The sequence below is a fragment of the Psychrobacter sp. M4 genome, assembly GCF_055699795.1.
In genome coordinates this window covers 2,998,920-3,056,590 of record NZ_CM146740.1, presented here as the reverse complement: position 1 = coordinate 3,056,590, position 57,671 = coordinate 2,998,920, and the positions used below count along the sequence as shown (strand labels likewise).

Below are 57,671 nucleotides of genomic sequence, written 5' to 3'. Positions count from 1 at the left end.
ACCCTATCAATGTGCAATTTACTAGCGGTACCACAGGTACACCAAAAGGCGCAACCTTAAGCCACCGCAATATTTTAAACAACGGCTATTTTATTGGCGAGGCGATGAATCTTACCGAGGAAGATAAGCTATGCATTCCGGTACCGCTTTATCATTGTTTTGGTATGGTACTAGGCAACTTAGCGATTTTGACGCATGGCGGCTGTATCGTTTATCCCAATGATGGCTTTGAGCCACTTAGTGTATTACAGGCGGTAGAAGAAGAAAAATGTACGGCTTTGCATGGGGTTCCAACCATGTTTATCGCTATGCTCGATCACCCAGATTTTGAAAAATTCGATTTATCGAGTCTGCGTACCGGCATTATGGCAGGCTCTAGCTGCCCAATTGAGGTCATGCGCCGTGTCATTGATAAGATGCACATGCAGGAGGTGACCATTGCTTATGGTATGACTGAGACTAGTCCGGTGTCTTGTCAGACCAATGAGCATACGCCGCTTGAGAAGCAAGTCTCAACTGTGGGACTCGTGCAGCCTGCGCTTGAGGTCAAAGTTATCGATACGGAAACAGGGGAAGTCGTACCGATTGGAGAGACTGGCGAGCTACTTACCCGCGGTTATTCAGTGATGAAAGGTTACTGGGGTGACCGCTTTAAAACCCGCGAGGCTATTCAAGATAATTGGATGCATACTGGTGATCTAGCAACGATGGACGAGGAAGGCTATGTCAAAATCGTTGGTCGCAGCAAAGATATGGTCATTCGCGGCGGCGAGAATATCTATCCGGTTGAGATTGAAAACTATCTGTATCGGCATCCCAAAATTCGCGATGTACAAATCGTTGGTATACCCGATGAGCGCTATGGTGAAGTGTTGGCCGCTTGGATTGTTCCTAAAGAGCCAGGATGTTTGACAGAAGAGGATGTTAAAGAGTTCTGTCGTAACAACATCGCTCATTACAAGATACCGACCTATTATCGTTTCGTTGAAGAGTATCCAATGACCATCACCGGTAAAATCCAAAAGTATAAGATCGTTGAGATGATGAAAGCAGAGCTGGGATTAACGTAGATCTGTTCATACCCTATCTTAGACATGTATAAATACCAATCGTAGATATAGAAAGGAATTTCATGAGCGCCAATATAACCAGTAAACTCAGTCCAAATGCCAGCGACTTCCAGCAGAACCGCGCTGCTATGCAAGAGCTGGTCGATGATCTATACAGCCATCTACATAAAGTAGCTCAAGGTGGTTCGGAGCGCGCGCGAGCTAAACATTTAGCCCGTGGTAAATTGTTGCCGCGCGAGCGAGTCGAGCGTTTGCTTGATGTTGGCACCCCGTTTTTGGAAGTGGCACCGATGGCGGCGCACGACATGTACGGCGCAGACAATGTTCCAGCGGCAGGTATGATCGCTGGTATTGGCCGCATCAATGGGGTCGAGTGTATGATTGTCTGTAATGATGCCACGGTTAAAGGCGGCACGTACTACCCTATAACGGTCAAAAAACATCTACGTGCGCAAGAGATCGCCCAGCAAAATCATCTGCCTTGCGTCTATCTTGTTGATTCAGGCGGCGCAAACTTGCCTAACCAAGACGAGGTATTCCCCGATAAAGACGATTTTGGCCGCATATTTTTTAATCAAGCCAATCTAAGCGCGGCGGGTATTCCGCAGATCGCAGTGGTCATGGGTAGCTGTACGGCGGGCGGCGCTTATGTGCCTGCGATGAGCGATGAGTCTATAATCGTCAAAGAGCAGGGTACGATATTTCTTGGTGGGCCACCACTGGTAAAAGCAGCAACTGGCGAGGAGGTCACAGCTGAGGATTTAGGCGGCGGTGATGTACATACGCGCCTGTCAGGCGTGGTTGATTACTTAGCAGAAAACGATACCCATGCTCTATCGATTGCCCGTGATATCGTCGGTCATCTAAACCGCAGTCCTAAATTTATTCCTAATCAAGTGACGCCGCGTCCGCCGCGTTATGATGCCAAAGAGTTATATGGTGTTATCCCAACAGATAAGCGTAAACCTTTTGACATCAAAGAGATCATCGCGCGTATCGTTGATGACAGCGCTTTTGATGAGTTTAAAGCCCGCTTTGGCAATACCTTGGTATGCGGGTTTGCCCATATCGAAGGCATGCCTGTCGGTATTATTGCCAATAATGGCATTCTATTTAGTGAGTCAGCACAAAAAGCTACGCATTTTATCGAGCTATGCTGTAAGCGCAAAATTCCATTAGTGTTTTTGCAAAATATCACCGGTTTTATGGTAGGGCGTAAATACGAGAACGAAGGTATCGCGCGCCACGGCGCAAAGATGGTGATGGCGGTTGCCAATGCCAAAGTACCTAAATTTACCGTCATTGTTGGTGGCTCATTTGGTGCTGGTAACTACGGCATGTGTGGCCGCGCTTATGATCCGCGCTTTTTATGGATGTGGCCAAACGCTCGTATTTCGGTCATGGGCGGCGAGCAAGCGGCCTCGGTATTGGCAACCGTCAAGCGTGATAATTTTGATCGCAAAGGTGAGACGTGGAGTGAGACCGATGAAGAAGCCTTTAAAGCGCCCATTCGTGAGATGTATGAAGAACAAGGTCATCCTTATTATTCAACGGCAAGGCTGTGGGACGATGGGGTTATCGATCCTGCTGATACGCGCAATGTACTAGCGCTAGGGCTGAGCGCTGCTTATAACGCGCCGATTGAAGAGACCACGTTTGGGGTGTTTAGGATGTAATCCTACAAGGTTTTATGTAAATTCTATTTAAAGAATTTCCCTTGCAAAGCTAAAATTGCAATGCAATTTTTTGACGCTTCTCAGGCTGGTGCTTTTAGCTCAGCAATTCTATATTTGCTAAAGAGAAGTAGGGTGGGTTAGCGCAAGCGTAACCCACCAATGCTAAATACTTATAATGCAAACGGTGGGTTACGTTTTATCAATACTTTCTGTGAGAGTTTGAAAAACTAACCCACCCTACGATTCTCGAAAATAGAATGACTGTATCAAAAGTAAAAAAACATCATGCAAAACGATAAGAAAAAAGCCATCGCACAATATAAAAATAGCATAGAGATAACCGGATATGAATAATTATAAAAGCTTACTGGTCGATATTAATGAGCACACAGCGACAGTGACCCTAAACCGTCCCGAGATTCGTAACGCCTTTAATGATGAAACCATCAGCGAGTTGAATACGGTATTTAGCGAGTTGGGCGGTGATGATAATGTCCGCGTTATCGTTTTGGCAGCAGCGGGCAAAGCCTTTTGTGCCGGCGCGGATCTCAACTGGATGCGAGCGATGGCCGATTTCAGCTACGAGGAAAATCTAGCCGACGCCGATAAGCTGGCGCAAATGCTCAAGACCATTTATGAGTGCCCCAAACCCACTATTGCTGCTATTCAAGGTGACGTTTATGCTGGCGGTATGGGGCTGGTAGCAGTATGCGATATTGCTATTGCGGTAAAAACGGCGAACTTTTGCTTAAGCGAAGTACGATTAGGGTTAGCGCCAGCTACCATTAGCCCTTATGTGATCAAAGCCTTGGGCGCGCGCGCGTCACAGCGCTATTTTTTGACGGCAGAAGTTTTTGATGCCAAAAAAGCACGCCAGCTAGGCTTCATTCATGAGCGCGTGGGTGAGGATGAACTTGCTGATACCGTCGCTGCTTTATGCAAAAAAATAATTAACAATAGCCCCGATGCAGTCAAGACCTGTAAACGTTTAGTGCATGATATAGCAGGCGCAGCCATCGATGATGTGCTGATTGCCGATACCGTTAAAGGCATTGCTGATATTAGATCATCAGAGCAAGGTAAGGAGGGCGTGCAAGCCTTTTTACAAAAGCGCAAGCCGGATTGGTTGGTTTAGAATGACAAGACTTAGGACAAGCCACAGTCAATTATTGCCAGTAGGTTTTTTATCAAGAATAAGCGCTTCTAAGAAGAGTGAGATGTTTGAAAAATAAATATGTGCAGAAAAGCTCTTCTGTTTAAGCTCAAAGTCTAGTTGGCATAATGCTAGTTTAAATAGTGTAGATACAGAGTCTAATAACTTCGACGAGTTGCCTGATTTTAAAACTATACTGAAGCTTTTATCATAACGACTAATATCTTAACGACATAAAAATTTTTAGCTGAGCTAAAAACTTCAACACGCCAAAGCTTGCTACAATTTTGCAAATCATTGATTAAACGATATAGATTAAACGATAAGGACCGTCATGTTTTCTAAAATTCTAATTGCCAACCGTGGTGAGATTGCTTGCCGAGTTGCTGCCACTGCTAAGCGCATGGGCGTTCGCACTGTTGCTGTTTATTCCGATGCCGATCGCGGGGCGAAGCATGTTGCCGTCTGTGATGAGGCCGTTTATTTAGGCGGTTCAGCTCCTAAAGACAGCTACCTTAAAGGTGATGCTATTATTGCCATTGCCAAACAAACAGGCGCTGAGGCCATTCATCCGGGCTATGGTTTCTTAAGTGAAAATGCGGATTTTGCACAGGCGTGTCAAGATGCCGGTATCGTCTTTATTGGGCCATCCGCTGATGCGATCCGCGCTATGGGCGGCAAATCTGAATCCAAGCGCTTAATGGAAGCCGCTGGTGTGCCCTTAATCCCGGGCTATCATGGTGATAATCAAGAAGCGCAGTTTTTAAAAGCGCAAGCGGATGACATCGGTTATCCTGTGCTGATTAAAGCCAGTGCGGGCGGCGGTGGTAAAGGTATGCGTATCGTAGAAGATAGCAGCAATTTTACCGATCTTTTAGAGTCCTGCCGCCGTGAAGCGATTACTAGCTTTGGTAACGATCAAGTACTGATCGAAAAATACGCACTCAAGCCGCGTCATATCGAGATTCAAGTCTTCGGTGATAGTCACGGTAATTATGTGCATCTGTTTGAGCGCGATTGTTCAGTACAGCGTCGCCACCAAAAGGTGTTGGAAGAAGCGCCAGCGCCCGGCGTTGATGAGGTCATGCGCAAGGCAATGGGCGATGCGGCGATTAATGCTGCGCGCGCGGTTAGTTATGTGGGCGCAGGAACCGTTGAGTTTATCGTTGAGCAGCGCGGTGGCGAGATGAGCTTTTATTTTATGGAGATGAACACGCGGCTGCAAGTGGAGCATCCGGTGAGTGAAGCCATCACTGGTGTAGATTTGGTGGAGTGGCAATTACTTGTGGCTGCAGGTAAAGCCCTGCCCAAAACCCAAGATGAATTATCTATCAATGGTCATGCGCTTGAGGCGCGTATTTGCGCAGAAAACCCTGACAATGACTTTTTGCCTGCGACGGGGACGTTATTTACTTATCAAAAACCTGCGCATAGTACCTTTGTAGTTGATGAGGTGCGTATCGACGACGGCGTGCGCGAAGGTGATGTGATCAGCCCGTTTTATGATTCGATGATCGCTAAACTCATTGTCCATGCGCCGACCCGCGAGCAAGCACTTGCGAAGATGGATAGGGCACTGGCAGCAACCCGTATCGTTGGATTACCAAATAACGTAGCGTTCCTGCGTTATGTCATTAATACTGACTCCTTTAGGCAGCCTAATCTTGATACTGCTTTGATTGAGCGCGAGGCAGACGAGCTATTTAATCAGCATCCCCTTGAGCTATCGACGCTAGTGACCACCGCGATTGTGCAGCAGCTAGCGACTGAATCTACGGCTGCTAATGTTGATAGCCACTATAAAAATGACCCTTTTAATCGGCCTTCAGGATTCCGTGCCTATACTGAGTATAAGCGTTCGTTTAGCTTAATCTATAATGAGCAGGACTACATTGCTTACATTAGCGATTGGCAAAACCGTGCAGTTTTAAACCGCGAAAAAGAGGTTGATAATTTAAGTCGCTTTGAGCTGACTATTAAACAAAATACAGTAGAAGATGATGCTGTTGAAGACAGCACTTTAGACGAGGTAAAACCTGCTTATACTGGTCAGATTAGCTATAATAGTAGTGACGTGCACAATCATACGTTATGGCTTGATGGCACGCGTATCAAAGCACAAAGCTGGGAGCATAAGGAAACGGTTTATGTGTTTACTGATAGTGGTCGCGACCGAATTCAACTCATTGATGTCATGGCGCATGTGGGTGAAGACAGCGCTGCAGTAGGTAGCTTAAAATCGCCCATGCCCGGACAAGTCGTTGCTTTTAAAGTCGCTGTCGGTGATAACGTTAAGCAAGGCGAGGCGCTAGCTGTTATTGAAGCCATGAAAATTGAACATACCATTAGCGCGCCAACCGATGGCGTAGTGGCCGAATTGCTATTCGCTCCTGGTGATTTGGTGGCCGATGGTGATGAGTTACTGCGCATTGATGCGGTAGCCAATGAAGCATAAGGATAATAGCTATGAGTAACGCATATCCAGACCATGTCTCTATCGTTGAAGTCAGTCCACGTGATGGCCTACAAAACGAATCAGCGACGGTTCCAACAGCAGTCAAACAAGCTTTGATTGAAGATCTCGTAGCGGCAGGCGTCAAAAAGCTTGAGGCTACTAGCTTTGTCTCACCAAAATGGGTGCCGCAAATGGGCGACAATAGCGATTTGATGAGCGCAATTGCGCCGGCGCGCCGTGAAGATGTTATCTACTCAGTGCTCGTGCCCAATATGCGCGGCTTTGATAATGCGATTGTGCATCATCCTGATGAAGTCGTTATCTTTGGTTCAGCAAGCGAAACCTTTAGTCAAAAAAATATCAACTGTAGCATCGATGAAAGCATTGAGCGCTTTGCACCAGTTGCTGCTGCTGCCAAGGAAAAAGGCATTAGAGTACGTGGCGTTATCTCTTGCGCCGTTGGTTGTCCCTATGAGGGCGAGATTGATCCCAGTCAAGTCGCTTATGTGACCAAACGTATGGTTGAGATCGGTGCGGAAAAAATTGGTATTGCTGATACCATTGGCGTTGGTACACCGATTAAGGTAAAAAATGCCTTGCTCGCTGCGCTTGATTATATCGACGTCTCCAAGGTATCGGGGCATTTCCATGACACTTATGGACAAGCGCTAAGCAATACCTTAGCGGCGTTAGAATTGGGCGTGAGCGAATTTGATACCTCGGTCGCAGGTCTTGGCGGTTGTCCTTATGCAAAAGGGGCAACAGGCAATGTCGCCACCGAAGACGTGGTTTATATGCTGCACGGTATGGGCATTAGCACGGGTATTGATTTAGAAAAATTAGTCGTTGCCGGCGAGCGTATTAGTGAATTCTTAGGACGCCGTAATGATTCTAATGTTGCGCGCGCTATTATTAACAAACGTCAGTCTTAGAACTAAAGTCAGTCTTAGAACTAAAAGAGTTAAGCACTCATTTAACAACTATAAAATATTGTGACCCTTAAACGTATCAACAAGGATTAGTTATGAATTTACCCGGATTAGATTTTCAGCTTGGCGAAGATATTGATGCATTGCGTGATGTTGTCGCCCAATTCGCAGCCAAGGAAATTGCCCCGCGCGCAAGCGAGATTGATAGCAGTGATGAGTTTCCTATGGACTTATGGCAAAAGATGGGTGATCTAGGCTTGCATGGTATTACTGTGCCCGAAGAGTATGGCGGCTCAGATATGGGCTATGTGGCACATATGGTGGCGATGGAAGAGATTAGCCGCGCCTCAGCATCGGTAGCGCTCAGCTATGGCGCGCACTCCAACCTCTGTATCAATCAGCTCAAACGCAATGGCTCTGAAGAGCAAAAGCAAAAATTCCTACCGAAGCTAATCTCCGGTGAGTTTATCGGTGCGCTCGCTATGAGCGAGACGGGAGCGGGTTCTGATGTGGTGAGTATGAAGCTCAAAGCCGAAGAAAAAGACGGTCATTACGTGCTAAACGGCAGTAAAATGTGGATCACTAATGGCCCCGATGCGGACGTGATGGTGGTCTATGCCAAGACTAATCCCGAGCTTGGCGCCAAAGGTATGACCGCGTTTATCGTTGAAAAAGGTATGCAAGGTTTTGGGACGGCGCAAAAGCTTGATAAATTAGGCATGCGTGGTAGTCATACCGGTGAGATGACCTTTAATAATGTTGAAGTTCCCAAAGGAAATATCTTGGGCGGTTTAAACCAAGGTGTTAAAGTGCTAATGAGCGGACTGGATTATGAGCGCGCAGTTCTAGCTGCTGGCCCTACCGGTATCATGCAAGCAGTGATGGATAACGTCGTGCCTTATATTCATGATCGTAAACAGTTCGGGCAGGCGATTGGCGAGTTTCAGCTCATTCAAGGCAAAGTCGCTGATATGTATACCATCTTGCAGGCGGGACGCAGCTTTTTATATACCGTAGGCAAAAATCTCGATATGCTTGACGAGCGCGGCGCAGGTCATAGCCGGCAAGTACGTAAAGACTGTGCCAGTGTCATTCTATGGTGCGCCGAAAAAGCCACGTGGATGGCAGGCGAGGGCATTCAAATCTTTGGCGGTAATGGTTATACCAATGAGTATCCATTAGGTCGTTTATGGCGAGATGCTAAGCTGTATGAGATTGGGGCGGGTACCAGCGAGATTCGCCGTATGCTAATTGGGCGTGAGTTATTTAACGAGACCAAATAAGTCTTTATTTTAAATCTAAAAAAGAGGTGTAGGGTGTGGTTAGCGCAGCGTAACCCGCCATTTAAAGTAAGTGAATATTAAAAATGGTGGGTTACGTTTTATTGGCATTCTCTATGAGAATTTAATAAAACTAACCGCACCCTACCATACTAATTTTGTTTAATCTTCAAACTACCAATTTTTTCTGACTATTATCAAAATAACGCGCCAAGCCATTTAGCATGAGATCATCACGCAGGCGTACCGGACGATTGACGTGTTGCGCGATAATTTCAGCATCACCGCCAGTCATAATCAGCTCAAAGTTGGGATGACGACGAGTAATCTCATTTACCGCGCCAACAATGGATAATAATATCCCGCGATGTACCGCATCCTGCGTAGTTGTCCCTTGAGCAATACTATCAAAAGTACCATTAGAGATAGTGATCTGCTTGGTGCCTGAAAACAGTGATTCGCGCTGCAAATATATATTGGGAAAGATATAACCGCCTAAATGCTCAGCATGGTCAATTAGATCAATCGTTACAGCAGTGCCGCAGCCAACCACACATTGGCGTTTTTTCTTATCGACGGCACCGAGCATCTGCAGCCAGCGATCGCAGCCCAACTGCTTGGAGTCATAGGCGCTACGCATTAAGGGATGGACGGCATCGACATGGACAAATTCAAACGGAATATCCAATCGACTCAGTGTCTCTGAAACCTTGGTGTTTAATTCAGCGCCCAGTACCGAAGAGATACCAATAAAGTCAGGATCATAGCGCTCAAAACGATCCGTAAGGCCCATCAGTAATTCTGCTGGCGCTTGCAAGTGCTGCTTGGCATCGTGAGCCACTATTTGCCCAACATCATCAGTGAGCCAGTATTTCAGTCGAGTGTTTCCAAGGTCAAGCCAGAGCATAAAAGTCCCTTTAGATAGTGCTCGTTATATAAAAAGTGCTTGTTTATAGATAAGCCGCTTAGCGGTCGTTAATGACATCGATGCGACCAGTAAAAAGTGTGGAAATCTTACCGTTATCTTGCTGTAATTGCAAACAGCCGTTTGTATCAATACCGCAGCTTTTGCCCTCTTGAACCTCAAAGCTATCATTGTGAGTTTGGGTGATGCGCAGATCCCATCCTGCTAAAGCGTCTAGCGTAGCAAACTGACGCAAAAACTCATCAGTAGCTTGAGTAGATAAATATATGTGTTGGGTGACCACTTTTTCTACTGCTATCTCTTTAAAACAAGTTATCGCTGCCAGCAAAGCGGTACTGATTTGTTGGTAGAGTGTCTGTAGGCTTGGCAGTTTGATCTCTTGATTGTCTAAATTCAGCTGATTATGAATATCTTGCAAACTCAGCGCTTGATAGCTCATACCCTCCAAAGTCTCTGCCGTTAATTTTGGCGTAGTTTGTACATTTAAACCTACACCCATTACCACGCCGATCAATTTTCCCGCTTGCCATACGGGCTCAATCAAAATCCCTGCCAGTTTATTAAAAAGAATAATCTCATTGGTTTGGGAGGTATTGTCTGTCAAACCCTTAGGCTGATAAAAACCTAAATCATTGGCCCATTTTACTCCGATTGGCATTAAACCTTGTGCGCTTAGTTGCTTATTTAGGGTTTTGATGACTGGCATTTTTGCCAGCTCTACCCCAACGATCAAAGACAATAAACCGCTAATAGCCTCTTGCATAGGATGGTATAGCGACAGATAGACATTGCCGCGTGGCGATTGCCACGAGCGCGCGCGCTGCCCGCGTCCTGCGGTTTGCGTATCTGCGGTCAAAAGATGGACTTGATCTTTATTAAGTTTAGCGGTTTTTATATCCTCTATCAGCTCACTATTAGTTGAGACACTGATGTCTACATGACGATAATTAAGCTGAGATAAAGGTGATACTGAATGGGTAGGCGAAGACATAGATTTGGTCGCTGTGTGTCTGTTTTATATTCTAGGTTAGGTTTCATGCGATCTTGACGATAGTCTTTGTTATACTGCACTCTTTGCTATAGTGCTAAATGCTCGTCGCAAAACCGCCATTATGATATAAAAACCAGCGTAATAAAAGATAAGCCAAATAAAAGGTAGAGGACAATTTAATAATGATAATACTTTGGTTCCTGATTGCAGGCGCATTTGCAGGGATGTGCGCTGGATTATTCGGTATTGGTGGCGGCATGATTATTGTACCGGCGCTGGTGTGGATTTTTAGCGCGTATGGGTTCTCGCCGGATATCGTTGCTCACTTGGCAGTCGGCACCTCGCTTGCCACTATCATTGTCACCTCAATCAGTTCATTGACTGCACACAATAAGCTTGGCGGGGTACGCTGGGAGATCTGGAAAAAGATGGCGCTAGGCTTGGTGGTGGGTAGCCTCCTTGGCGCGGCTATCGCCGATCAAATCAATGGTTTGTTATTACAAGCGCTGATTGGGGTCGCAGCTTTACTAGTCGCCTTTAAAATGCTGTTTTTATCCAATAAAGAGCAGCTGGGCAAACCGCTACCGTCTATGCCTGTGCAAGTGGGCGCAGGATCTGGTATCGGTATGGCATCAGCGATTTTCGGTATTGGTGGTGGCAGCTTAACCGTACCGTTTTTGACATGGGCGGGGCTGCCGATGCGTCAGGCGGTGGGAACGTCTGCCGCTTGCGGTTTACCTATTGCGCTGGCGGGAGCCGCTGGATTTGCTTGGTTTGGGCAAGACGTGGCGAACTTGCCGGAGGGCGCTATTGGCTTTGTCCATATTGTCGGCTTTGTCTGTATCTCGATCGCCAGCTTTGTCACTGCCAAATTTGGCGCTAGGCTTGCGCACAAATTGCCAGGGGCGACGCTTAAAAAGGCATTTGGTGTGCTCTTGATATTTGCAGGCGGACAATTGCTGTTAAGCGGTATTGGGGTGATTTAGGATGAATTTAGTGTTATATCACAAAATATAAAGGGCAAAGAAAGGTAGAATGGAGAATTTTGATTATCATTAACAATGACCGGATAAGTAAAAATATTGTACTTATGTTTATAAGCTTGTGGTAAAGTTTTATTTATCTTTATTTAACTAAGTCAGTAAGATTAATAAATATAAGGTGTATATGGAAGATAACAATAAGGTCTATTTGCAACGATAGACCTCTATCACACAAGGAAGTGTTAGCCATGAGCCAAGATAATCAAACTACAAAGACCAGTAGCAAAGAAAAAACAGCTACTACCAAAGACACAGAAAAAGAAGCAAAGGTTATTCATAATGTTTTCATTGATACCTTAGAAAAACCCATCAGCCCATCTCTTTCCAGACCCATTATAGATACTAGCTCATCCGAAAAACATCCCGATAGCACTGTAAAAAATTTAGCAGGCCTTAATAGACGCCGCTTTATGCAAGGTTTTGGATCTATAAGTATGACAGCACTAAGTGCTGCCAGTTTGGGATTAGCAGGATGCGGCTCTGATAGTGACGAGCGTAGCTACATAGTGGACGAAACCGTCAGCTTCGATCATGGGGTAGCCAGTGGTGATCCTTTATCTGATCGAATAATATTATGGACGCGAGTCACACCGCGGACATCAGGCTCTCGTCAATTCACAGTTCAGTGGCTCATTGCTCGTGATGACCAGATGAGCGAGATAGTTAAGCAAGGAGAGATCGCCACAAGCGCGGTAAAGGACTATACCGTCAAGGTCGATGTGGATGGCTTAAAGCCTAATACCGTTTATTATTATCAGTTCAAGGTGGGTAATCAGACCAGCCGTGTTGGTAGAACTAAGACACTGCCTGTTGGTCAGGTAGACAAGGTTAAGCTGGCCGTATTTAGCTGCGCTAATTATCCTGCTGGGTTTTTTCATGTTTATGCCGACGCTGCCAAACGTGATGATTTAGATGTTTTTGTACACCTAGGCGATTATATTTATGAGTATGGTCGCACCACGACTGATTTACAAGGCAATGTTATACCCGCATACGCCTCGGCAAACGCTGCTGCTATTCACCGTGAAGTTGAGCCTGAACAGGAAGTCGTAAGTATCAATGAATACCGTACACGTTATGCGCAATATAAGACAGACCTTGATCTGCAAGATCTACATGCCGCTGTGCCGATGATTGCAGTATGGGATGATCATGAGCTGGCAAATGATACCTATGAAAATGGCGCCGAAAACCATCAACCTGCGCTTGAGGGCAGCTGGGATGACCGTAAACTGGCCGCCATCACTGCCTATCACGAGTGGATGCCAATACGCAATAAAGTACAAAGTGAGGTCTATCGTCGCTTTGATTTTGGTGATTTATTAAGCTTGCATATGTTAGATACCCGCGTTATCGGACGCGATGAGCAGCTGAACTATGCAAACTTTATCAAAGCTGATGCCACTGGCAATGCTTATATTGATGCAGCAGCGTTCACAGTAGCTACTAACAACCCTGAAAGACAGCTATTAGGACTGCGCCAAAGCAACTGGCTTGTCAATCAGATGCAGCAATCAAAGGCAACATGGCAAATGCTCGGCCAACAGATCCTTATGGGACGTATGAATATACCAGCGCCCGTCATTTTAAACCTTGCTGATCCCAGATTAGGACTAAGTATCGATGCCTACCTAGCTTTAGTCAATAAAGCGCAAACCAACCCGCAAGCTTTGACCGCTGAGGAACAAGCAATTTTAGCGCAGCCAGCCATTCCTTATAATACTGATGCTTGGGATGGTTATGGTGCCGCGCGTGAGCTGGTGTTAACTGCAGCTAAGAGCTTAAATAAAAATCTCGTTGTACTGGCCGGAGACACCCATAACGCTTGGGCAAATAATTTGACTACCGCTGATGGCGAGCCAGTCGGTGTTGAATTTGCGACCAGCTCTGTCAGCTCGCCAGGCTTTGAAGAGTACCTCCCTGAGGTTCCGCCAGCAACGCTACAAGCAGTATTGATCCAACTGATTGATGGCCTTGAGTATATGAATCCTAATCAGCGCGGTTATATGGCAATTACTGTCACGCCTGAGTCTTGCCAGTCAGAATGGATATTTGTAAGCGACATACTCATGCCAACTTACAGCAGTGCCGTTGAGCAAACGCTAACAGTGGTCGCTGGTGAGAACAGAATTAGTGCCTAGCCGGTTGTTTGCCTATATAAGTCAAAGGTTAGAGGTTATTCCTCATCAATAGCATCTAGCCCTAAGCGTATCCATTTGCGTGCCAGCTCATTACGATCAGTGAGCGAGTTCCATAGTCCATCTTCGCTAAAGATAGAGTAGGTCTCGCCTGAGTGTTCAATGGGCAGGTCTGCCTCACGATCCGCCATCCACACAGGGCTAAAGTAATAGTCTTTTAGCTCGCGCAGTAGCTTTTCTGCTTGCACAAACTGCTCTTGCGCCTCTAGTTGCTGGCGGTACAATTGGCACCACTCTTCATATTTTCGCTGCATTTCTTGCGGGTTATATTGGCTCATAGGGTTGCTCTTTGTCTTTAATCGCTGATAGGTTAAGCCATACTATATCATTATCGACAAAACCCATGATCAACAAAATCCAAAACCCAGCAAAATTTCAGGTAAAATAGCCGTCTGTTCTTGCCAAGTTTAATAATTATTCATGCGCCTAAAATCTCTAAAACTGGCAGGATTTAAATCCTTTGCCAATGTGACAACATTTACTTTTCCGCGCGGTATCACTGCTATTGTTGGGCCAAATGGCTGCGGCAAATCAAACGTCATTGACGCCATTCGCTGGGTGCTCGGTGAGACTTCCGCCAAGCAGTTACGCGGCGGCGCGATGAGTGATGTTATCTTTGCTGGCACACAAGATAAAGCGGCCAAAAGTGTTGCTAGCGTCGAGCTGACCTTTGAGCACACCCAAGATGAGCAGACTGGCATTCGTCATGAGCTTAACTTATATCATGAGCTGTCTATACGCCGCCAAGTCAATAAGGAGGGGCGCTCTGATTATTTCATTAATGGCACCCGTGCCCGCCGCCGAGATGTCGTCGATGTGTTCTTAGGGACGGGACTTGGCGCGCGTAGCTACGCGGTGATTGAACAAGGTATGATTGGGCGTATTGTGGATTCAAGTCCGATGCAGCTGCGCGAATTTATCGAAGAGGCGGCGGGCGTATCGCGCTATCAGGCGCGGCGGGAGGAAACCCAAAAAAAGCTAGAGGCAACCGAAGATAACTTGGCACGTCTACGCGATATGCAAAGCGAGCTGCTACGACAACAAAAATCCCTATCAAAACAGGCAGCTAATGCCAAGCGCTATCAAGCACTCACTGAATCTTTGGCTGATATCCAGCAGCAACTGGCTATCCAAGAGCTGTATCAGGCTAAAGCGGCGCAGCTAGAGCAAAAACAGCAACATGAGAGTACGAGTGTCGCAGTCGCTGGGTTACAAAGCGACTATGACGCCCTTAAAAATAAACAAGATAAATTAAGCGCGCAGATCAATCAAGAGCAGTGGCTAAAAGACGATGCTCAAAGCGGGTATTATCAGCAGCAGCTTGACTACCAAAAAGCGGAACATCAACTCAACGATATGCAAGCCAAGATAGAGCAGATTCAAGAGCAGATTACAAGTTTAGCCCAGCAAAAAGTACAGACGGTTGCCCAGATTGAGCAATTAGATAGTGAGCAAAACGAGCAGCAGATGGAGCTTGCAAGCTTGCGTCCTGAGCTTGTTGAACTGACTGCAAAACGCGCGGCATACCAGCAAGAAGAGCAGCCTTCGCAGCGCGCTTGGCATGAGTCAAAGGATAAGCTGGCAAAATTACAAGACGACTTGCGAGCACTTGAGCAAAAACAAGTATTGAATACGCAAGCTAAGCGGCGCTATAAACAAAGCTACGATAATTGGCAAACCCGTCAACAAAACTGGCAAACGTTATGGTCGCAGTTGCAACAGCCAGATATTGACGGACCTGATTTAACGATTGAAAACCATAAGTTTAGCTTAAGTCCGACAAGCGTAAAAGGCACAGAATTAAACGATGAGCTCAAGCATATATTGCGTAGGCAAGATGGCGTAACGGAGCATCTAGAAACCTTACAACCGCAGGTCGATCGCTTACAGCAGCGTTTGCTTGATGAGCAGCGCGCATTGACTGAGATAGAGAAACGCCACGCGCTACTGGCTGGCGAGTATGATACCTTGCATCAAATACTACATCCAAAGCCAAGTAGCAATATAAGTAACAAGCCCCAGCAGCCTGTGGCTGATGACGAAAATAAAGCAAAAAATGAATCGTTTAGCGATTTTAATAAGCTTGCTATCAGCACTTTACGTGAGCAGATTGAGCTGAGCGCTAAAGGTCAAGAGCATGCGCAGTTACTTGATAACGTATTGCACCTATGGCTTGATAGTCATGTATTGGTAGCGAATAACCCAACAAGTAACATAATAGGTAAAACTGATAGCGGCGTACATAAAGAAAACCTCCCCGCGAATACCTTATGGCAAGCGCTTGAGGGTGATTTGCCAGTGTTATTAACCTATCAAAACAGGCAAAACGGGCAAAGTAACACAGAAGCTCATTATAGCTTATGGCTACCAGCCTGCCATGATGACCAGCCCCGTCAAAATTTGGATGGCTTACCAGATGAGCTTGCTGATAAAGTTTATGCGTTAACCCAGCTGATTACCAAACCTGCTTTAGCGCTTTGGCAGCAGTGCTATTTGTATGTCGAAGATGCTGAGAACAGTGCAGATAAAACTAAGCATCTAACACAGATCCTAAAGGTACTACCAGCATCCGCATTGCTATTAACTGCTGATGGCTGGCTACTAAGTCGTAGCGGCGCGTTAAATATAAGCAAATTAGTAAATACTCAAAATAGACAGAACGAAGGTCAACCAGACAGTCAAAGTAGTAGCCAGTTTTTAACCCAGCGCTTGCAGCAGCGTAACAGGCTTGTCCAATTAGAAGACTTGCTCAACGACAGTGATAATGAGATAGCCGCGCAGCAAAAAACGATCAAAAACAGCCAGTATGAATTTGATGCGCTAACCATTAGTTTGGCGGAAGCGCGTGCTCAAGCTGAGCAGCTTAACCGCGATCGATACCAGTATGAGCAGCAATTGTATACTCAGCAAGCACAGCACGCGCGCCTGCAAGCGGATATCAAACGCTTAAATAACGATAAAACGCTACTTGAACAAGAGCAGCAGGAGTTGATCAGCGAAGAGCATGCCTTAGATAGTGAAGCGCAGCGCGCGCGCATGGCTATAGCCGAGCTGACCCCAAAGCTTGCAGAAGCCAAAGATACGCAGCAGCAGCTGCAAGCAAAACGTAGCGAGCTAAGCCGCGTTCGCCAAGCCGATGAGGCGCAGTGGCAAACCTTGCAGCTTAAAGTACAAAAGCTTGAATTACGCCTTGAGCATACCAGCAGTCGTTTAGCAAACTTGACGCAAGCATATGATCAATCAGTACAAAATGAGCAGATATCAATAACGCAGCTTCAGCGCTTGGATGTGCAATTACCTAACCTACAAGCAGCGCTGCAAAAAGCACAGTTGGCCAAGGATGAGCAACAAGCTCTATTAAATGAGCGCGAAGCAGTGTTAGCTCAGATGAAGCAAGGTTATAGTCAACAGCAAAACGAGCTTGATACTCTACATACCGAGCTACAAACCGCCCAAAGTAAGGCGGCTGAGAAAACCACTAAGCTGGCACTTAGCGAAGCCCGGCTTGAAGATGCTATTAAGCAGACTCAAGCAGCTTTAGATCATTATCAGCAAACACTCACTGAACATAGTGCGACCCATGCGCAAACCGAACCACAAAACAGTAGCGTCTCAAATCTGCTAGCAGACTTTATTGCGCATAATCGCCGCGTACGTCCTGATAAAATCGCTGAGCTTAAAAGTGAGCAGACCAAGATAGAGCAGCAAATCAGTAAAATTGGTGCGGTCAATCTAGCGGCGGCGCGTGAGCTTGATGAAGTTAACGAGCGCCTAGAACCTCTAACGCAGCAGATTAATGATATCACTGGCAGCATGAACACACTTATTAGGGCAATTGCTGATATCGATGCGACCACCAAAACACTGTTTATGCAAACGCTGGATGCGGTGAATGAGGAGCTTGCCACATTATTTGCCAAAGTATTTGGCGGCGGACAAGCCAGTTTGACGCTAAGCGATGATGATCTGCCAGCTGGTATATATGCCAATCAACATAAATCAGAACAGTGGCGCGCGGGACTCACCTTAATGGCGCAGCCCAAGGGCAAACGCAATAGCCGTCTTGCCGTGTTATCAGGCGGGGAGAAAACGCTGACTGCGCTGAGTCTTATTTTTGCGATATTTAAACAGCACCCTGCGCCATTTTGTGTGCTCGATGAAGTCGATGCGCCGCTCGATGATGCCAATGTGGCACGTTTTACCAGTCTTATTTCGGATTTGGCAGGGGATTTGCAGTTTATTTTTATCAGTCATAATAAACTATCGATGCAAATTGCTGATGAGCTCAAAGGGATTACTATGCCAAATGCGGGTATCTCAACTTTGGTCAGTGTCTCGCTTGATGAGGCCGCAGATTATATTGACGCTTAGCATGAATAATTATTACGGACTGTGTAATACAGACTATAATATACTCATTGGTGTTAAGATATAGGATAAAATCGATCAACAACGTAACACAAATGTGTAGGGCTGGCGGTAAACAATTACTATATGATGACGAGGTTAGTCAGCCATGCTAGACTATTGCCATTAAATTTAAATTTTTTTAGCCATTTTTTCTTTTATCTCGTTATTTATAGCTATTAGGATATCTCTCTCATGACCGTTATTCAGTTTGTATTGGTTGCTATCGCTGCATTTATTGTGCTTGCAGGACTGTTTATGGTTATTCGTAGCTTTCAGCGCCGCAAGGACACAGAGACTACGGCGGTCAATTATGACAAAAACGGTATTCCTATTATCCCGCGTCACGAGCGCGATATTGTTGATCAGCCGGACTTTGATGATACCGTTGCTGGTGAGACGACCATTGCTCCTGATCGCGATTATCTTAACGCCATTATTGAAGACGAGCCGTTAGCTAATCCCTCTGCTACACAAGATATCCAAGTAACGCAAAGTCACAATTATTCTAACAATCAAGAAAACAACGATGACTATGCACGCTGGCAAGCCGAGCAACAACGGACAGACAACGAAGAATTTGCAGATATAGCTCAGCAGATGCACACTAATAATGAGCAAGAGTTTGATGCTTTCTCAAGCCTTATGTCAGCGACAGACAGCCTAATGCCAGTCATTGACACCGCAGAAGAACCCAGCTTTGATGACAGCAGCCCGATACTTGATCAGCATCTGTCAGAGCCCGTCGATCAGGCACAAAACAGTCCGCTGATCAATGCCCAAGACAATATCAATATTACTATTTTACCGCATCAATATAGCGATCGTCCGCAAATGGTGATCCGCGGTCGCGACTTGTTAGAATTGGTCGACAAATACGGTCTGCGCTTTGGGGCGATGAATATGTTTCATCGCTACGAGCAAAAAGACGGCACCGGTATGCTGTGGTTTAGCATGATGGGCATTACCGAAAATGGCATTGCGCCTTTTGATCCGCATCGGGTGGCGACCAACGTTTATAGCGGTGTGGTGGTGTTTTTATCATTGCCGCACCCGCAGGCCTTGCGTAGTTTTGATAGTATGATGAGTATCGCTTATATGATGGCTGATGACTTAAATGCGATGATACTTGATGAGAACAACGAACCGATTACCCCTGAGTATAAGCAGCAGCTGCGCAATCAAGTGCGTGATTATGGGGTTTAGCGTCTTGCTATAATGACCTACACATTTTAAGCATAAAGATAGCGTCACTAGTTGACGCTATTTTTATATTTACAGTGCATGACTTGCCCAAATTTCTTTATAAACTTGTTATCATATCGGCATCTTGAACTATAAAGACGCCGATCATGACTGATTCTACATCGCCAGCCCCTTCGCACAAAAACAATTCTGTTGGCACTCAAAACTCCCAAAGTGATGATACTGTTATCGCGCAAATGCGTACCCTTATCGACGCTATCAAAACCCACAATTACGCTTACTATGTGCTGGACAATCCAAAGCTAGAAGACAGCGAATATGATCAACTTCGTCTGTCATTGATCGAACTTGAAGAAGCGTACCCCGATCTTATCCAGCCCGATAGTCCAACCAATCAAGTCGGCGATATACCGCTATCTGCCTTTACTCAAGTCGTCCATGATATTCCAATGCTATCCTTGGGTAACGTTTTTGAATACGATGATCTGCGCGAATTTATGCGCCGCGTCAATGATCGTTTAAGCGATGCCCAGCAAAATCCAGAGTATGAGATGGAGCTTAAACTTGATGGACTAGCTGTCTCTCTTAAATATGAACGGGGTCAATTGGTGCAAGCGGTCACTCGCGGCGATGGCAGAGTGGGTGAGGATATCACTCAAAATACCAAAACCATTCGTAATTTGCCGTTATATCTTACGGATGCCAAAGACCTTTCTCTATTAGAAGTTCGCGGTGAGGTGCTCATGCCCAAAGCAGGTTTTGAGCGCCTAAATCGTCTAGCAGAGGAGAACGGCGAAAAAGTTTTTGCCAATCCCCGCAACGCTGCCGCTGGGAGCCTGCGCCAGTTAGATCCTGCCGTTGCAGCCAGTCGCCCGCTGGCTTTTTATGCTTACTCTGTCAATCAAGGTTTGCCCGAGACCATTGACACCCAGTCAGTAGCGCTGGCATGGCTCAAAGACATCGGCTTTAGCGTCAGTGCCGTTGAGGTAGTAGACAGTCCACGCGCCGCGCAAGCTTATTATGAATCCATAATTGAAACTCGCGACGAGTTGCCGTTTGAGATTGACGGGACAGTTATCAAAGTCAATAGTTTAGGCTTGCAGCAGCAGCTAGGGTTTTTATCGCGTGAGCCGCGCTGGGCAACGGCTTACAAATTCCCCGCCGAAACCGTCATGACGCGACTAAACACCATTGAATGGCAAGTCGGACGCACGGGACAATTAACCCCCGTAGGCAAGTTAGAGCCAGTCAAAGTCGGCGGCGTCACCGTCAGTAACGTCACCTTGCACAACTTTGGTGAGATTCAGCGGCTAGATGTTAGAGCTGGTGATATGGTCAGCGTACATCGCGCAGGCGACGTTATCCCTAAAGTTACCCGCGTTTGGACTGATCAGCGTCCCGAAGATTCTGAGCCAGTTACCTTGCCAACTAATTGTCCAGTGTGCGACTCGCCTGTTGTGTTGCCTGATGACGAAGCCTTAGCGCGTTGCACGGGTGGACTGTTTTGTCCCGCGCAGCAACAAGAAGCACTGATTCATTTTGTCTCGCGCCGCGCGATGGATATTGATGGTCTAGGCGAGCGCTGGCTGATCAGCTTTTTTGAGCATGGCCTCGTCAAAACCGTCGCCGATATCTATGAGCTGCATAACCATCGAGACGATCTCATCACTTACGAAAAATTGGGCGAGAAGTCGGTACAAAACATCATCGACGCTATTGAAGCCAGCAAAAAAACCACCTTGCCACGTTTTATCTACGCGCTAGGCATTCGCGGCGTCGGCGAGGGTACCGCGCAAAACTTCGCGCAGCAATTTGGTGACCTTGATAGCTTAATGAATGCTGACATGGAGGCGCTGATTGAAACACCCGATGTCGGTACGATCACCGCTGAGCTAACTTATGAATTCTTCCGTGCCCAGCATAATATCGAAGTCATCGATAAGCTTATCAAAGCTGGCGTGCACTGGGATAACGTCGAGCAAGTCGCCGCAGGTGATCTACCACTCGATGGGCAAACGTGGGTGATCACTGGCGCACTCGATAGCATGGCACGCGACGAAGCCAAAGCCAAACTACAAGCACTCGGCGCAAAGGTAGTCGGTAGTGTTTCGGCCAAAACTACCGCACTACTGGCAGGTGATAAAGCTGGCTCGAAGCTTACCAAAGCAGAGAAACTAGGCGTTAAGGTTGTGAGTGAAGATGAGTTTTTGGGTTTGGTTAAAAGCTGAGTTTGATGAAGAGCAAAAGATAAAAGCATAGCCTCAGCATCGCTTGCTTTAAAAGTGGGCAAATATGCGGGTCACGAGCCGGTTTTCTTTAAGGGTTTATTCGGCGTTCAACTCAAGCACAGCTCTCGCCTTGCGGACGGGCAGAGCAATGCTCTGCTATTTCCGTCCTCACTCGCGCAAGAGCAGAGCACAGTCAATCTGTTGGGTGTCGCAAGCTCCACACCAACCTACGGATTGTGCATGAATTGGAGAGTTGTTTTGCGGGTTAATGTCATGCACTCTGATTACATTATAATTTTCTAATCCTTTAACTCCTCATATGTATTGGCATTACTTATATCTTTCTTACTACTCAACTGAATGAAAACAAACAACACCAACCCTGCTCTAACTCCTTAATTTAAAAATAAATATAAAAAAATTAACATAATCGGTGAAGATTATTGATACTTATCTTTATAAAATAATAATAAGAGTCATTATTATATTTAAAGAGTAGATTCAAGGAGTGAGTCATGTCTACCACGATGATCAATACAGGTGATAGTACAAACGATAAAAATGAAACGCCGCAATCGACTTCAAAAGATCATGCTAATAAATCCAAGACGCAAGCGGTTGATGACAGTCATAATCCTAAAGTACAGCAGCTAATCGAGACGTTGCCGGGCGAGCATATTCAGGAAGATAGTGGTAAATCCGCCATTATTTTTCGTATGGTAATGGATAATCACTTATGTCCGTTTGGACTCAAATCGCTAGACGCACTTAAGCATGCTGACTACGACATTATTGATCGACATATCACCAACCAAGACCAAAATAGCTTAGTCAAAGAGTCTTTAGGCGTCGAGACGACTCCGCAAACTTTTATTAACGGTAAGCGCATCGGTGGTAACGACGATTTACAAGTGTTCTTGGGTAATAGCGAGGCTAAAAGTGATGACGAGACTACTTATGCGCCCATCATCGCGATATTCTCTGTCACCGCTTTAATGAGCTTAGCATTATGCTGGGCTTTCTCAGTGAGCGTGCTGTCGATACAAGCTTTGATGTGGTTTGTAGCGTTATCTATGTGTGTATTAGCTATCAAAAAACTTGAAGATTTAGAAGGGTTTACCACTGGATTTTTGGGTTATGATTTGCTGGCCAGACGCGTAGTGCGTTATGCCTATGTTTATCCTTTTTTAGAAGCCTTTGCCGGTATCGCTATGCTTGCTGATCAGCCTTGGCTCAATCCTATCGCGGGTATAGTCGCCTTTACGATTGGACTGATTGGCGGAGTTTCAGTGATAAAAGCGGTATATATTGATAAACGCGAGCTAAAATGCGCCTGCGTAGGCGGCGATAGCAATGTGCCATTAGGGGCTATCTCGTTAACTGAAAATGTGATGATGTTCGGTATGGGTGGCTATATGATTATTCGTGCTTTGATTTAATAATTGAATAAGTTTTTCTATTATATCTCTTCGTGCGAATCAGCTCCATCCTGATTTTTAACCCCATCCGGCACAATCTCAATCGGCAACGTCAGCCCTTTAGCATAATCACCATCAAACACATAGTCATAGCTGCTAGCATTAATACTAGGCGTAGTATGGATAATAAGGGTCATATTCTCATCATCAGTCAGCTCGTGCGAAGTATAGCTAGCACCCAGCTGATCAAGTATTTTCGATAGCGGCTCGTTACTGGCCATACCTACTGTTAGATTATGCTGAGCCGTGGCGTTATCGACATCGAAGTAGTCAGCGTAATCCTGTACGTTTTGGCTATCAATAGCAAACGGGTAGTCGTAGTCTGCACGTTCGATAGGTGTCTCATCGGTTGCGACCAGTGACCAGTCAATGTCATTGATTGGCGCTGCTGGCGTAGCAGTATCACTGCTCTCTACACTTTGCTCATCAGTCGCAGAGTTACTATTGATAGGATTATCACTACTACAGCCTATTAACACACTTATACTGGCTACGCTAATTATGATCATGCTTATGAGATGCTTTGACATCTTTTTACCTTAACATTATGAGAGGATTAATATTTTTGCTTATTTAATAGCGTTCGTACTATTTTGACAGTTTTTAATTAGGTTCACCACTCAAACACCCATAAAAAAACAGCCATCATCTGATGACTGCTTTGCAAAACTATCAACTTTTAAGACGTTACTAACTTTTAAAAAATTGATTCTTATTTAATTTATAGTGAAGGCATTTCACAGTCGACTTGATACTCTTGACCATCGGCCCATTTCATTGCAAACACGCCTTCATTGCCTTGCATATGCCAAGCATAGATAACTTCTGGGTTGGCATTATTTACATAACTTGCCGTCTCACCTTCGACGCCGCCATTTAAGATAATGGTTTGCTGAGACCAGTTAATTTTAGGGATAGTCGCAGTTAGCATCGCTTGGTTTTTATTGACAGACTGCTTTGCTAAGATCTGGCTGTCATCAGTACAGGTATAAGGAGTTGGCGCCATACGATCATAGGCCACATTAGTAGTCTCGGCAGCTGGCGTCGCTTGTTGCGGCGGCATAGTTGGCGCAGGGGTGGTAGGGGCAGTATCCATATCAGTAGCTGGTTGCGGGACTGTCGCAGCTGGGTCAGTTACCGTTTCTGTCGCAGTCGGCGCTGGTGGCACTGGGGCGGTAGTTGAACAAGCACTGATTAATGCAAAAGCGGGTAGAGCAGTAGCAAGTTTGGTCAAGGTCTTCATGATTCTCTCCAAAATATATATTTTATCTTGCAAGTAAATGGATTTTTTATCTAAATAGTATGGTACAGGGTGCTAATAGCATGAAGATTATGGTAACTAAAACCCTACATCTATAATGTTAGAAATTGTTTACTAGCTGTTGATTTCGTTACTCAACATTGACTAGTGTAAATAGCCCGCTCAATTTTAATAAAAGCGTCCAATGCTAAGCAGTGGACGCTTTTATTATATGATTGACAGATATTAAAAAAACTACTTAGTTTTACGCGGCGGCAAGCCAGTATGCTGCGTTTGGAAGTTACCTTTACTTACTCTCTTTTTGGTGTTCTTACTCGCTGCATTGTTATTAGCTGAGCTATTGCTACGCTTCACTGAGTCATTACCAAGGCGGCTGTTCTTTTTGCGCGCTGATTGATAGCTGTCTTGTGCGGCATCGCGGCCCTCCAAACTGGCGTTGAATGGCGGTATGAGGCAGCCGCGACCTTTACCGATCAAATCACTACGTCCCATATCTTGTAATGCTTTACGCAATAATACCCAGTTTTTTGGATCATGGAAGCGCAAGAACGCTTTGTGTAATTTGCGCTGCTTGCCAGACTTGACGATATCCATGTCACCTTCACTACGGCTGATCTTATGTAGCGGGTCTTTATGCGTATGATACATGGTAGTCGCCGTTGCCATCGGGCTAGGATAAAACGCCTGCACTTGGTCAGCGCGGTAGCCGTGACTTTTTAGCCAAAGGGCTAAGTTCATCATGTCTTCATCTTTGGTGCCCGGATGCGCGGCGATAAAGTAAGGAATCAGATATTGCTCTTTGCCAGCCTCTTGGCTGTACTGCTCAAACATAGCTTTGAATTTATCGTAGCTGCCCATGCCGGGCTTCATCATCTTCGACAGCACGCCTTCTTCAGAATGCTCAGGGGCGATTTTGAGGTAGCCACCGACATGATGGCTGACCAATTCTTTGACGTATTCAGGGTCTTTAACCGCCAAGTCATAACGTAAACCAGAAGCGATTAATATCTTCTTCACGCCTTTGATATCACGCGCTTTACGATATAGCTTAGTCAAATTACTGTGATCAGTAATCAAGTTTTCACAGACATCAGGATAAACGCATGACGGCTTACGACAATGCTTTTCAATCGTTTCGTCTTTACAGTTTAGACGATACATATTGGCAGTTGGGCCACCAAGGTCGGATATCACCCCAGTAAAGTTCGGTGCGGTATCACGAATCGCTTCCACTTCACGTAAGATAGAGTCTTCTGAGCGGTTTTGGATAATGCGGCCTTCGTGCTCAGTAATCGAGCAAAAGGTACAACCACCGAAACAGCCGCGCATGATGTTGACTGAAAACTTGATCATGTCATAAGCAGGGATGCGCGCATCGCCATAACTTGGATGCGGTAAGCGCGCATACGGTAAGTCAAAGACGTAATCCATCTCTTCGGTCGATAGTGGAATCGGTGGTGGATTGAGCCAAACGTCAATTGAGGTGCGTGAGTTACCAGCACCGCTGCTATGACGTTGCACCAGCGCACGAGCGTTCCCTGGGTTGGTCTCCAGATGCAAAATGCGACTAGCATGAGCATAAAGCACAGGGTCAGATTTGACATGCTCATAATCAGGCAGACGAATCACTGTCTTTTCACGAGGCGGCATTTTAAATTTGTGCTTACGCGCAGTTAATCTCTTATCATCAAAGCCACGCATCTGAACGACTTGCGTCTCTTCATCGACTTGATCGGCATTAATGATTTTATTGGTAACTGGCTCTGCGACGAAGCCCTGATACTGTGCCGACATACCTGTCATGGCTTGCCCAACGGGAGAGTCACTAGGCTTTTCTTGCTCAATTTTGCAGCTATCAACGTCTTCGGTCATGACATACGGATTGATAATCGGATCAACACGGCCGACGGTATCGACATCATTACTGGCGACTTCGGTCATGCCCGCTTGCCAATGACGACGTGTCGGTGTCAGTAGATAAGCCGTACCACGCAAACTACTCATTTGCTCAAAGCTATAGCCTTTAGACAAGCCATGTACCACATCGACAATGGCACGTTCGGCATTACCATACAATAAGACATCGGCACGGGCATCGAGCAAAATACTACGACGAACCTTATCCGACCAATAGTCATAATGAGCGATACGGCGCAGACTGCCTTCGATACCGCCTAAGATAATTGGCACATCAGGATAGGCTTCACGGCAGCGCTGGCTATAAACAATAGCGGCACGGTCAGGGCGCTTGTCCGCAACGTTACCGGGTGAATAAGCGTCATCGCTACGAATCTTGCGATCGGCAGTGTAGCGGTTGATCATGCTGTCCATGTTGCCAGCGGTCACGCCGTAAGCGTAAACTGGTTTACCAAGCTCCATAAAAGCGTCTTTGCTCTTCCAATCTGGCTGAGCAATGATACCGACACGAAAGCCTTGTGCTTCTAAGAGACGACCGATAATTGCCATGCCGAAGCTTGGATGATCGACATAAGCATCGCCTGAAATGATAATGACATCACAGGCATCCCAGCCCAAATCGTCCATCTCTTTGCGGCTCATGGGTAGATAAGGCGCAGGCTCGTAGCAGCTCGCCCAGTGTTTGTCGTAGTCATAAAGCGGTTTGGTGCCTTGTTTAAAGGCGGTGCGGGCGATGGTATCGGCAGACATGGGCAGACCTGTTAATCAATAAGACGTAATAAAAGGGGTAGCCACTTTTTAATATTTTATTAGAGGCTAATTTGAGGGCGCTTATTTTAACATAAATTGTGCTTACAATGTGAGAAAGCAGCTTCAATAATTATTGATAAGTTATTGATAGCTTAAGAAAAAATATTGCTATGATAGGAAGAAGGCTTATAGGTTAAATAAGCAAATATTCTTTCCTATATGTTAGACCTTATCTAATCTATTTGACCGTAAAACAAAAAGACGACTCAACATTAAGCTGAATCGTCATTATTTTTGATAGATTAGATTTAAACCTTTCTAGTCTAAATGCTGCTTAAAGCCGCGCTGCTTGTCACGTTCCCAATCCCGATCTTTAATGGTCTTGCGTTTATCGTGCTGCTTTTTACCGACAGCAAGTGCAATCTGGCATTTCACCATGGAGCGTTTCCAGTAACAAGATAAGGGAACACAGGCATAGCCTTTTTGATTGACCGCACCGTAAAGCTTATCGATCTCGCGGCGATTGAGTAGCAATTTGCGCGTACGAATGCTATCGGGATCAACGTGCGTTGAGCTTGATAGTAGTGGCTGGATGTGCGCGCCGAATAAAAAAGCCTCGCCATTACGAAAGGTCACATAGGCTTCAGTGATTGACATCTTACCTGCGCGAATGGCTTTAACTTCCCAGCCTTGTAGCGATAATCCAGCCTCAAAAGTTTCTTCTATAAAGTACTCGTGACGCGCTTTTTTATTGCTGGCAATTTGATTGTCCGGTTTTCTTGATTTTTTTGACATAGTTTCCTCTTAAGGACGTCTTAATAGCTATTCGTCCTTTTTTAGCAGTTCCTCATTCCAAGCTTTTAGTTTTGATTATCAATCTTTGCTTGTTATTATGAATGAGTCGAACCGCCTATTATATCAAAGGTTTGGTTTTAAATGTAGATAGGCTGTTATGACAAATGTAGCGCTAATTGGTTATCAATTAGCGCAGTATAGATAAATAATCTGGCTAAATACTAGCAAGAGATAGGTATTAAATTTGACCAAAATTTGCTAGGATACGCAGTACTACTAACCACTAGATTAGCACCATTATGAATCCAGAAAATTCCTCAAAATTTTCAAAGCTGCATACCAAAATCTTGTACCCAGGCACCTTTGATCCTATTACTAACGGGCATGTGGATTTGGTCAAACGAGCAACGAAGCTGTTTGATGAAGTGGTCATTGCAGTGGCATCTGGCCATCACAAAAAGCCGTTGTTTAATTTTGAAGAGCGCGTTGCTTTAGTAGAAGGCGTGTTTGCTGATTTACCACAGGTATCAGTGATCGGCTTTGAGGGTTTATTAGTTGATTTTATGCGTGAAAAAGGCGCTACGGCAGTGTTGCGCGGCTTACGGGCTATGTCGGACTTTGAGTACGAGTTTCAACTGGCCAATATGAACCGCGAACTTGACGAAAACTTTGAAGCGGTATTCTTGACCCCCTCTCAACATTACTCTTTTATCTCCTCCACTATGATTCGTGAAATAGCGAAACTAGATGGAGATGTGAGTAAATTCGTCCCTGATATTGTCTCAAAAGCCTTTGTAAAAAAGCTTAGGTAAGTTTAGTAATTAAAAATCTATTATAGTTAGTTTTAAATAAAAGCATTACAATGGTTAGAGGAAATTCGCCGTTAAACTTATGCTAAATCTATTGAGAGGAGCAGGTCATGGCACTACTGATCACTGATGAATGCATCAATTGTGATGTTTGCGAGCCTGCCTGCCCGAACGAGGCTATCTCAGAGGGCGAAGATATTTATGTTATCGACCCTGATTTGTGCACCGAATGCGTCGGACATTTTGATGAGCCGCAGTGCGTAGTGATATGCCCTGTCGATTGCATTCCTCATGATCCAAACCATGTCGAGAGTGAGAATGACTTATTAGCAAAATATAAGCGTCTTACGGGCAAATAGCTGATCTAAAATAATTCAAAAACATATCCAAATTGCCACTTAGTTTGCTATACTAGCGCGCTTGGTAGACTAGACGATCGCCGCTGCATACTGTTTGACAGACATGCAGGGGAGGAAAGTCCGGGCTACATAGGGCAGCGTGCCAGCTAACGGCTGGGCAGAGTAATCTGACGACCAGTGCAGCAGAGAGTAGACCGCCTTTAGTGTCTTATACTTAGTATTTGGCATTATCGGTAAGGGTGAAAGGGTGCGGTAAGAGCGCACCGCGTGGGTGGCAACATCTCACGGCATGGTAAACTCCACGCGTAGCAAGACCAAATAGGCATCGATATGGCGCGGCCCGCGTTCGGTGCGGGTAGGTTGCTTGAGCGTATCAGCGATGATACGCCTAGAGGAATGATCGTCCACGACAGAACCCGGCTTATCGGTCTACCAAACCTTTTAACTTAGTTTTTTTATTGAAAAGTTTTTTGATTAAAATGTCTTTTAGGGGTTGACGATTGGTGTCCTCTTGGGCATAATACCGAGCCTTAAATGGCGATGTAGCTCAGCTGGTTAGAGCGCACGACTCATAATCGTGAGGTCAAGAGTTCAAGTCTCTTCATCGCCACCATCTATATGATAGCCGCCTGTTTTATTTAGAACTCCAATCCTTTGTGATTGGTTTTTTTTTGCCTAAAAACTTGCTGAGTGATATCTTTAACCTATAGTGCAGTATACTAATGTAAAATAAACTACCACTGTTTATCCACTTCTGTTTATTTGCTAATTTCTTGCTCAATCAAAGCTTTATCTGTCGACGTGTAGATTAATTCTTGTAACTTATGCCCCGCTTACTTATTATAGGGGCTGTTTTTGGTGAAGTTCTATAACGCTATGTCCGTACAATTGCCTCCTTATCGTCCTATTAAGCACCGCAGTGGCCTAAAAGTCATGGGTGCGGCTTTCCATGCTTTGCTTATGCGTGAGCTCCAGACGCGCTTTGGTGGCTATCGTTTGGGCTATTTGTGGGCGCCGTTGGAAGTTCTTTTTCAGGTATTGATATTTTTAGTAATCTTTGGGGCTATACGTGAACGCTTAGTGCCCGGTATGGATTATTCCTTGTTTTTGGTAGCAGGGATGGTACCTTTTCGCATGTTTCAAAGAATAGCTACAAGGGCATTAGGGGCTGTTGATGCCAATAAAGGCCTGCTGATGTATCGATCAATTAAACATATTGATGTGATCATTGCCCGCTCGTTTTTAGAGCTGGTTATTTATTTTTTTACTTCTATATTATTATTATTGGGCTTAGCTTTTTTTAATATTTATGCAAGTTTAGAACATTTGCATGTGGTTTTATTTTGCTGGATAACGCTATTTATATTTAGCTTTGGTGTAGCGTTGATTATGATGGTGGTAGGCTTCTATGGCGGCGAGATTAGCAAGGTAATTACTATATTTTTCACCATACTGTATTTTGCCTCTGGTATTATCTATCCCATTCATATCATTCCTGAACCTTATTTTAGTTATTTGCTATACAATCCTTTTATTCACAATATTGAGCTGATAAGACATGCCTTTGCTCCCAATTATCCCGCTTATCACATTGATATATGGTACTTCTTGAAGTGGATGTTTGTGGTAAATTTCTTAGGGTTACTGCTTTATAAATATGCGGAACGGGATATGATTCGTTCTCGTTAAATACAGCGCTCTTAGCTTTTAGTAAATAGTAAGAAGTTAGATAAAAGGGTAAGTAAATGATTGAAGTTAAAAATATTTCTAAGTCATTTATGACCAAGAAAGGTCGGCATTATCTGTTTAAAGATTTAAATCTGACCATCGCTGACAAACAAAACGTCGGGCTGCTTGGTCGTAATGGTGCCGGTAAATCGACGCTATTGCGTATTATTTGCGGCCTTGATGAGCCTGATCAAGGTGAGATCATTACCGACTCAACAATTTCATGGCCAGTTGGGGTCGGCGGCGGTTTTCAAGGCAGTCTCACAGGACGTCAAAACGTACGTTTTGTCTGTCGTTTATATTCAAGCGGTCCCTACATCGATGAAAAGATTCGCTTTGTCGAAGAGTTTGCTGATATCGGTAACTACTTTGATATGCCAGTCAAAAGCTACTCATCAGGAATGAAGTCTCGACTCACTTTTGGTTTAAGTCTAGCCTTTGATTTTGACTATTATATGCTTGATGAAGCAGGCGCGGTTGGTGATGCTGCTTTTCGTAGGCGTAGTGAAGCTATATTGGCGGCGCGGCGAGCACAAGCTGGGTTTTTGATAGTGTCACACAATATCAAAGATATTGAGCGTAACTGCGATATGGGTATTGTGTTAATGGATCAAACAGCACACGTGTTTGAGGATACAAAAGAAGCGATTGAAGTCTATGAAAAGCATGTACACAAATCAAAAAAGTAAGATAGTTAACTTCTCGCTGTTTATCGGCTTGGTAATCCTGCCTTGGGTGCTGGTGATTTTCTATGTCATGACTTTAGCCCATCCACGTTTTATCTCGACCTCTGACGTGGTGGTCAAGCAGGTCAGTGATGCAAGCGTCCCTACTGGTGGCGGGTTGTCGGCGCTACTAGGTGTCAATAGTACCAGTAAAGAAGATGCAACTTATCTGACCGAGTTCATCTTATCTAATGATATGATTAAGACGCTTGATGAGAAGTTTAAATTCCGTGAGGCTTATTATGTTGATGGTTCCGATCCTATCTATGAGATTGATCCTGATGCAACGCAAGAAGAGCTGCTCAATTACTTCAAAGAACGCGTTCGTATTGATCTTGATGAGCAAAGTTACATCTTAACCGTCACGACCGAAGGTTTTTCTCCAAGCTATGCTTATGCTCTAAATGAGGCCATTTTGAGTGAGTCTGAGCAGTTTGTGAACGAAATCTCACAAGAAGTGGCGCGCGATCAACTGGTCTTTGCTGAAACTCAACTTGAAGAGGCTGAAGATCGTCTTAACGAGGCTAAAGAAGAGTTACTCAGTTATCAGAACACCAATGAGATTTACGATCCGCAAGCCAACGCCCAAATTATTAATCAATTAATTGGTAGTCTACAAGGCCAATTAAGCTCACTGCGCACTGAAGAGCGCCAACTGCTAAGCTACTTGAATCCAGATGCGCCGCAGGTGGTGTCACTACGCAGTCAAATCAAAGCAGTCGAGGAGCAGATCGCACAAGAGCAAACCAAACTGACCTCACCTAATACAACCAAACTTAACCGCCAAGCGATACAGTTTGAAACGATCAAAGCCGATGTTGATTTTGCTACGGAGCTATACAAGTTGTCATTATCATCGCTTGAAAAGTCGCGATTAGAAGCCTTTAAAAAGATGAAAAATTTGATCATCATCTCAAATCCGTATGAGGCTGAAGAGGCTCTGTATCCACGCCGTGTTTATATTATTTGGACATCGCTTGCGCTATTGTTGATGTTCTATGGCTTCGTGCGTTTAGTTATGGCCGTGGTACGCGATCACCGTAGCTAGTCTTGATGTACTTAATTTTATGTGTCCAACAATTACGAATGATTTGATAAAAGATATCAGTAATGATCGATAGATTAGCAAAGGAATACCGCTCATGAACATGAAACCACGTCCTATCGTGATGAAAATAAAAGTAATCAGTTTGGCGATGGCTGTAACCTGCTCTCCTGCACTAGCGGCAACTAGCTACGCAGACCAAATAGCAGGATCTAGTTTTGGTACCCCTGCTAACAGCAGTAGTGGCCAAGACCAGAATCGCAACAATATTAACGTAGCAACTCGAGCTTTTGCAGGCGGTGTTCCAGGTCAAGCTACCACTCAAGAAGCGGTTGCTGCAGCAAACCTACCCAGCCAATCTGTGATCAATACCACACGCCCTTATCAGGATATCAATACTCAAGAATTGATGTTTGGTGAGCAGTTATTTCGCGGTGCCTTTTCGACCACTTCTGGCTCGACCTTCAACGACAGTTATGTGATCAATCCTGGCGATAATGTGCAAGTACGCATGTGGGGTGCCTATCAATTTGCATCGACTATGACCGTCGACCCGCAAGGTAATATATTTCTACCGAATGTTGGTCCAGTAAAGGTTTCTGGAGTACAAAATGGCAATTTGCAAAACGTAGTCAAAAGCGCCGTGAACCGTATTTATCGCTCTAACGTTGGCGTTTATGCTGCACTTGAGCAAGCACAGCCAGTCAAGGTGTTTGTCACCGGCTTTGTCAATCAGCCTGGTTACTATGGCGGCTTGGCGGCAGATTCAGTATTATCATACTTAGATCGGGCAGGCGGTGTTGATCCAGCACGCGGTAGTTACATTGATATCCAAATAAAACGTAATGGCCAGCTGATGCAGCAGGTTAATTTATATGACTTCTTGTTAGCAGGTCAGCTGCAACCTTTCTCGTTTCGTGATGGCGATGTGATTACTGTAGCCCCGCAAAACAAAACTTTTGAAGTAGGCGGCCAAGTTCAAAACGAATATACTTTTGAGTTCGATGTTAACGACTTAACGATCGGTGATGTCTTGCAAGTGGCTAAACCAGAAGCCAATGCGACCAACGTGAGCATTACGCGTAGTGCGGGACGCGCGCAAACGGCAGAGTATTATACTTTAGCGGAGGCACAAAACGTACCGGTCTATAATGGCGATCAGATGATCGTCACCTCGGATCGTTATGCTGGTACTATCGCTGTGCAAGTTAAAGGCGCGCATACGGGCAACGGAGCCATGGTCGTACCTTACGGCGCTCGTCTAAAAGATATCTTGCCGCAGTTACAGCCAGGACCGCTGGCAAAATTAACCGATTTGACTATTTACCGCGAGTCGGTTGCCGAGCAGCAAAAACGCCTGATCAATGAATCACTTGATCGCCTAGAAGAGCTGACCCTTGCGACCCAGTCAACTACTCGAGAAGAGGCAGCGCTGCGTCAAGATGATGCCAATTTGATCAAAGAGTTTATCGTTAAAGCACGTAGAGTAGAGCCTGATGGTCAAATCGTCGTAGTACCAAACTCATGGCAGGATATCATTTTGCAGCAAGGCGATATTATTGAGATACCAGCCCAAACTTCGGTAATCTCAGTCAATGGTCAAGTGCGATCGCAAGGAGCGCTCACCTTTAATGCAGATTATACGGTGGGGGATTACATTGCCAAATCTGGTGGTTTCGATAACAACGCTGACACTGACGAGATCTTAGTTATTCATCAAAATGGTGCCAACGAAGTGGTCAACACGGCTTATCGTATTCAGCAAGGTGATGAGATCATGGTGCTGCCTGAGGTCAAAACCCGCCGCGTCGAGATTACACGCGGTATCTCGCAGATCGTTTATCAGTTAGCAGTAGCAGCAAAAGTTATTTTAGATTTATAAAAATAGACGCTTAATAACAGTGTTAGCGCTGATGGTTATACAGTAAAAGGATAGTCAAGATGGTAAAAAGTGTAGCAAATGAAGATAAAACGACAATAACGTCTACTTCTAAGACCGCTACCTCCTTACCATCAGCGCAGCCGTTGGGAGCAACTTCAGTACCAAATCTGATACCTAACCGTTTAGCAGTAATTGGCAAAGGTATGCGTAACAATAATGCATTACTAGCAAATGTCTTACAAGCTGATATTCAGCGCTGGTATCCTTGGTCAAAGCTGCAACACCGTTTCAACTCAAATTTTAAAAAACCTCATGCGTTTATTGGCTGGGGTCATAAAAAAAGCTATCAACGCGCTAAAAAAGCTGCAAATCGGCAAAATATCGCCACTTTGAGCATAGAAGATGGTTTTTTGCGTTCCATAGACTCTGGTATTAGCAGTCGTTATGGTTTAAGCGTCGTCGTTGATGATATCGGTATTTACTTTGATTTATGGCGTAGCTCTCGCCTCGAAGAGTTGATTATTAAGCGAGTTGAGCAAAGCTCTAGTACTGATAGGCTAATTTTAGATAAACAACGAGCTCAGCAGCTAATGGCTCGTATTTGTACTGAGAGATTAAGCAAATATAATGCAGTGATTGATTGTCCATCGCTTGATGACTTAATTGATGCAGGAAAAAATGACAAAATAGCGGCTGCTAAACAAATAGATAGAAAGTCGCCCAAGTCTCATGTTTTGTTAATTGATCAAGTAGTCGGTGATGCTTCAATAAAAGGAGCAGGTGCCGATAAACGTCAGTTTAAACGTATGCTAAAAGCAGCTTGTCAGGCTCATCCTGACGCTCATATTTGGATCAAAGCCCATCCTGCAGCAAAAGCGGGCTATCTTACCCGCTTAACACTGCCCGAAAACGTCAGAATACTAACCCAAGCCCTTAATCCTATTGCCCTGCTTGCACAGGTAAATGATGTGTATACCGTCAGCTCGCATATGGGTTTTGAAGCGCTAATGCTAGGCAAAGCGGTGCACTGCTTTGGGGTAAATTGGTATAGCGGCTGGGGTCTTAGCGATGACAGCGGCGCGCCGAAACGCTTACTTAAAACCGTCAAAAAACGTCGTCAAGTTTCTGCAGCATCACTTGAGACGTTGTTTTATAGTGCCTACATTGATTATAGCCGTTATGTAGACCCTGCAACCAAGCAGGCGTGTACCATCGATAGCGCGATCAATTGGCTGGTGACTAATCGCTACTGGCAAACATGCCTTGCTGGAGACTTAACCGTATATGAATTTAGTCGCTGGAAACTGCCCTTTGTAAAAGCTTTCATTGATCTGCCGCGTACCACTTTATTTATCAAGCCCAAGCCGCGTCTCAAGAACCTATTGCACCTTGATCACTTTCGAGTAAATTATCAGCAGCCCTTACTCGTATGGGGCTTAGCCAAGCGTCAACAAGTCCAAAAAAAGCTCAGCGGTAAGCTTTCAAAGCAATCGTCAGCCATACCAACTATTTTTTGTATGGAAGATGGCTTTATTCGCTCCAATGGTTTGGGAGCAACGCTGCTTGCGCCACTATCTGTCGTCATAGATCAGCAAGGTATTTATTATAATGCAACCCAGCCCTCAGACTTAGAAACACTACTTTATAATTGTAAGACGCTTAGCGCTCAACAGATAACAAGAGTCCAAGCCTTACAAACTAAGTTGCTCACTCAGCGCGTTAGTAAATATAATGTCGGTAACCGTATTAGCTCCAATTCTTATGACAATAGTGATACTCTCAAAATCACTGGTAATCAACCTATCTCTTGGGTAGAAGCAGCTAAAAAGTCTGGAAAGCTGCGTTTGCTTATCGTGGGACAGGTGGAAGATGACTTGTCCGTACAATATTGTGGCGCGCATATTCAAACTAACAGCAGTCTAATTGAGCGCGTACGCCAAGATAATCCGGATGCTTATCTTATTTATAAACCGCATCCTGATGTTGAAGCAGGCCTGCGATCTGGCAAAGTAGCTGAGAGATACTTAAAAAGCGTTCAGGCTGTTGCTTATGATACGGCGATGCCAGATTGTTTGACTGCTGTTGATGAGGTGCATACCATCAGCTCTTTAACTGGCTTTGAAGCGCTGCTACGTGATTTAAAAGTGGTTTGTTACGGCCTGCCTTTTTATGCAGGTTGGGGATTGACAGTAGATATTGACGCTCAGCTACTACCAAAATCAAAATATTTACAGCGTCGTAAGCGTAAGACGCCGTTGACCCTCGAACAATTACTGCATGCTACGCTGATAGACTATCCCTTGTATCGTTTGCCAAATGGCTATGGCCTTGCCCAAGTAGAGCAGGTTATTGACTATTTATATCCTGGACACGATGATCGCAGCGCAGAACAAGCTGACGACACTGCCAAGGCTATGCCAGCTAAAGCATCGAAGCCATCGGCATTATCCACAGTATCTGTACTGTCTGCACAGCTTAAACGCCGCGCTACCACACAATTTATGCAAAAGCGTCATCAGTGGCAACAGCGTCTACGCAAAACCTCTCGCTAAATCGTTTTATACAATCTATTTATGACACTATGAAGTATGTATGACACCATAAATTGACAACCTTATAAATCCATTACGACAAGTAGGAATTTTTTCGGTATAATTTGTGCATAGGTTTATGCATAAGATAACGCATAAGCTTGTTTATAAGCTCAAGCATGAATCGACTAGCTTCACTTTTTCATTTTCAAACTAATGGTACCTAATACTATGGCAGCTTCGATGCATCAATTGCTTACTCATCGACATGTCTTGCTGCTACAAGGAAAGATGGGCGGATTTTTCACTCGCTTCTCTACCTTTTTGCAAACTCAAGACATTGAAGTGAGTAAAATCAATTTTAATGCAGGCGATGCCTTTTTTTATCGACACCCAGCTGCCTACGAATACACTGGCACTTTGGCGCAGTTTTCATCTTGGTTGCAAGCTTTTATTGTAGAACACAATATTGATGCCATCGTTTGTTTTGGCGATTGTCGCCCGCATCATACCCAAGCTGCGCGCTTAAGTGAAACACTAGGAATATCTTTTTTTGTATTTGAAGAAGGCTATTTGCGCCCTGACTATATTACCCTACAAGAACACGGTATTAACGGCTATTCACGGTTAAATATTGCTGACATTAAAGCACTTAAAAAAGCCAATGATAAACCTTTATATACGCATAACCGTTTTTATCGCTTAAGTATTGCCGCTATTGTTTATTACATTATTGCTCGGCTTTATAAGTCGCGTTATCCGCATTATTCGCATTATCGCGGGATGACGGCTTGGCAAGAAGCCATAGCTTGGCTTAAAGCACCATGGCGTAAACTGCGTGGGTATTTGCCAGACAAGCGTTTGCAAAAACAGCTTATTACCCAAGCGGACAACAACTACTTTTTAGTCAGTTTACAGGTGCATAACGATTCACAAATTACCCACCATAGCGATTATCGTGACGTAGTGCAGTTTATTGACGAGATTATCGCAAGCTTTGCAAGTCATGCTGATAGTAGCCAGATGCTGGTATTTAAACACCATCCCTTAGATCGCGGTCATCGTGATTATCGAGAGCTAGTAGCAAGCTTAGCGGCGCGTTATAACGTCAAGTCGCGAGTCTTTTACGGCTGTGATATGCATCTACCAACGCTTATGAAGCACAGTATTGGTATGGTCACTATAAACAGTACTACAGGGCTGCAGTCGGTATATCATAAAAAGCCTACTAAGCTTATGGGACGCGCTATTTATGATACGCCAAAGCTGACAGATCCTAAAACACTTGATCAATTTTGGCAGCAGCCAAAACATCCAGATAATGAGTTCTATTTAAGATTTCGCGAATATCTGATTGAGCAGACGCAAATAAACGGCTCTTTTTATGGTAGATCGCCGTGGATGTATAAGTATTTACAGCAAGTAGAGACGACGAATATGGCGTCTGATACTGCCAAATAGCTTTTCGGTAAGGCTAACCTAAACTATGAGATCGAGCGTCAGCACTGCATACTACTATAACTGTATAATCGTACTTAGCTTGCAAATTCAGTTATAAACCCTCAATTAAATCACTTATTCCCTATGTTTGTGTACGGGCTATTATTTAGTAGCCTTTGATATCGCTTAACAATCAATTCCTTATTAATAATTGCCTTACTTTACCCCAGAAAACTGCTAGAATACGTGCACATACCTGCACGTAACTGTCGGTGTTATTAGCGCATAATTTGCTCTAATAGCTTGCAAGCTTTTAATAGATTTTAAAGATTAAAAATTAAGTAAGAGCTACTGATCTATTTGTTAAGTCTGGTATAGCCAAATTTTTTCGATGATTTATTCAATCACCCTTTATTTAGTAGGCGCTTTGTGACTGCATTAGCCAATATTCGTAACTTTTCTATTATTGCCCATATCGATCATGGCAAGTCGACCCTTGCTGATCGTTTTATTCAAATGTGCGGCGCGCTGCAAGACCGTGAGATGCAGGCGCAAGTACTTGACTCCATGGATATTGAACGTGAGCGCGGCATCACGATCAAAGCCCAGTCGGTCACGTTGTTTTATGATCATCCAAGTGGTGAGCGTTATCAGCTCAATTTCATCGATACGCCCGGTCACGTTGATTTTTCTTACGAGGTATCGCGCTCCTTGGCCGCTTGTGAAGGCGCGCTACTGGTTGTCGATGCTGCTCAAGGCGTGGAGGCGCAGTCGGTTGCCAACTGTTATACGGCAGTTGATCAAGGTCTTGAGGTCATGGCGGTACTCAATAAGATTGATCTACCGCAAGTAGAACCTGAGCGCGTGATTCAAGAGATTGAAGATATCATTGGTATCGAAGCGATTGACGCGCCTCGGGTGTCAGCGAAGTCCGGTCTCGGTGTGGATAAACTATTAGAGGCGCTGGTGGAGTTTATACCGCCGCCGACAGGTGATCGTGATGCGCCGCTACAGGCTTTAATTATTGATTCATGGTTTGATAGTTATTTGGGGGTCGTATCCTTAGTCCGTGTCCGTGAAGGTACGGTCAAACAAGGCGATAAGATCTATATCAAATCAACTAAAGAGTCGCATCCAGTTAGCTCCATTGGTGTTTTTACCCCCAAGCCTGTAGACACAGGGATTTTAGAGGCGGGTGAGGTGGGCTTTATTATTGCAGGTATTAAAGATATCGCAGGCGCGCCTGTTGGCGATACGATAACTAATGCCAAAACCCCTGATGTTGAGCGTATTCCTGGTTTTAAGCAGATCACGCCGCAGGTTTACGCTGGACTCTTCCCTGTTGATGCCAATGATTTTGAGAAGTTTCGTGAAGCCCTACAAAAATTGCAAATCAACGATGCCTCATTGTTTTTTGAACCAGATACCTCTGATGCCCTAGGCTTTGGTTTTCGCTGCGGCTTTTTAGGCATGCTGCATATGGAGATCATCCAAGAGCGTCTTGAGCGTGAATACGATTTGGATTTAATCACTACAGCGCCTTCGGTTATTTATGAGATTGAAAAAAAGAATGGCGATATCATTCATGTTGATAACCCCTCAAAATTACCTGAGCCTAACAATATCGAAGAGTTTCGTGAGCCTATTGCTCGCTGCCAGATTTTGGTGCCACAAGACTATTTGGGCAACGTCATGACCTTATGCATTGAGCGCCGCGGTGTTCAGGTAGACATGCGCTTTATGGGCAAACAGGTACAGATGATATTTGATATTCCGATGGGCGAGGTGGTCATGGATTTCTTTGATCGCCTAAAGTCGGTTTCGCGCGGCTTTGCATCCTTAGATTATAATTTTGAACGCTATCAAGCGGACAAACTGGTCAAAGTTGATGTACTTATAAACGGTGATAAAGTTGACGCTTTAGCGATGATAGTGCATCAAGATCAAGCGCGTTATCGTGGTAATCAATTAGTAAGTAAGATGAAAGAGCTGATTCCGCGGCAGATGTTTGATGTCGCCATTCAGGCAGCGATCGGCGCACAAATTATCGGTCGTAGTACGGTTAAAGCTATGCGTAAAGATGTTCTGGCTAAGTGTTATGGCGGTGACGTCTCACGTAAGAAAAAGTTGTTGTCCAAGCAAAAAGCGGGTAAAAAACGTATGAAGCAGGTGGGTAACGTAGAGATTCCACAAGAAGCCTTCTTGGCAGTATTACAGGTGGATAGCTAAATTTTGGAATTATTTTTACTAGCTCGGACTGAGTATAGTAAATCGTTGCTGTTGATTTTGTAGTTAAAATGGTTAAATAAATAGTAAGTTAATAGGCAATTAAGTATGGATTTTGATTTTAATTTAATTTTAGTGCCATTAACTTTAGGTTTGGGACTGATTTGGCTATTAGATAAGCTGGTACTTAAACAACGAAAAACTCAAGGACGAGGTAAAGAGAGTTTGCCTGTGCGCTGGGCTTATGATTTTTTCCCAGTATTAGCGGTAGTATTAGTGGTGCGTTCATTCTTAATTGAGCCCTTTAATATTCCTTCATCGTCTATGGTGCCAACTTTATACACCGGGGATTTTATTGCCGTTAATAAATATGCTTATGGGGTACGATTGCCGTTAACTTACAGCAAAGTATTGGACACCGGTAGCCCTGAGCATGGTGATGTGATGGTCTTTCGCTATCCTGAAAATCCTAGTATTTATTATATTAAACGAGTGATTGGCTTGCCTGGGGATACCGTTAGTTACGATCAAGGACAACTTTCGATTAATGGCGTTGAAGTGGATACTCAGCCTATAGCTTTTGATGCTAGTCCTGAGCTGACGTCACAGTTATATCCGGCAGGCCCTATTGCTCCAGGACAAGTGTTTACTGAAACGGAAGCGGTACGCATGGGCCAGCAAGAAGAAGCTCAAGCGCAGTATTTTCAAGAAATCCAAGGTGATAATCAGCATTTAGTTCGTTATATACCAGATACCAATAGCTCGCAATATGCACCGTTCTTGCAACAGCAGTCACCAGACGTGATTAGCTCCTCAGGTACGCAGTGGCGTGTTACAGTGCCAGAAGGCGAGTATTTTGTGATGGGAGATAACCGAGATCGTAGCGCTGATGGACGCTTTTGGGGTTTTGTTCCTGATGAAAACCTAGCAGGGAAAGCGGTCTATATTTGGATGCATAAGCCACCAGGTCTCAATCTGCCAACTTTTGCACGAAATGGTTCAATTGACTAGTCAACGTTTGATATATCATCTAGTATAAACAGATACTTTAAAATAAAAACTCTAAAGATATTAGCATACCAAGTAAGTTGAAAAATAAAGCATAGTATAAAAAACAGTATAAAAATAAAAATCTATAAATCAAAAGCAGTAAAACAAGTATTTGAGAAGTAGCTATATTTGATTGATTGAGTTTAATTGACTCATTAGGAGGAATTATGACAAACCAGTTGACCGGTTTGGAATCACAGCGTGGTTCGGGTGTGACTAGTATTGTTTTATTATTAATTATTATTGTTATCGCAGGCAAATTAATCATTGCAATTATGCCTGCTCAGGTTGGAGATTACCAGTTAGACAAAACGCTAGGAGCTCAGCTCAAAGAGGCCAATAACAATGGTGAAACCGCAAACCAGTTTATTGAGAGGGTTAATCGTCAGCTATCTATAAACGCTGACTATGACACTACTGCCGAAGAAGTTTTTAGCTTTACTAACAAAAAACCTGGGGAGCTCGCTATTTATAAAAAGTACGACAAAACCAGTAATTTTTTTGGTAATGTTGATATTGTGAATCGTTTTGAAGGTGAAATAAATGCAGCTTCAGTGGAATAAATGGTAGTAAAGGATAATCAAAGTCACGTATGAAACCAACGTCACGCCAATATCAAGTACCGGTTGCTACAAAAGATAGCGCTATAGTGGAGGCTTTGCCCATTAACTCAGATTTTGTTCAACGTCTAACCATATTAAGCCATAAGCTGGGCTATGCTTTCAAGGATTTGAGTTTACCAAAGCTGGCGTTGACTCATCGCTCATTTGATAGCAAAAAAAACTATGAACGCTTAGAGTTTTTAGGTGATGCGCTATTGGGAATGATCGTTGGTGAAGCTTTGTATCATCGTTACCCTAGTGTAAACGAAGGGCGTCTGACTCGTATGCGGGCAACTTTAGTACGCCAAGAATCGCTAGTTACTATTGCTCAGAAACTAGAGCTGTCTAACCATTTGATTCTGGGTATTGGTGAGCGCAAAGGCGGCGGTCGCAATCGCGCCTCAATATTAGCTGACGCTGTAGAATCGTTGATCGGTGCTATCTATTTGGACAGTCAAGACATGGATATCACTCGCAGCTGTGTACTGAGGTGGTATGGTGATTTAATTGATAACGTTAATGAACAAAAGGTGCTCAAAGATGCCAAAAGCCGTTTGCAAGAATGGCTACAATCTAAACAATTTGATCTGCCGCATTATGAGTTGATAGAGACGCGTGGCAATGCACCTTACCAGATATTCGTGGTGCGCTGTCACGTCAATATCAGTCATTGCCCCGATATTACTGAATCTGGTGAGAGTCGCCGTATCGCTGAGCAAAAGGCAGCCGAGCTTATGATCAATCAGTTGCATAAGCTACCAAGCGCTCATAAAAAACGCTGATAGAACAAATATTTTTATTCTTTAGACAGATGATAGCTGGCCCGACCTATACGATTGTTTTATCGAACGCATAGTTGGGTTTATCAACTAATCACCACAGGATCAACCTATGAGCAATCATAACGACTTGCCTTCTACTACCAAAAATAGTACTCATAATATGACAGACGATAACACCACTGATAACACCAATACTTCAAAAAATGTGCAAGAAAAAAGAGAGATAGGGGCATCATTAACAGCCGTCCAGCAAGGTAGTGACGAGATCAACCATGTTGATGATACTACTAATATGGATACTGAAGATAACGACGCTATTGATGAGTTTTTTGCATCCAGTAGCCATGAGCGCCTAGCAGATAACTTCAAAGCAGGCTATGTCGCTATTATTGGTCGTCCAAACGTAGGCAAATCAACGCTGATGAACCACTTGTTGGGACAAAAGCTATCTATTACTTCGCGTAAGCCACAAACGACTCGGCATCGTATCCATGGTATTTTAAGTACCAGTGAGATGCAGGCGGTATTTGTAGATACGCCAGGTATTCATCGTAATGAAGTTCGAGCCATCAATGAGCGTATGAATAAGGCGGCGGTGTCTGCACTAGTCGACGTCGACTTAGTACTGTTTGTAGTTGATTCAGACCAGTGGCGTGATGATGATTTATTGACCCTACAAAAGCTTGGTGAGACAGATCTGACTATTGTATTGGTTATCAACAAAGCCGATACTTTGAAAGATAAAGGGACTTTGCTACCGCTCATTGAGACCTTTAATGAAAGCTTTGACTTCGCTGATATCGTACCTGTCTCTGCGTTAAAGAACCAAAACCTCGATCGACTCGAAGAAGTTATAGCTTCCCACCTGCCTACTGCAGAACCCATTTATGACACTGAACAAATTACCGATCGCTCAGAGCGTTTCTTAGCTAGTGAAATTATTCGCGAAAAGATTATGCGTAGCGCTGGCGATGAAGTCCCTTATGACTTGACTGTACAAATCGACGGCTTTAAAGATGAAGCTGCGCATATAGATCCAAAAACGAAACGTCCACGTAAAGCTTGTACCTTTATTGACGCGACGATATATGTTGAGCGTAACGGACAAAAGGCTATCGTTATCGGTGAAAAAGGTCAACGTATCAAACAAGTAGGTATCGATGCGCGCAAAGACATGGAGCAGCTGTTTGATAAAAAGGTAATGCTGACTTTATGGGTGAAGGTAAAACGCGGCTGGTCTGATGATGAGCGAGCACTGACAAGTTTAGGCTACTGATCAAACATCGATAATGAAACCAAGTACGATATTGAATATTATGCTGAGGTAATGAGCAATGCGTAATGAGGCATTAGTAGGTTACTTGTTACATCAGCGTCCCTATCAAGAAAAGCGTGCGCTGTATTATTTGTTTTCGCAGCAGCATGGCGTTATCCATGGTATTGGCAAAAAAGGCGCTCCACTGTTCGAGCCCCTACAATTATTTGCAACAGGCAAACGCGACTTAAAAACTTTCACTCAAATCAATTTAGTGCCAGTAGAAGATAGTGCTACTGACAATGCTATTACTAAAAGCGCTACTGATAGCAAGACTAACCTTGATACGAAGTCGCTCCATTATCAAAAAATCAGTGGCCAACAGCAGTATGCTGCTCTTTATTTAAATGAGATTCTTTGGAAGCTGCTGCCTACTGAAGACCCAATGCCAATACTATGGCAACACTACCAAGATAGCTTATTGCAGTTAAAGCAGTCGCTAACAGCAGGTCAGCTGCGGTTATGTTTACGCCAGTTTGAATATTATTTGTTTCAAGAGTTAGGCTTTGCGCTGACTCTAGATTACGATCATTTGTTAGCACCTATTGAACCTAGTTTAGATTATCGATTCTCTCCTGATGCAGGGTTTATTCCTGTTATTCAAAACCATAAGTCTATTCAATCTGATAATGCAGAAATCTCTACATCTCAAACCCTTTTCGGTGGTGCTACGATTATTGAGATGGCACAATCAGGTATTACTAAACATACCTTAGCTGCTTTCTTGCAACTGCATCGCCAGCTTATTGATCATCTACTTGACTATCAGCCTCTACAAAGTCGTTTATTATGGCAACAGCAGCAACGTTATCAATAATAACCGTTTTATTTGGTTGATTAATTAGTGGAGTACTTAACTATTACAATATATTGAAACCTAGCAGCCTGTGTCGTGAGTGCTATTTGGTTTATGTTTGACAATGCCGCCTTGATTAAATGAAATTTGATACATATGCTGATTATAAGTTGCTGTTGGACAATATTTTATATGACCAAAATGCCCTCGAGGCTTACCACTATCTCCCCAAAATTTAGTGTAATGGCGATTGGCTCCTACTCGTAAGTGCAAAGTACTGTATTTGGGGTTCAAAAACTGCTCGTGTAACAAATAGTCTGTTTGAGCATCAAAATTCTGATTGTCATTGTTATCAACGAATAATAAGAGTTTTTTATAGCTATCTCTATGACAGCGTCCACCAGCATTAGATAAGCAAACTAAGACATTTTGTCGCCGAGTATAACTTTCAGTTTTGGCAGTAGCTAGCACGGTTGTCAGCTGATTTTTAATACGTTTGGCTTCCATATGAGCTAGTTGCGTCAATATAGACGGCATAGCTATAGTTATGATAATAGCTAGGACGGTTATAGTAACCATCAGCTCCATTAAGGTAAAGCCGCTCTCGTTACGAGCGGTTGGGTAACTCTTAGCAAGCTTGAAATATAAGTTAGAAGAGTGAGTGATTTTAAGACTAAGTAAGTTCTCAGAGCTGTTATCGCTTAACTCTTTGATCAATGCTAGTTTTAATAAAAATGTTTTACGTAAGATTGTCTTATAAAAAAGTACTGTGCTTAACGTAGTCATTGAGTTGTCACTACCTGTATAAGAAGGTTCTTTAAAAACAGTAAAGTTGGTGCAGATTTGCAGTAGAGCATTGGTTACTTGTCTTTATGTAAAACATAATGGCAAAAAATTTCAAATTTGAATCAAATAATGTTGGTCATCTTAATATAAACAAAGTATAGTACAACTGTCAAAAAATGTTTCAATTAGTGAATCACTGTTTTTTACAATAGAGAAAAAAAATCAATTGTATTACACTCGTTGAAGACAATAGATACAATTTCACTTGTATTTATCAAGCGCTAATATTTTTGGCACGAAGCATGCATATCGTGTTAGCTCTTAGTAAAACAAGTAAGCTATTGTGTTTTGGTTACAACACTATCGTGTAATAATGTGTAGCTGTACAACAAAAAAAGTTGTAAAATTAATTAATAGTCGATAAGCTACTCCCTAATTAGTTTTGTTGTATACTTATGCATTCGTAAGAGATGTTTATTCTTAATACATCTTAGGAAGTGGTTCTGCTTAGCGCATTACTCAAACAATCCTTTGGAGGAAGTCCATGAAATTAAATAAAATTGCTTTAGCTCTAGTTGCCATAGCAGCTGCGCCTTTAGCAGCTAATGCTGGCGTTACTATTACCCCATTACTATTGGGTTATCACGTCACTGACGATATCGATGATACTGCTGATAAGCAACGTGAGATCTTACGTACTGGTAAAGACTTGTATGTAAATGCTGACGGCAATACCATTGGTGATGGTAGCCGTGGTAATCCCAATGGCGGCGTAGCTAAGGAAAGCGGTTTATATACTGGTGCGGCATTAGGTATTGAGCTGACTCCTTCAACTCAGTTCCAAGTAGAGTATGGTGTATCAAACACCAACGGTGAAGCTTCTGAAGATTCTGCTGATGCAGGCGTGAACCGTTTTGATGTTGAACAAACTATGATCACTGGTAACTTCTTGATTGGTACTGAAGAGTTTACCGGTTATACTGATAGTGCATTCAAGCCATATGTCTTAATTGGTGCTGGTCAATCTAAGATTGAAGTAGAAAACCAAGAAACTTATGATGAAGATCAAGGTTCGTCTGTAGGTCTAGTTCCAGCTGGTACTGAAGTATCAAACTCAAAAGACACTATTGGTAACTTAGGTCTAGGTGCTATGTATCGTATTAACGATGCTATCAGCCTACGTGGTGAAGCCCGTGCGATTCATAACTTTGATAACAACTGGTGGGAAGGCCTAGCTTTAGCTGGTCTAGAAGTAGTGCTTGGTGGCCATTTGGCACCAACAGTAGCCGTACCACCTAGCCCAGAGCCAGAGGCTGAAGTTCCTGTAGTCGTTCCAGCGCCAGTAGTCATTGTTGAAGAAGACATGGACTCAGACGGTGATGGCGTACCTGATAGCATTGATGAGTGCCCAGGCACCCCAATGAACGTTGTTGTAGATGAGCGCGGTTGCCCAGTACCAGTAGATATTACTGATGAGCTGAAAATGGAGCTACGTGTATTCTTTGACAATGATAAATCAGCTATCAAAGATCAGTACAAAACTGAGATCGCTAAAGTAGCTGAGAAGATGCGCGAGTATCCAAACTCAAGCGCTCGTATCGAAGGTCATGCTTCTAAAACTGGTCCTTCAGCACGTTACAACCAACGTCTATCTGAAGCCCGTGCCGTTGCAGTACAATCTATGTTGACTAACGAATTTGGTATTGCACCAAACCGCTTATCAACTGTTGGCTACGGTTATGATCGTCCAATCGCACCAAACGATACTGAAGAAGGTCGCGCTATGAACCGTCGTGTTTATGCCATCATCACTGGTGACAAAACTATGACTGTTGAGCAAACTAAAGATATGGTTATTCAGTAACATTATTGAATAAGTATAGACTAAGATTCTGAGTTACAAAAAAAGCCACCTAAAGGGTGGCTTTTTTTATTTATGTACTTATATAAATAACTTATTGCATAAATTTATACTGCAATAATGTTATACTAGCCGCCCAAACACTTTGTAGATTGACAAAGTGCCCATTAGCGTAGCTGTCCTTAGATAAATTAATCGGCATCAGTATTAATCTTGCTAGTATTAACTCCCTTTATATTAAAATTTTATCTAGCAGCTTTTATTGCTATTGTATTTTTTAGACGAAATGAGCATTTATATGGCGAACGACATCAAACACTTGCGTAATATTGCAATTATTGCCCACGTTGACCACGGCAAAACCACTTTGGTTGATAAATTATTACATCAATCAGGTACGTTTGGCGACCGTGCGAACATCGCAGAACGCGCGATGGACTCAGGTGATATCGAACAAGAACGTGGCATTACTATTTTGGCTAAAAACACGGCCATCAGATGGCAGCATCCTAAAGAAGATACCGAGTATCGCATTAATATTGTAGATACCCCAGGTCACGCAGACTTTGGCGGGGAAGTTGAACGGGTCATGTCGATGGTAGACTGCGTACTTTTAGTCGTAGACGCTGTTGATGGGCCTATGCCACAAACACGTTTTGTCACTCAAAAAGCGTTTGAACAAGGCTTAAAACCTATTGTAGTCATCAATAAGATTGATCGCCCTGGTGCACGTCCTGATTGGGTAATGGATCAAATTTTTGATTTATTTGACAATCTTGGGGCAACGGATGAGCAGTTAGACTTTCCAGTTGTCTATGCCTCAGCGCTGAATGGTGTTGCGGGCTTAGAAGCAGACAATCTTGCTGATGATATGACGCCTCTGTTCGAAACTATTGTAAGTGTAGTACAACCGCCGCAGGTTGATGCAGATGCACCGTTTCGTATGCAGATCTCAAGCCTTGATTACAACAGTTTCGTAGGTGTTATCGGTATTGGTCGTATCCAGCGCGGTAAAATCTCCACCAACACACCGGTAACTGTGATTGATAAAAACGGTAAAACGCGTAACGGCCGTATCCTAAAGATAATGGGTTATCACGGTCTTGATCGTATCGATGTTGAAGATGCACAAGCTGGTGACATTATTTGTATCACGGGTATCGATGCTCTAAATATCTCAGATACGATTTGTGATCCCAATCATGTTGAAGCTCTGCCGCCGCTTACAGTTGATGAACCAACAGTATCGATGAATTTCCAAGTGAACAATTCACCTTTTGCTGGCCGTGAAGGTAAATTTGTCACGTCGCGTAATATTCGTGAGCGTTTAGAGCGTGAGCTTATTCATAACGTAGCGCTACGAGTAGAAGACACTGAGTCTCCTGACAAATTTAAAGTATCGGGCCGTGGTGAATTGCATTTATCTGTGCTGATTGAAAACATGCGCCGCGAAGGTTTTGAGCTTGGCGTATCAGGTCCTGAAGTTATTATCAAAGAAGTTGATGGTAAGCTCCAAGAGCCGTATGAAAACGTTATCTTTGATATAGAAGAAGAGCATCAAGGTTCTATCATGGAACAAGTAGGTCTGCGTAAAGGTGAGATGACTGATATGCAGCTTGATGGTAAAGGACGTATGCGTATTCAGGCAACTATGCCAGCTCGCGGTCTGATAGGGTTTCGTTCTGAGTTTTTAACCTTGACGTCAGGTACGGGTATTATGACTTCAAGCTTCTCTCATTATGGACCACAAAAAATTGGTGATGTTGGTGGTCGTTCTAATGGCGTACTAGTGTCTATGGCTAAAGGGGTTTGTTTAGGATTTGCTTTATTTAACTTACAAAAACGCGGTAAGCTATTTGCTGAGCCGCAGCTGGAAGTTTATGAAGGTATGATTGTCGGACAAAACTCACGTAGTGATGACATGGCGGTTAACCCAACCACAGCTAAACAGCTAACTAACGTACGCGCTAGTGGTACTGATGAAGCACTCACTTTGACACCTGCTATTAAGTTTACTTTAGAGCAAGCGCTTGAATATATTCAAGATGATGAGCTGGTCGAAGTAACACCAAAGGCGATTCGTCTACGTAAGCGCTACTTGACTGAAAGTGAACGTAAGCGTCATGGCCGTAAAAAAGGTGCGTAGACATCTATAGTATTAATAACAAATACTATAGATAGTTAAAACTAGCGTAATGTATCGATAACAAAAAGGCCAACTCAGTGAGTTGGCCTTCTTTTGTATCCTTATTCAATTACTATACTGACAAATCAATTAGTAACTATCACCCGATCATTAGTATTGATAAATATCTCTGAAGGTTGATCAACGACAATGCGTACCAGGTTGTCATCGACGCCCTGCGATTTATAAAAGTTATCCTCAGCTACCGTACAGCCCAAGCAGCGTGACATGGCATCCCAAGGCTCAACGAATAGTTTTTGCTGCGCTTGATCCGCATTGCCGCCGATAAGAGAGAAGGGTAGACTAACAAGATAAGCGGCTGTCCCAGTTACAGCAGTAACTAGCTGTAGCGGTTTGCCAACGACTGTATCTACTACCATAGTGTCATAAGAAGGCCCAAAATCAGTTTCATCTATTTCTATTGCTGCTGAGGCAGGCTGCATGATGGCCATAATAAGGCTGACGCTAATAGCAGTAGTAGTAAATATATGCTTGGTTTTACGCTTAGAGTTGGCAATAATAGTCATTGTAATATCCTAAAAATAGTCAGCGTTATAAAAACAGTATGGTTATTATTAAAGCAAGATGTGTGCCGACAAGCAACACAAATAGCTATTTCTGGACGAAAAACAAAACTATTGTTTTAAAAATTAAACTGATGTAGAAGGTCAAACACTTTTTATGATAGGGGCTGACAAGTAACACAGAAAATACTAGCGCGACCGTTGATCTTAATATTTTCAAGTATAGTAGCGCAATGTGGACACGATTCTCCCAATTTGCCATATACGTTTAGCGTTTGCTGGAAGTAACCAGTTTGACCACTAGCTACAGTAAAGTCGCGTAAGGTAGAACCACCAAGTTCAATGGCTTTTTTTAGAATGGCCTTAATATGTTCGACTAATTCTTCAATCTGTTCATAAGATAGTAGGTTGGCTGGAGTAGCAGGATGAATGGCTGCTAAATATAAGCTTTCTGTTGCATAAATATTGCCAACGCCTACTACTACCTGTTGTTCCATAATGACTGATTTAATAGCGCGTGTAATAGGACGTTTTGTGCTTTTTTTATCTGACGTATTATTCAAGCTAGCACTGTGCTTGGTACGCTGAATATACTGATATAAATAATCAGCATTAAACTCAGCTGATAAAGGTTCTGGACCTAGGTGCTCTAAGAGTTTCGCATCATAATCTTCATGCCACAGTATCGCCCCAAAACGCCTAGGATCATGGTAGTGCAGCTGCGACTCTACCCCGTTGGTATCAGTAAATATCATAATCAAATGATCATGTTTACGCTTATCGGTGCTATAAGCATGTTGTTGTAAGCTCCCCGACATACCTAAATGCATAATCAAGCGGCGCGGCTCATATGTTGAGTCTGTTTCATTATCGAGCATTTGCATATCATTTATAGACACTAAGGCTGGCATAGCTAATTTAGGTATAAAGTCAGGCACAAAGGTCAATATGAGATACTTGGCACGGCGCTCTACGTTTTGTAAGGTATAGCCAATCAAAGATGCCAAATCATCAGGTATAGGCCAGCGCAGTTTTGGTTGAAATACTTTTACCTCTGTAAGCTTTTGACCTAATAAAGGAGCAAGGCTGGTCTTAGTGGTTTCAACTTCTGGTAACTCAGGCATAATAGGATTCTATATTGGTTTTTTATTATTTATTAATGGTTATTCATATAATCTAGGTTGGATATAGTAAGACAACTAGTGTGACGAAGCTACAGCACGCCGCGCATGCAAAATTCCAGGCTGCTGCTCAAGTTTGGCCAGTAACTTTGATAAATGAGCTAGGCCTGTAACCTCGACATGAAACTTTAAAAAAGCAACATTATCATCGCTACTCAACGTTTCAACCTGTCGAATATTGACATTTTCTTTATCGATAACCTCAGTCAAGTCACGTAGTAGACCGCGTCGATCATACGCTTCAATATGGATGTCAACGGGCTGATGTCGTCCGGATTTTGATTTCCATGCGGCACTGATTTCACGTTCAGGATCACGCTCAATCAAACGCAAATATTCTGGACAGCCACGATTATGAACACTTACGCCACGTGACAAAGTGATATAACCGGATATTGGCTCGCCATGAACCGGATGGCAACAACCAGCTAGATTAATTTCAATATTATCCAGACCATCAATACAGATTTTGTAGGCATCAATTTTACCTGTAGTTTTTGGATCAACGCTTGGAGCATATTCTTCTTGTTCTCTTTGTGGCTCTAAGTGCAGCTGCCGAGAGATATGACCGGTAAGCTGGTTTAATCCAATGTCTCCAGTGACCAGTCCCACTACGATATCATCAGCATTGTTGACATGAAAAAACTGAGTATAATCGTTCAGATCAATACTATTTGGATGCACCGATAAACGCTCAAGCTCTTTACTAAGCATGCGCCGGCCAATCTCAATATTCTTATCCCGATCTTGCTTATTAAACCATTGACGTAACTTGGAGCGGGCCCGATTGGTATGAATATAACCGAGTGATGCCACTAGCCAATCACGATTAGGCTCGCGTGAAGCTTTGGTAATAATCTCCACTTGTTCACCAGTTTTGAGCTGATAAGTCAATGGTACATAACGCTGGTTTACTCGCGCTGCCTGCGCTCTATTGCCCACTTGCGTATGGACATAATAGGCAAAATCAAGAACGGTTGCACCCTTTGGTAGCTCAATAATATCGCCATCGCGGCTAAAAATATAAATGCGTTCAAGCTCGTCAAAATCACCAAGTTGCTCTTCTTCTTCAAAGTCGCTTAAATCATTAACATCTGGATCACCATCTGCTAAAGAATCTAAACGAGCTTGACTATTTATAGATAATAGCTGACGTAAAGAGCTTATCTTTTGATTTAAATAGTTGTCTTTTTTATTCTTTAGTCCCTCTTTATAATTGACATGAGCGCACATGCCAAGCTCAGCCTCAAAATGCATACCATGAGTACGAATTTGCACTTCAAGTGATTTATTCTCAGCGATAACGGCCGTATGTAGTGACCGATAACCGTTTGGTTTTGGATTGGTGATGTAATCGTCGAACTGTTCGGGAATATAACGCCACAAACCGTGCACCAAACCCAAAACATGATAGCAATCTGATGGGTTGTCAACTAATACCCGCAGCGCTCGGATATCATAAAGCTGGTCAAAAGATAAACTTTTTAACTTCATTTTTCGATAAATGGAATAGATATGCTTAACCCGTCCTGACACATCAGCGATAATGTCAGCTTCTGTCAAAGCTTTATTGAGCTTATCTTGGACGCGCTGAATATAGTCTTCACGCTCACTGCGTTTTTCAGATAATAGTTTAGCAATCTCTTTATAGCGATTAGGAGCAAGATAGCGAAAAGCTAGATCCTCAAGCTCCCACTTGAGCTGTGCGATACCCAAGCGATGAGCAAGCGGGGCATAAATCGTCATGACTTCTCGTGCCACGCGCTGCTGGCGCTCAGTATTAGAAAATGTCAGCTCGCGCATAGCAAAGGTACGCTCAGCCAGTTTAATGAGTACAACCCGTACATCGTTAGTGACTGAGATGAGCATACTATATATATTTGATAGCTGATCACGCTGATTATTGACAAAATGGTCTTCTAAGCGTTTATTGCTTTCAATGATAGCCGATAGTTTTCCCATCGCTAAGGTATCTTTGACTAAGATATAGATATCCTTGCCAAAGTTCTTTTCAATATCTTGTAGGCTTACCAATGACTCCCGTGCACTACGATATAGCATCGCAGCAACTAAAGCGTCCTCATCTTGATACAGATAAGTTAAAATGTCAGTCATACCTATGCCAGTAACATAAGCGCCAGAGCGCTCAGACTCTCTAGTATTCATGCGACTACGTATAAACTCGCAGGCAATAGCAAGATTGGGCACCGACTCTTGTCCGATGCGCTTGGCGACATTGTCAAGCCAAACAGGAACGTCGATATTGGCTTGGTCTAAGTCAATATCATCAGAGTTATCTAAAAGGATTTGAGCTGCATCTAGCGCTGCATTATCGAATTGCTCGTTTTTGAGTTTAGGATCATGATCGTGATAATAGTGCTTTGCTGAGCGATCAAAAGTGGTTTGTAACCTATGGGTCGACAGCTGTTTTTTGATATCAAATGGTACTTGGGCATAGCTATTGGCGGACTGATGAGAACGTTGGCTGGCAACCAAATGTGCTGTCAATGTCGCACTATCGGCTTGTGTGGTTTGTCCATCTGTCAATGGTAACCCTTCGCGAATTTTTACCACAGCTGACTCCTTTTAGCTATTCTTAGATTGTTTATACTTCTTTAGTGTCTAAAACTCAGAAATATAAACCAGCAAAGCTGCCAAAAAATCCATTTCTAGCAGCTTTTATCAAGCCTAATATCTAGTTTGAAAAATCTATAAAAACGAATATATTATTCAATTAAGCGTGAAACACGCATAACTTGTAAGGATATTATTATCTCATTTTAAAATTTAGGTTCAAGCAAGTCTATGTATGAGTATTACGTATAAGCGTAACTTGATCATTATAGACTTTTATCGACCAGCAAACAAACTAAACTCCTGCATATTCAAATTTATAATGACATAAAATGATTTAACATATACAAACTACATAAGCGATACTTACTCATAAAATTAGCTCGTTATTGTAGCGCTAAATCTCTGCTATAAAGCTAAATCGTTATTTTTTCAAAGCGAGCAATAGATTCGACGTGGCCTGTATGACAAAACATATCCATGACTCCAGCATGTGTCAAACGATAGCCTTGTTCTAATAGCGCTTTAGTATCACGCGCTAATGTCGCTGGGTTACAAGACACATAGACAATACGCTGAGCATCAAATTTAGGCAAGTATTGCATGATCTCCCAAGCTCCAGAGCGCGGCGGATCAATAAGTAGCGCATCAAAACCCTCATTCGCCCAAGGCTTATCGGTGCAATCTTGTGTCAAATCTTGACTAAAAAACTCTGTATTAGTGATACCGTTACGACGTGCATTATCGGCGGCGCGGCGAGTCATCTCCTCACTACCTTCGACGCCGACAACTGCACCTGATTCACCAACCAAACGTGCTAGAGGTAGACTAAAGTTCCCTAAACCACTAAACAAATCAAGGACACGTTCGCCTGTTTTTAGGTCTAATAAGTCGCAAGCAAGCTTTGTCATCTGTCTATTAACAGATAGATTGACTTGCGTAAAGTCGGTCGGAATAAACTCGTATGTCAGATCGTATTCTGGCAACTGATAGTATAGACGACCAAATTGCTCACTTAAATCATCACTTGGGCTCAAAGCGATACGTTTAATGCTATCGGCGCCTTTAGATTGTAGATACAGCTGCCAGTTACGCGTAGCAAAAAATCCTTTGAGCTTATCGACGTCACTATCAGATAATGGTGAGAGATGACGCACAATTAGAGCAATAGGCTGATCGCCATCAGGCAGCTTCGGCAGATACTCGCCCATAGCCAGCTCGAGCTGAGCGATTTGGTCACGGCTCTCAAGGGTGCTAATAAGCGCTTTTAGGTTTTCAATCTCAAAGCCAATACGTGGATCCAAAATATGACATTCATTTAATTCAGCCAAAAAATTACTTGAGCGCTCCCGAAAACCAACCAATGCGGTTTCCTTTTTGGCAACATAACGCACGCCCAATCGCGCTTTGGTACGATAGCCCAAACGATCACCGATTACCGGTTCAAGCCATGTATCAGGCTCTACGTTTGCTTGATGTATGAGCATCTCAGCCAGTACAGATTGCTTAAAGTTTATTTGTCCATCAGGTTGCCAATGCTGCAAACTACAGCCGCCGCATATTCCAAAGTGCGGGCAGGGCGGAACGGCGCGTTCAGGGTTTGGGTTGGCAGTAACTTGGGTGGCATCGCCTTCTTCAAAGCTGGCACGGCTGTTGGTCAACTTAACTTCTACGCTCTCGCCGGGCAAAGCGAAGCTTACAAAAACCTTTTTACCATGTTTATCTTCAATATGCCCATCCTCAGTACCAAACCCATTACCATACACAGCAACGCCGCGCCCATCATGAGATAAACCATCAATAGTAAAAGGTAGTGGCTCGGCGTCTTTTAAACGGCGGCGAGTTTTCGATGAAGGTTTAGACTTCTTCTTATTAGGCGGGATAGAGATTTGAGTATTGCCAGATTTTGGTGTTGTGCTAGGGATGGCATCAGGGACAGTAGTATTTTTAGAATCGGTGGGCTGCATAAACCTGCCTATTAAATAAAGATATTAAAAAGAATAGAGGGGTTAGAAATAAGGGCAATTTTAACATATAAAAGGATCGATAAATGGACAGTAATGGTGTTGCAAGATTATAAAATAACCAACAGCGACCAGGATAGTCGCCGTTGGTTCCATAAAACAAACCTTTGACTCTTAGACTACAGGTTTGTATTTTTTACGGTAAATACTACGAATAATAGGCATGAAAATCATTAGGATAGCTAACATCCACAATACGATGGTAATAGGACTGCTCCACAAAATAGCCAATTCACCTTGCGAGATGGACAAAGCACGTCTTAAGTTAGACTCCATAAGCTCGCCTAATACATAACCCAAAATAAGTGCAGATAGTGGAAAATTAAGCTTACGTAAGAAGTAACCAAATACACCTAGTGCCACCATAAATATTAAATCAAAGGTGGTGCTATTAATAGAATAAACCCCAACGAAGCTGACCGCTGCGATAGCTGGGATAAGCATATAGTTTGGTACATTAAGTAGTTTAGCGAATAGACCTACTAACGGAATATTCATCACTAGCAAAATCACGTTACAGATGAACAATGAAACAATAAGTCCCCAAACAATATCAGGCTGCTCAGTAAACAGCTGTGGACCGGGTGTGATATTATATAAGGTTAATGCGCCCATCATAACCGCGGTAGTACCAGAACCAGGAACCCCAAGCGTCAACATCGGCACGAATGATCCACAGGCTGAAGCATTGTTTGCCGCTTCCGGTGAAGCCACCCCGCGCAGATCCCCATCACCAAAATTACCATTGTCGCCAGCAATTTTACGCTCACTAGCGTAAGTCATGGCACTAGCAATCGTCGCACCAGCTCCCGGCAAAATTCCAACCACAAAACCCATAAGGCCGCTACGTAACATAGCGCCTAAGCTGAACATAAATTCTTTGAAATTGAGTAAACTACGTTTGCCTTGTTCAATAACTTTGTGCCCGGTAGTGGTTTTCTCCAGCAGGATTAAAATTTCACTGACACTAAAAAAGCCGATAACGATGGTCGTGAACTGGATACCATCGGATAGATTAACCGAGTCAAAGGTAAAGCGGTAAATTCCAGTTACGGCATCGACGCCCACGGTAGCAAGACCTAATCCTATCAAGGCAGAAATACCTGTTTTAATGGGCTGATCGCCAACTAAGCCGCTCAAGCAAGTTATAGCAAAGACCATCAATACGAAGTACTCAGCAGGGCCAAATGATATCGCCCATTTAGCAAGTAATGGCGCAAATAGAACTACACCAATAGTGGCGATAGTAGCACCAACGAAAGAGCTTACTGCCGATAAAGACAAAGCAATACCAGCTTTACCTTGCCGTGCTAAAGGGTAGCCATCCAAAGTGGTCATGATAGCGCCAGCATCGCCTGGTACATTAATCAAAATAGCTGAGATACGCCCGCCATACTCACAGCCCAAATAAACGGCGGCTAATAAAATTAAGGCGCTCTCTGGTGGCAGTCCAAGTGCATAAGCGAACGGCAGTAAGATAGCAA

Annotated in this window: 41 protein-coding genes, 1 tRNA gene, 1 other RNA gene and 1 pseudogene (2 of these 44 cut by a window edge); 31 read left to right on the top strand and 13 right to left on the bottom strand. The window is 43.7% G+C overall.

All coding sequences use genetic code 11. The features are described from left to right. The 7 genes and pseudogenes from ACR63N_RS12775 to ACR63N_RS12745 all read left to right on the top strand — a co-directional run. On the top strand, positions 1-1,070 hold the 3' portion of the coding sequence (locus tag ACR63N_RS12775; protein WP_367104579.1) for an AMP-binding protein. The gene continues 700 nt to the left of window position 1, outside the view; 1,070 of the gene's 1,770 nt are visible here — the last part of the coding sequence; its start codon lies beyond the left edge, outside the window; the stop codon is at positions 1,068-1,070. A 62-nt stretch (positions 1,071-1,132) separates the two neighbouring features. Next, a complete protein-coding gene (locus ACR63N_RS12770; protein WP_367108474.1) occupies positions 1,133-2,746 on the top strand; it encodes a carboxyl transferase domain-containing protein in 1,614 nt (537 codons plus the stop codon). 346 nt (positions 2,747-3,092) lie between these two features. After that, a complete protein-coding gene (locus ACR63N_RS12765; protein ID WP_367108473.1) occupies positions 3,093-3,881 on the top strand; it encodes an enoyl-CoA hydratase/isomerase family protein in 789 nt (262 codons plus the stop codon). Between the two features lie 352 nt (positions 3,882-4,233). Continuing rightward, positions 4,234-5,787, top strand: a pseudogene (locus ACR63N_RS12760) (acetyl-CoA carboxylase biotin carboxylase subunit); the annotation flags it as partial. A 306-nt stretch (positions 5,788-6,093) separates the two neighbouring features. Then, on the top strand, positions 6,094-6,354 hold the full coding sequence (locus tag ACR63N_RS12755; RefSeq protein WP_472782749.1) for an acyl-CoA carboxylase biotin carboxyl carrier protein subunit: 261 nt from the start codon (positions 6,094-6,096) through the stop codon (positions 6,352-6,354). 11 nt (positions 6,355-6,365) lie between these two features. Further along, a complete protein-coding gene (locus ACR63N_RS12750) occupies positions 6,366-7,286 on the top strand; it encodes a hydroxymethylglutaryl-CoA lyase (protein ID WP_367104583.1) in 921 nt (306 codons plus the stop codon). A gap of 92 nt (positions 7,287-7,378) precedes the next feature. Then, entirely contained in the window at positions 7,379-8,566 is a 1,188-nt protein-coding gene (locus ACR63N_RS12745) for an isovaleryl-CoA dehydrogenase (RefSeq protein WP_367104584.1), read from the top strand. 166 nt (positions 8,567-8,732) lie between these two features. Here the strand turns inward: ACR63N_RS12745 and ACR63N_RS12740 are convergent, their stop codons facing one another. Together ACR63N_RS12740 and ACR63N_RS12735 are read right to left on the bottom strand one after the other, a co-directional pair. After that, a complete protein-coding gene (locus tag ACR63N_RS12740) occupies positions 8,733-9,470 on the bottom strand; it encodes a pantothenate kinase (protein ID WP_367104585.1) in 738 nt (245 codons plus the stop codon). A gap of 58 nt (positions 9,471-9,528) precedes the next feature. Then, positions 9,529-10,479, bottom strand: coding sequence for a biotin--[acetyl-CoA-carboxylase] ligase (locus ACR63N_RS12735; protein ID WP_367104586.1), 951 nt, complete (start codon positions 10,477-10,479; stop codon positions 9,529-9,531). A gap of 182 nt (positions 10,480-10,661) precedes the next feature. Here ACR63N_RS12735 and ACR63N_RS12730 point away from each other — a divergent pair, with 182 nt between their 5' ends. Then, on the top strand, positions 10,662-11,465 hold the full coding sequence (locus ACR63N_RS12730; protein WP_367104587.1) for a sulfite exporter TauE/SafE family protein: 804 nt from the start codon (positions 10,662-10,664) through the stop codon (positions 11,463-11,465). 245 nt (positions 11,466-11,710) lie between these two features. Beyond that, positions 11,711-13,663 (top strand): alkaline phosphatase D family protein, encoded by a 1,953-nt coding sequence (locus tag ACR63N_RS12725; RefSeq protein WP_367104588.1) that lies wholly within the window; start codon positions 11,711-11,713, stop codon positions 13,661-13,663. A 35-nt stretch (positions 13,664-13,698) separates the two neighbouring features. On the opposite strand, the gene ACR63N_RS12720 is transcribed toward ACR63N_RS12725, so the two are convergent. Then, positions 13,699-13,998: a DUF4298 domain-containing protein gene (locus ACR63N_RS12720; RefSeq protein ID WP_367104589.1), complete on the bottom strand. Its 300-nt coding sequence runs from the start codon at positions 13,996-13,998 to the stop codon at positions 13,699-13,701. Positions 13,999-14,140: 142 nt separating this feature from the next. Between ACR63N_RS12720 and ACR63N_RS12715 the strand changes: the two genes are divergently transcribed. The 4 genes from ACR63N_RS12715 (at position 14,141) to ACR63N_RS12700 (ending at position 23,000) form a co-directional block, all read left to right on the top strand. Next, positions 14,141-18,091 carry an AAA family ATPase gene (locus tag ACR63N_RS12715; protein WP_472782115.1) on the top strand — a complete coding sequence of 1,317 codons (3,951 nt, stop codon included), beginning with the start codon at positions 14,141-14,143 and terminating at the stop codon, positions 18,089-18,091. Positions 18,092-18,322: 231 nt separating this feature from the next. Then, positions 18,323-19,333, top strand: coding sequence for a cell division protein ZipA (locus ACR63N_RS12710; protein ID WP_367106547.1), 1,011 nt, complete (start codon positions 18,323-18,325; stop codon positions 19,331-19,333). 236 nt (positions 19,334-19,569) lie between these two features. Continuing rightward, the gene (gene ligA / locus ACR63N_RS12705) at positions 19,570-21,561 is read left to right on the top strand and encodes an NAD-dependent DNA ligase LigA (protein ID WP_472782748.1); all 1,992 of its coding nucleotides are present in this window, start codon (positions 19,570-19,572) and stop codon (positions 21,559-21,561) included. Between the two features lie 515 nt (positions 21,562-22,076). Continuing rightward, positions 22,077-23,000, top strand: a complete 924-nt coding sequence (locus tag ACR63N_RS12700; protein WP_367110456.1) for a MauE/DoxX family redox-associated membrane protein — start codon at positions 22,077-22,079, stop codon at positions 22,998-23,000. Positions 23,001-23,020: 20 nt separating this feature from the next. Here the strand turns inward: ACR63N_RS12700 and ACR63N_RS12695 are convergent, their stop codons facing one another. From ACR63N_RS12695 to smpB, 4 genes are all read right to left on the bottom strand, one after another. Continuing rightward, the gene (locus ACR63N_RS12695) at positions 23,021-23,569 is read right to left on the bottom strand and encodes a hypothetical protein (protein WP_367104594.1); all 549 of its coding nucleotides are present in this window, start codon (positions 23,567-23,569) and stop codon (positions 23,021-23,023) included. Positions 23,570-23,760: 191 nt separating this feature from the next. Next, the gene (locus ACR63N_RS12690; protein ID WP_367104595.1) at positions 23,761-24,282 is read right to left on the bottom strand and encodes a hypothetical protein; all 522 of its coding nucleotides are present in this window, start codon (positions 24,280-24,282) and stop codon (positions 23,761-23,763) included. A 252-nt stretch (positions 24,283-24,534) separates the two neighbouring features. Then, positions 24,535-26,967: a YgiQ family radical SAM protein gene (locus ACR63N_RS12685; protein WP_472782114.1), complete on the bottom strand. Its 2,433-nt coding sequence runs from the start codon at positions 26,965-26,967 to the stop codon at positions 24,535-24,537. A 318-nt stretch (positions 26,968-27,285) separates the two neighbouring features. Further along, entirely contained in the window at positions 27,286-27,762 is a 477-nt protein-coding gene (gene smpB / locus ACR63N_RS12680; protein ID WP_367104597.1) for an SsrA-binding protein SmpB, read from the bottom strand. Between the two features lie 299 nt (positions 27,763-28,061). On the opposite strand from smpB, the gene coaD reads away from it, so the two are divergent. The 16 genes from coaD (at position 28,062) to recO (ending at position 45,073) form a co-directional block, all read left to right on the top strand. After that, a complete protein-coding gene (gene coaD, locus ACR63N_RS12675) occupies positions 28,062-28,574 on the top strand; it encodes a pantetheine-phosphate adenylyltransferase (protein WP_367104598.1) in 513 nt (170 codons plus the stop codon). Between the two features lie 107 nt (positions 28,575-28,681). Continuing rightward, complete coding sequence (locus ACR63N_RS12670; protein WP_367104599.1) at positions 28,682-28,930, top strand: YfhL family 4Fe-4S dicluster ferredoxin; 249 nt, start codon at positions 28,682-28,684, stop codon at positions 28,928-28,930. Between the two features lie 61 nt (positions 28,931-28,991). Continuing rightward, an RNA gene (gene rnpB, locus ACR63N_RS12665) (RNase P RNA component class A) lies at positions 28,992-29,370 on the top strand. A 96-nt stretch (positions 29,371-29,466) separates the two neighbouring features. Beyond that, positions 29,467-29,543 (top strand) — tRNA-Met (locus tag ACR63N_RS12660). A gap of 245 nt (positions 29,544-29,788) precedes the next feature. Next, entirely contained in the window at positions 29,789-30,619 is an 831-nt protein-coding gene (locus ACR63N_RS12655) for an ABC transporter permease (RefSeq protein WP_367106608.1), read from the top strand. Between the two features lie 56 nt (positions 30,620-30,675). After that, positions 30,676-31,347 carry an ABC transporter ATP-binding protein gene (locus tag ACR63N_RS12650; protein WP_367104600.1) on the top strand — a complete coding sequence of 224 codons (672 nt, stop codon included), beginning with the start codon at positions 30,676-30,678 and terminating at the stop codon, positions 31,345-31,347. Then, a complete protein-coding gene (locus tag ACR63N_RS12645; protein ID WP_367104601.1) occupies positions 31,325-32,431 on the top strand; it encodes a KpsE/RkpR family capsule polysaccharide export protein in 1,107 nt (368 codons plus the stop codon). The genes ACR63N_RS12650 and ACR63N_RS12645 overlap by 23 nt, the downstream gene beginning before the upstream one ends. Before the next feature lie 94 nt (positions 32,432-32,525). Further along, a complete protein-coding gene (locus ACR63N_RS12640; RefSeq protein ID WP_367104602.1) occupies positions 32,526-34,310 on the top strand; it encodes a polysaccharide biosynthesis/export family protein in 1,785 nt (594 codons plus the stop codon). Between the two features lie 59 nt (positions 34,311-34,369). After that, positions 34,370-36,862 carry a capsular polysaccharide biosynthesis protein gene (locus ACR63N_RS12635; protein WP_472782113.1) on the top strand — a complete coding sequence of 831 codons (2,493 nt, stop codon included), beginning with the start codon at positions 34,370-34,372 and terminating at the stop codon, positions 36,860-36,862. A 210-nt stretch (positions 36,863-37,072) separates the two neighbouring features. After that, positions 37,073-38,302 (top strand): capsule biosynthesis protein, encoded by a 1,230-nt coding sequence (locus ACR63N_RS12630; RefSeq protein WP_367106555.1) that lies wholly within the window; start codon positions 37,073-37,075, stop codon positions 38,300-38,302. 408 nt (positions 38,303-38,710) lie between these two features. After that, positions 38,711-40,510 carry a translation elongation factor 4 gene (lepA, locus tag ACR63N_RS12625; protein ID WP_367104605.1) on the top strand — a complete coding sequence of 600 codons (1,800 nt, stop codon included), beginning with the start codon at positions 38,711-38,713 and terminating at the stop codon, positions 40,508-40,510. 105 nt (positions 40,511-40,615) lie between these two features. Beyond that, positions 40,616-41,518, top strand: a complete 903-nt coding sequence (gene lepB / locus ACR63N_RS12620) for a signal peptidase I (protein ID WP_367104606.1) — start codon at positions 40,616-40,618, stop codon at positions 41,516-41,518. Positions 41,519-41,724: 206 nt separating this feature from the next. Beyond that, on the top strand, positions 41,725-42,120 hold the full coding sequence (locus ACR63N_RS12615) for a DUF4845 domain-containing protein (RefSeq protein WP_367104607.1): 396 nt from the start codon (positions 41,725-41,727) through the stop codon (positions 42,118-42,120). A gap of 29 nt (positions 42,121-42,149) precedes the next feature. Then, complete coding sequence (gene rnc / locus ACR63N_RS12610; protein ID WP_367104608.1) at positions 42,150-42,941, top strand: ribonuclease III; 792 nt, start codon at positions 42,150-42,152, stop codon at positions 42,939-42,941. Between the two features lie 292 nt (positions 42,942-43,233). Beyond that, positions 43,234-44,217: a GTPase Era gene (gene era / locus ACR63N_RS12605; RefSeq protein WP_367104734.1), complete on the top strand. Its 984-nt coding sequence runs from the start codon at positions 43,234-43,236 to the stop codon at positions 44,215-44,217. 58 nt (positions 44,218-44,275) lie between these two features. Further along, on the top strand, positions 44,276-45,073 hold the full coding sequence (recO, locus tag ACR63N_RS12600; RefSeq protein WP_472782112.1) for a DNA repair protein RecO: 798 nt from the start codon (positions 44,276-44,278) through the stop codon (positions 45,071-45,073). Between the two features lie 60 nt (positions 45,074-45,133). Here the strand turns inward: recO and ACR63N_RS12595 are convergent, their stop codons facing one another. Beyond that, entirely contained in the window at positions 45,134-45,838 is a 705-nt protein-coding gene (locus tag ACR63N_RS12595; RefSeq protein ID WP_472782111.1) for a GspH/FimT family pseudopilin, read from the bottom strand. A gap of 544 nt (positions 45,839-46,382) precedes the next feature. Here ACR63N_RS12595 and ACR63N_RS12590 point away from each other — a divergent pair. Next, entirely contained in the window at positions 46,383-47,702 is a 1,320-nt protein-coding gene (locus ACR63N_RS12590; RefSeq protein WP_472782110.1) for an OmpA family protein, read from the top strand. Between the two features lie 295 nt (positions 47,703-47,997). Further along, positions 47,998-49,845 (top strand): translational GTPase TypA, encoded by a 1,848-nt coding sequence (gene typA, locus ACR63N_RS12585; protein WP_367104612.1) that lies wholly within the window; start codon positions 47,998-48,000, stop codon positions 49,843-49,845. Positions 49,846-49,970: 125 nt separating this feature from the next. Here the strand turns inward: typA and ACR63N_RS12580 are convergent, their stop codons facing one another. The 5 genes from ACR63N_RS12580 to ACR63N_RS12560 all read right to left on the bottom strand — a co-directional run. Further along, complete coding sequence (locus ACR63N_RS12580; RefSeq protein ID WP_367104613.1) at positions 49,971-50,411, bottom strand: hypothetical protein; 441 nt, start codon at positions 50,409-50,411, stop codon at positions 49,971-49,973. A 152-nt stretch (positions 50,412-50,563) separates the two neighbouring features. Continuing rightward, the gene (gene mutM / locus ACR63N_RS12575; protein ID WP_367106559.1) at positions 50,564-51,532 is read right to left on the bottom strand and encodes a bifunctional DNA-formamidopyrimidine glycosylase/DNA-(apurinic or apyrimidinic site) lyase; all 969 of its coding nucleotides are present in this window, start codon (positions 51,530-51,532) and stop codon (positions 50,564-50,566) included. A 75-nt stretch (positions 51,533-51,607) separates the two neighbouring features. Further along, the gene (locus ACR63N_RS12570; protein WP_472782109.1) at positions 51,608-54,163 is read right to left on the bottom strand and encodes a RelA/SpoT family protein; all 2,556 of its coding nucleotides are present in this window, start codon (positions 54,161-54,163) and stop codon (positions 51,608-51,610) included. Positions 54,164-54,579: 416 nt separating this feature from the next. Continuing rightward, entirely contained in the window at positions 54,580-56,130 is a 1,551-nt protein-coding gene (rlmD, locus tag ACR63N_RS12565) for a 23S rRNA (uracil(1939)-C(5))-methyltransferase RlmD (protein WP_367104616.1), read from the bottom strand. A 171-nt stretch (positions 56,131-56,301) separates the two neighbouring features. Continuing rightward, positions 56,302-57,671, bottom strand: partial view of a tripartite tricarboxylate transporter permease gene (locus ACR63N_RS12560; protein ID WP_367104617.1) — the 3' portion only. It continues 133 nt past the right edge of the window; 1,370 of the gene's 1,503 nt are visible here — the last part of the coding sequence; its start codon lies beyond the right edge, outside the window; the stop codon is at positions 56,302-56,304.

Bases quoted from the DNA above. Each gene is read 5' to 3' on its own strand.
- ACR63N_RS12770 (WP_367108474.1), top strand. From the start codon at position 1,133: ATGAGCGCCAATATAACCAGTAAACTCAGTCCAAATGCCAGCGACTTC.
- ACR63N_RS12765 (WP_367108473.1), top strand. From the start codon at position 3,093: ATGAATAATTATAAAAGCTTACTGGTCGATATTAATGAGCACACAGCG.
- ACR63N_RS12755 (WP_472782749.1), top strand. From the start codon at position 6,094: ATGGCGCATGTGGGTGAAGACAGCGCTGCAGTAGGTAGCTTAAAATCG.
- ACR63N_RS12750 (WP_367104583.1), top strand. From the start codon at position 6,366: ATGAGTAACGCATATCCAGACCATGTCTCTATCGTTGAAGTCAGTCCA.
- ACR63N_RS12745 (WP_367104584.1), top strand. From the start codon at position 7,379: ATGAATTTACCCGGATTAGATTTTCAGCTTGGCGAAGATATTGATGCA.
- ACR63N_RS12740 (WP_367104585.1), bottom strand. From the start codon at position 9,470: ATGCTCTGGCTTGACCTTGGAAACACTCGACTGAAATACTGGCTCACT.
- ACR63N_RS12735 (WP_367104586.1), bottom strand. From the start codon at position 10,479: ATGTCTTCGCCTACCCATTCAGTATCACCTTTATCTCAGCTTAATTAT.
- ACR63N_RS12730 (WP_367104587.1), top strand. From the start codon at position 10,662: ATGATAATACTTTGGTTCCTGATTGCAGGCGCATTTGCAGGGATGTGC.
- ACR63N_RS12725 (WP_367104588.1), top strand. From the start codon at position 11,711: ATGAGCCAAGATAATCAAACTACAAAGACCAGTAGCAAAGAAAAAACA.
- ACR63N_RS12720 (WP_367104589.1), bottom strand. From the start codon at position 13,998: ATGAGCCAATATAACCCGCAAGAAATGCAGCGAAAATATGAAGAGTGG.
- ACR63N_RS12715 (WP_472782115.1), top strand. From the start codon at position 14,141: ATGCGCCTAAAATCTCTAAAACTGGCAGGATTTAAATCCTTTGCCAAT.
- ACR63N_RS12710 (WP_367106547.1), top strand. From the start codon at position 18,323: ATGACCGTTATTCAGTTTGTATTGGTTGCTATCGCTGCATTTATTGTG.
- ligA (WP_472782748.1), top strand. From the start codon at position 19,570: ATGCGTACCCTTATCGACGCTATCAAAACCCACAATTACGCTTACTAT.
- ACR63N_RS12700 (WP_367110456.1), top strand. From the start codon at position 22,077: ATGTCTACCACGATGATCAATACAGGTGATAGTACAAACGATAAAAAT.
- ACR63N_RS12695 (WP_367104594.1), bottom strand. From the start codon at position 23,569: ATGTCAAAGCATCTCATAAGCATGATCATAATTAGCGTAGCCAGTATA.
- ACR63N_RS12690 (WP_367104595.1), bottom strand. From the start codon at position 24,282: ATGAAGACCTTGACCAAACTTGCTACTGCTCTACCCGCTTTTGCATTA.
- ACR63N_RS12685 (WP_472782114.1), bottom strand. From the start codon at position 26,967: ATGTCTGCCGATACCATCGCCCGCACCGCCTTTAAACAAGGCACCAAA.
- smpB (WP_367104597.1), bottom strand. From the start codon at position 27,762: ATGTCAAAAAAATCAAGAAAACCGGACAATCAAATTGCCAGCAATAAA.
- coaD (WP_367104598.1), top strand. From the start codon at position 28,062: ATGAATCCAGAAAATTCCTCAAAATTTTCAAAGCTGCATACCAAAATC.
- ACR63N_RS12670 (WP_367104599.1), top strand. From the start codon at position 28,682: ATGGCACTACTGATCACTGATGAATGCATCAATTGTGATGTTTGCGAG.
- ACR63N_RS12650 (WP_367104600.1), top strand. From the start codon at position 30,676: ATGATTGAAGTTAAAAATATTTCTAAGTCATTTATGACCAAGAAAGGT.
- ACR63N_RS12645 (WP_367104601.1), top strand. From the start codon at position 31,325: ATGTACACAAATCAAAAAAGTAAGATAGTTAACTTCTCGCTGTTTATC.
- ACR63N_RS12640 (WP_367104602.1), top strand. From the start codon at position 32,526: ATGAACATGAAACCACGTCCTATCGTGATGAAAATAAAAGTAATCAGT.
- ACR63N_RS12635 (WP_472782113.1), top strand. From the start codon at position 34,370: ATGGTAAAAAGTGTAGCAAATGAAGATAAAACGACAATAACGTCTACT.
- ACR63N_RS12630 (WP_367106555.1), top strand. From the start codon at position 37,073: ATGGCAGCTTCGATGCATCAATTGCTTACTCATCGACATGTCTTGCTG.
- lepB (WP_367104606.1), top strand. From the start codon at position 40,616: ATGGATTTTGATTTTAATTTAATTTTAGTGCCATTAACTTTAGGTTTG.
- ACR63N_RS12615 (WP_367104607.1), top strand. From the start codon at position 41,725: ATGACAAACCAGTTGACCGGTTTGGAATCACAGCGTGGTTCGGGTGTG.
- rnc (WP_367104608.1), top strand. From the start codon at position 42,150: ATGAAACCAACGTCACGCCAATATCAAGTACCGGTTGCTACAAAAGAT.
- era (WP_367104734.1), top strand. From the start codon at position 43,234: ATGGATACTGAAGATAACGACGCTATTGATGAGTTTTTTGCATCCAGT.
- recO (WP_472782112.1), top strand. From the start codon at position 44,276: ATGCGTAATGAGGCATTAGTAGGTTACTTGTTACATCAGCGTCCCTAT.
- ACR63N_RS12595 (WP_472782111.1), bottom strand. From the start codon at position 45,838: ATGACTACGTTAAGCACAGTACTTTTTTATAAGACAATCTTACGTAAA.
- ACR63N_RS12590 (WP_472782110.1), top strand. From the start codon at position 46,383: ATGAAATTAAATAAAATTGCTTTAGCTCTAGTTGCCATAGCAGCTGCG.
- typA (WP_367104612.1), top strand. From the start codon at position 47,998: ATGGCGAACGACATCAAACACTTGCGTAATATTGCAATTATTGCCCAC.
- ACR63N_RS12580 (WP_367104613.1), bottom strand. From the start codon at position 50,411: ATGACTATTATTGCCAACTCTAAGCGTAAAACCAAGCATATATTTACT.
- mutM (WP_367106559.1), bottom strand. From the start codon at position 51,532: ATGCCTGAGTTACCAGAAGTTGAAACCACTAAGACCAGCCTTGCTCCT.
- rlmD (WP_367104616.1), bottom strand. From the start codon at position 56,130: ATGCAGCCCACCGATTCTAAAAATACTACTGTCCCTGATGCCATCCCT.